Origin of the sequence: Streptomyces prunicolor NBRC 13075 (assembly GCF_000367365.1) — a bacterium.
GTDB lineage: Bacteria > Actinomycetota > Actinomycetes > Streptomycetales > Streptomycetaceae > Streptomyces > Streptomyces prunicolor.
The window spans coordinates 1-48,999 of record NZ_BARF01000114.1 but is presented as its reverse complement, the minus strand read 5'-3'; the positions used below and the strand labels follow the sequence as shown (position 1 = coordinate 48,999).

Below are 48,999 nucleotides of genomic sequence, written 5' to 3'. Positions count from 1 at the left end.
CCCGCAGACCGCCCGTCATCACGCACCGCACCACCAGGAGGCCCCCGGTGAGAGAAGCCCGGATAGACCGCAGAGTGTTCCTGCGCGGAGTAGGCGGCGTCGCCGCAGGCATCGCAGCCACTTCCCTCACCGCCTGCGGCACCGGCACCAGCCGGTCCGTCGACAGCGGCGGCAAGAACTCCAAGACACTCGTCGTCCGCGACAGCGGCGGCACCTACGGCGACGCCAACCAGAAGGCGGTCTACGAGCCGTTCACCAAGGAGACCGGCATCCAGGTCAAGGTGGTGAACATCGAGTACGCCCAGATGCTCGCCCAGATCAAGCAGGGCCGCCCCCAGTTCGACGTCATCGACGACTCCATGGCCGACTTCGTGCTCTTCAAGCAACAGGGCGCCACCCAGGCCCTGGACTACGACCGCCTGAAGAACTCCAAGGACGCCGGCATCGCCAAGTCTCTGCTCACCACCCACGCGATCGGCAAGAACTACTGGGCCAGCGTCATGGCGTACCGCACGGACGCCTTCGGCGGGAAGAAGCCGACCTCGTGGGCCGACTTCTGGGACACCAGGACATTCCCCGGCAGCCGCGCACTCCAGGCCCTGGACGCCGACCTGCCCGAGCTGGAGTTCGCCCTCCTAGCCGACGGCGTGGACCCGGACAAGCTGTACCCCCTCGACGTGGACCGCGCCTTCAAGTCCCTCGACGCGATCAAGTCACACGTCAAGAAGTTCTGGGACACCGGCGCCCTGCCCGGCGTACTCCTCGGCCGGGAAGAGGTCGTCGCCTCCAGTGTCTGGCACGGCCGCCTCGACGCCCTCATCAAACAGGGCTCCCCGCTCGCCTACCAGTGGAACGGCGCCCGCCGCCAGAGCAACGGCCTCGCCATCCCCAAGGGCACCGACAACCTCGACGCGGCCTACCAGCTCATCGACTTCTCGCTGCGCCCCGAAGTACAGGCCGCCTACGCCGAGTTGTACCCGATGGCCCCGACCGTGCCCGCCGCCTACAAGAAGCTCTCCACGGCCACCGCCGCCAACTTGGCAGGCTCCGCAGCCCACTTGGAGTCCGGCTTCGACCTGGACGTCGAATGGTGGATCAAGAACCAGGACGCCGTCTCCAAGCGCTGGCAGGAGTGGTCGCATGCCTGAACTGGACGTGAAAGCCCCGAAGATCACCCGTCCACCGGACGCCGGCACCGGCACCGGCACCGGAAAACCCTTGTCCGTCACGGGACTTCGCAAGACGTACGGCGGTGTCACCGCCGTCGACGAGGTCTCCATGGAGATCGCGGCGGGCGAGTTCGTCACCTTCCTGGGATCCTCCGGATCCGGCAAGACCACCACCCTGATGATGATCGCCGGGTTCTGCGAACCCGACTCCGGCAGCATCGTCGTCGGCGGCCGCGACGTGACCCGGCTGGCCCCGCAGAAACGCGGCCTGGGCTTCGTCTTCCAGCAGTACCTGCTCTTCCCGCACATGACGGTCTGGGACAACGTCGCCTTCCCGCTCCAACTGCGCGGTACACCCAAGGCGGAGCTGCGCCGCCGGGTCGGCGAGACCCTGGAGATGGCCGGGCTCAGCGGCATGACCCGCCGCCGCCCCCGCGAACTGTCCGGCGGCCAGCAGCAGCGTGTCGCCCTGTGCCGGGCCCTGGTCTACCGCCCGCCGGTGATCCTCATGGACGAGCCGCTCGGCGCCCTCGACAAGAAACTCCGCGACCAGCTCCAGACCGAGATCAAGCGCATTCAGCGCGAACTCGGCCTCACCGTCATCTATGTGACGCACGATCAGGAAGAGGCCCTCGTCCTCTCCGACCGGATCGCGGTCATGCGCGACGGCCGCATCGACCAGTTCGACAGCCCGAGGGAACTCTTCGAGGTCCCGCGCACCCCGTTCGTCGCGGACTTCCTCGGCGCCGCCAACTTCCTCGCGGGCAGCGTCGAGGAGCGCACCTCGGAGCACACCCGCGTACGGCTCGACACCGGCGGTCTGCTGACGGCCCGCCCCCTCGCGAACGCGGACGCGGACGGCGGCCGGGTCCGGGCCGCCGTCCAGCCCGGCCGTATCGGCCTCTGTCCCGCCGACACCGGCTTCTGCACCGGGACCGTGGAGACGGTCACCTACGTCGGAACACTGGTGCGCGTCACGGTCCGCCCGGTCGGCGGCGCCGACACCGACGTCGTACGCCTGGAGCTGCCGGCCGGACGGGCACCGGCTCCCGGTGAACACGTGGGCCTGACCGCCGAGTTCACCGACGTCAGCGTGTTCCCCGACACGGAAGACGCCGGCGTGCACCCCGACGCGGAACACAGGGGATGAGCATGGCCGGATCCGCCCTCGCCACGCAGCCGCAGCCCCAGTCTCAGCCCGCGCCCACCGCGACACCCGGCCGCATGAGCCGTCTGCGCCGCGCGCTGGCCGAACGCCGCACCCGCTACGGCCTGTTGAACGCCGCACCGGTCGTCGTCTACCTCCTGATCCTCTTCGTCTACCCGATCTTCAGCACGCTCCTCCTCAGCCTCAAGGGCGAGGAAGGCGGCTGGACCCTGCACTGGTACGCCGACGCGTTCCAGGGCGCGAACCTGGAGATCCTGCTCACCACCCTGCGGATCTCCGCCGAGACCTCTCTGCTCAGCCTCGTCATCGGCTTCCTGCTCGCCAACGCGGTGACCCGGCTGAAGCCCCTGTGGGCCGGCCTGGTGATGCTGGTCGTGATCGTCCCGCACTTCATCAGCGCGCTGGTGCGCACCTACGGCTGGATCATCCTGCTCGGCGAACACGGCGTCGTGAACAACGTCCTGACGGACCTTCACATCCCGGGCGCACCCTTCCAGTTGCTCTACAACGAGATCGGCGTCGTCATCGGCACCACCTCCGTGATGCTCCCGTACACCGTCCTCCTCCTGTACGCCGTGATGCGCGCCGTCGACCGCAGGCTGCTCGCCGCGGCGGCCAGCATGGGCGCCGGACGGATCACCATCTTCCGCCGTGTGTACCTGCCGCTGGTCGCTTCCGGACTGGTCAACGCAGGGGTGCTGTGCTTCATCCTCTGCCTCGGCTACTACCTCACCCCGGCCCTGATGGGCGGCCCGAAGCAGACCATGGTGGCCTCGCTCATCGACGACCAGGTCATGAAGCAGAACCAGTGGAACGGCGCCTCCGCACTCGGCATCATCCTGCTGCTGCTCACCTTCGCGGGCCTGCTCCTCCTCCGCCTGCTCAAGTCGGCGGGCGAGGCGTACCGGAAGCGGGGTACGGCATCATGATCGGCCTGCGCCCCACCCTCGCCGGACGCGTCTGCCTGGCCGCCTTCGCCACGCTGATCCTCCTCTTCCTGGCCCTGCCCATCATCGTCATCGTCGTCACCTCCTTCGGCAACGACGCCTTCGGCTCCTTCCCGCCCCACTCCTGGACCCTCGGCTGGTACAAGCAACTGTTCGCCGACGGCAGCAAATGGCCGGCCGCCCTCTCCCTGAGCGCCCTGGTCGCCGCCCTGACGACGGTGTTCTCCCTCATCCTCGGCGTGACCGCGGCGACCGCACTGGTCCGCAGCGAACTGCCCCTGCGCACAGCGGTCTACGGCCTGGTCCTCGCGCCCCTGGTGATCCCCCAAGTCGTCATCGCCCTGGGCCTGTTCCTGCTCTTCGAGCCCGCCTCGATGCTCGGCAGCCCGATCGCCATCGCGCTGGGTCACACCGTGCTGGCCTCACCCATCGCCGTGATGATCCTCATGGCCACCCTGAAGGGCATCGACGAACGGCTGGAGGACGCGGCGGCCAGCATGGGCGCAGGACGTCTCACCGTCGCCCGGCGCATCACCTTCCCGCTGGCCATGCCCGGACTGGTCGCCGCCGCCGTCTTCTCCTTCATCACCAGCTTCGACGAGTTCTTCGTCTCCCAGTTCCTGTCCTCCGTGGACACCGTGACCCTGCCGGTCCAGGTGTTCAACGTCCTTCAGTACGACGTCGATCCGTCCGTGACGGCCGTCAGCGCGCTGCTCATCGCGGTCGCCGTCGTCGCCCTCGCGCTGGTCGGCGTGGTCCGCCGGCTCGGCGGCTCCGGCCGGCAGGACGGTCTGCTGCCGACGGAGACCACCGTGGGCCTACCCGCCGGAAACGAGACCTGATGACCACCAGCACCACCCGCACCTCGTCAGGCGAACTGTCCGCCTCCGCGTCCCGGCACCTGCTCCTGAACATGACGCCCAACGGCTCGGTCGGCACCGACGGCGACAACCTCTTCGTCGTACAGCGCGGCGAGGGCCCCTACGTCGACGACGCGGACGGCAGACGCTACATCGACGGCCTCTCCGGCCTGTACTGCTGCCAGCTCGGCTACTCCTACGCGGCCGAGTTCGCCGAGGCCGCCGACCGGCAGCTCCGCGAACTCTGCTTCAGCCCGCTCTGGTCCGCCTCCGCACACCCGACGGCCATCGAACTCGCCGAACGCCTCTCCCGGATCGCGCCCGTCGACATCGAGCACACCTTCTTCTCCGGCGGCGGCGCCGAAGCCGTCGAGACCGCCTGGAAGATCGCCCGCAAGTACCACGCCCTGCGCGGCGACCCGGGCCGCACCAAGGCGATCGCCCGCCGCGGCGCCTACCACGGCCTGACCGTCGGCACCCTGTCCTTCACCGACGACCCCGGCCTGAAGGAGCCCTACGGCCCGCCCGCGATCGAGACCCGGTTCGTCTCCCACACCAACCGCTTCGGTCTGTCAGGGGAGTTGGCGGACGACGCGGCCTTCACCGCCCGTCTGCTGCGGGAGTTGGAGGACGTGATCCTCGCCGAGGGCCCGGAGACGATCGCCATGCTGATCGCCGAACCGGTGCAGAACCGCGGCGGCTGCATCACCCCGCCCGAGGGCTACTGGCCCGGCCTCAGAACACTCGCCGACCGCTACGGCTTCCTGCTCGTCGCCGACGAGGTGATCACCGCGTTCGGCCGGCTCGGCGAGTGGTTCGGCGGCGACCGCTACGGCGCCCGCCCCGACATCGTCACCGTCGCCAAGGGCATCACCGCCGGCTACGCCCCCATGGGCGCCACCCTCGTCGGCACCAAGGTCACCGAGGTCCTCAACCGCCCCGGCGCGATCCTCAACCACGGCTACACCTTCGGCGGACACCCGCTGAGCGCGGCCATCGCCCTGCGCAGCCTCGACATCATGGAACGCGACCGGATCCTGGACAACGTCCGCGCCCTCCAGGACCACCTCGCCACCCGCATGACCTCCCTCAAGACCCTGCCCATCGTCGGCGACGTCCGAGGCGCCGGCTTCTTCTACGCCTGCGAACTCGTCGGGGACCTGGACGACGGCGGCTTCAGCGACACCGCCCGCGCCGCACTCGTCGCCGACCTCATCCCGCGCCGGCTGCGCGAGGCCGGCCTGCTGGCCCGCGTCTACAACCGGGCCGCCCCGCTGGTCCAGATCGCGCCCCCGCTGATCAGCGACCGCCAGCTCCTGGACCGTATCGCCGACATCATCGCGGACACCCTCGACGAAGCGTCCGCCCGCCTGTGACCCCCGCATCAGAAAGGCAGCAACTCATGTACTCCATCGGTCCGTTGACCGTCGCCCCCGGCGAGCGCGCCCAGGGTCTGATCCCGGTCGGCACCAGCACCTACGGCGTGGAACTCGGCATCCCGCTGATCGTCGTCAACGGCACCGAGCCCGGCCCGGTGCTCTGCGTCGACGCGGGCGTCCACGGCGACGAGTACGACGGCCAGGAGGCCATCCGCCGCGTCCTCGCCGAGACCGACCCGGCGACCCTGCGCGGCACGCTCGTCGGCATCCCCTGCATGAACACCCCGGCCTTCGAGGCCGCCGCCCGCAGCAGCGGCCTCGACCACCTCAACCTCAACCGCATCTTCCCCGGCGACGCCGAGGGCTCGTACTCCCTGCGCCTGGCCGCGACCTTCGTCGAGCAGGTCGTCCCGGCCATCGACGCCCTCGTGGACCTGCACACCGGCGGCACCTTCGGGGAGATCGCCCCGCTGGTCATCGTCCAGGGCGGCTACGAGGACCTGGCCACCGGTATCGGTCTGGCCGCCGGACACCAACTCGTCTGGAAGGGCGGCAAGTGGGGCGGCACGGTCCGCCACCCCACTCTCGCGGCGGGCAAGCCGGCCATCACCATCGAGGCGGGTGGCGGGACGTATCGCGAGTCGACCGTAGAGCTGCACATGAACTCGGTGCGCAACATCATGCGCCGGCTCGGCATGACCGACGGTGAGCCCGAACTGCGCGACACCTACACGGCGGTCAGCGGAACCTTCGCCCGCTCCGCGTCCGGCGGCTTCTTCGTCGGGCACGCCGACCCGGGGGAGAGCTGCAAGGAAGGGGACCTGATCGCCCACGTCGTGGACCACTACGGCAACACGCTGGAGGAGGTCCGCGCCCCGCAGGACGGCATCGTGCTCTGGGTGCGACGGATCCGCACCGTCCACCCCGGCGACGAGGTCGTCATCTTCGGCACGGTGGAGGGGGAGATCCGGCTATGACCTCGGAAGCGAGTGGCGAACTGTCCCCGCGCGAGCTGCTGTTGGACGGCAAACAGGTCCCCGCCGCCGACGGCCGCACCTTCACCGTCCTCGACCCGTCGAACGGAACGGCCCTCGCCCAGGTCGCGTTGGCCGGTGCGGCCGACGTGGACCACGCGGTGGCCGCGGCCCGCGCCGCCTTCACAGCACCCGAGTGGGCCCGGATGCGCGCCGCCGACCGGGGACGCCTGCTGAACCGCATCGCCCAGGCGATCCGAGCCGAGGCCGGGCAACTGGCCCACCTGGAGAGCCGTGACGTCGGCAAACCGCTCGGCCAGGCGAAGGCCGATGTCGAGGCCGCCGCACGCTACTTCGAGTTCTACGCGGGCGTGGCCGACAAGCTCGGCGGCTCCACCATCCCGCTCGGCCCCGGTCTCCTGGACTACACCGTCCGCGAACCGATCGGCGTCTCCGGACAGATCATCCCCTTCAACTACCCGCTCCAGAACACCGCGAGGGGCTCGGCCCCCGCGCTGGCCGCAGGCTGCACAGTCGTCCTCAAGCCCTCACCCGAAGCACCCCTCACCCCACTGGAGATCGGCCGTATCGCCCTCGAATGCGGCCTCCCGCCAGGGGTGTTGAACGTCCTCCCCGGCGACGGCGAGACCGGCGCCGCCCTCGCCGGACACCCGGACATCGACCAGGTCACGTTCACCGGCTCGGTGCCGACCGGCATCAAGGTCGCGCAGGCGGCGGCCGCCAACGTGGTGCCCTCCGTAGTGGAGTTGGGCGGCAAGTCACCCGTCGTCGTCTTCGCCGACGCGGACTTCGACCTGGCCCTGGGCGCCGTCGCGGGCTCAGCCTTCGGCAACGCCGGACAGACCTGCTCGGCCGGCACCCGCATCCTGCTCCAACGCGGCGCCGAGGAATTCCTCGACAAGCTGGTCGCCCATGCCGCGTCGCTGAAACTGGGCCCCGGCCTGACCGACCCCGACATCGGACCGCTGGTCGCCGCCCGCCAACGCGACCGCGTCCAGGGCTACTTGGACCTCGCCCGGCAGGAGGGCGCCGACGTGCGCACCGGCGGCGGCGCCCCCACCGACCCCGCACTCGCCGACGGCTATTACATCGAGCCCACCGTCCTCACCGGCCTCACCAACCAGGCCCGCTGCGCCCGCGAGGAGATCTTCGGACCCGTCGTCACCGTCATCGACTTCGACGACCCCGAGGAGGCCCTCGCGATCGCCAACGACACCCCGTACGGCCTCGCCTCGTACGTCTGGACCCGCGACCTCGACAAGGCGCTGCGCATGGCCGAAGGCATCAGGGCGGGCCAGGTCTACGTCAACGCCACCGGCGTCGGCACCGGCATCGAGCTGCCCTTCGGCGGCTACAAGCACAGCGGTTGGGGCCGGGAGAAGGGCCTGGAGGCACTGGCGAGTTACACACAGACCAAGAACGTCTGCATCGGGTTCGGGAACTCCGCATGAGGTACCGCACGCTGGGCGAACGCGGGCCGACCGTCTCGGTGGTCGGTCTCGGCGGCAACAACTTCGGCTCCCGGCTCGACGAGGAGGCCACAACAGCCGTCGTCCACGCGGCACTTGACGCCGGGATCACCCTGTTCGACACGGCCGACATGTACGGCGGCTCCGGCGAGCGCGGGGGAGTGCGCGGCGACGGCGAACGGCTCCTCGGCGCCGCCCTCAAGGGCCACCGGGACGACATCGTGCTCGCGACCAAGTTCGGCATGGAGATGACCCCCGACGCGGAAGCCGCCCGGCTCGGCCCGCGCGGTTCCCGCCCCTACATCCGCTACGCCGTCGAAGCCTCCCTGCGCCGCCTGGGCACCGACCGGATCGACCTGTGCCAGTACCACGAGCCCGACGGCGTCACCCCGCTCGACGACACGATCGCAGCCCTGCGCGAACTCGTCGCCGAAGGGAAGATCCGCCACCTCGGCTGCTCCAACCTCCCCGCCGCCCGGCTCACCGCCCCCTTCGTCAGCACCCAGGCCCGCTACCACCTCCTCGACCGCAGCGCGGAGACCGACCTGATCCCCGCCTGCCTGCGCACCGGCGTAGGCCTGCTGCCGTACTACCCGCTCGCCAACGGCCTGCTCAGCGGCAAGTACCGGCGCGGCGAACAGCCCCCGCCCGGCAGCCGATTGTCCTGGCGCCAGGGCTGGCTCACCGACGCGGCCCTCGACCGCGTCGAGGCACTCACCGCGTACGGCACCGCGCGCGGACTGACCCTGCTGGAGGTGGCCGTCGGCGGACTCGCCGCGCTGCCGGCCGTCGGCTCGGTCATCTGCGGCGCGATGACCCCCGCCCAGGTCACCGCCAACGCGGCGGCGGCCGACTGGATCCCCGACGCGACCGACCTCACGGCACTCGACGAGATCGTGCGCCCCGGCGAACAGGTCGTCTGACGCCGGGAGTTCGACCCCCGATGCCCACCCTCTGAAGCCCGCCCCCCGAAGTACGTCCCCCAACTCCCCAGAAACGAGGCTGAACGTCATGCGAGAGATCGTCACCTTCGACGCCTACGGCACCCTGGTCGACTTCCAGCTCGGCCCGACCACCCTCAAGGTCCTGGCCGGCCGGCTCGACCTCGACGGCCTGGACGTCGACGAGTTCCTCGACGACTTCCGCGTCATCCGCTTCCAGGCCGTCCTGGAGCACTACCGCCCTTACCACGAAGTCCTGCACTCCAGCCTGGAGATGGCGATGCGCCTGCACGGCCTGGAGTACCGCGCGTCCGACGGCGACGCCCTCGTCGAGGCCGTACCGACCTTCGGCCCGTTCCCCGAAGTCCCGGACGCGCTGCGGGCGTTGAAGTCCCGCTACGAGATCGCCATCATCTCCAACACCGACGACGAACTCATCGCGCGGAACATCGCGAACATCGGCGTCGAGTTCGACCACGTCATCACCGCCCAGCAGGCGAAGGCGTACAAGCCGGACCGCCAGACCTTCGAGCACGCCTACCGGACCATCGGCGTCGACCCGTCCCAGGTCATCCACACCGCGCAGGGCTGGGAGTACGACCTGATCCCCACCCGCGACCTCGGCCTGAGGCGCCGCGTATGGATCAACCGCTACGGCCGCCCGGGCAGCACCGCCTACCAGCCGTACGACGAACTCCCCGATCTGTCCGGGCTCCCCGCCCTCCTCGGCTGCTGAACAGGAGCTCCGCCATGAAGCAGATCCCGTACTGGCTGGACACCGCCCCGCCCCTGCCCGACCGCTCGGGCAAGGACCTGCCCGAGTCGGCCGACGTGGTCGTCATCGGCGGCGGCCTGACCGGCCTGTCCACCGCCTACCACGCCGCGGGCAAGGGCGCCGACGTCGTCCTCGTCGAGAAGGACAAGATCGGCTCCGGCGCCTCCGGGCGCAACGGCAGCATGTGCACCCAGGGCATCACCATCGGCGTGGGAGAAGCCCGCAAGCGCTACGGGCAGGAACGCGCCCGCGAGTTGTACGACGCGTTCCGTGAAGCCGTCGACGTGGTCGAGGAGTTGACGCAGAAGGAGCAGATCGACTGCGGCTTCAACCGCTCCGGCCGACTCGGAGTGGCGTACAAACCACAGCACTTCGAGTCGATGAAGGCCACCCAGCGCGACCTGGCCGAGAACTTCGACCACGAGACCACCTTGCTGAGCCGCGCCGACCTGCGGGCCGAACTCGGCTCGGACTTCTACCACGGCGCCCTGCTCGACCCGCTCAGCGCGGGACTGCACGTCGGCAAGTACGTCCACGGCCTCGCCGAGGCCGCCGAACGCGCCGGTGCGCGGATCCACGAACGCAACGCGGCCACCGGCCTCACCCGGCTGCCGGGCGGCGGCTTCCTGGTGGAGACCCTGCACGGCACCATCCGCGCGAAGCAGGTCATGGCCGCCACCGACGCCTACACCGACAGGGCGATGCCCTGGTTCCGCAAGCGGCTGATCAACGTCGGCAGCTTCGTCGTCGTCACCGAGCCGCTCGGCGAGGAGCGCGCCCGCGAACTCATCCCGAACGCCCGCCTGGTGGTCGACTCCAAGAACATCGGCCACTACGTCCGCCTCACCCCTGACCACCGCCTCGCCTTCGGCGGCCGGGCCCGCTTCGCGCCGTCCAACCCCGCCTCCGACGTCAGGAGCGGAGACGTCCTGAAGCGTGAACTGACGGAGATCTTCCCGCAGTTGGCCGACGTCCGGATCGACTACGTGTGGGGCGGCAACGTCGGCTTCTCCTGGGACCGTATGCCGCACGCGGGCGAGGAGAACGGCCTGTACTACTCCATGGGTTACTGCGGCCACGGCGTCCAGATGGCCAGTTACATGGGCCGGGCGATCGCCGAGGTCATGGACGGCCACCCGGAGGCCAACCCCCTGCGCGGCCTCGGCTTCCCGAAGGTCCCCGTGCCCTTCTACAACGGCACCGCCTGGTTCCTGCCCTTCGGCGGCGCCTACTACAAGGCCAAGGACCGGCTGCGCTGAGCGCTCGCAGCGGGTCCGTCAGTCCTCGTCCCCGAACGGCAGCGAGTCCAGGTCCCCGGTGAAGTCCACCGCCGTCGGGAACATCAACTCCAAGGCGTCGTCGGGGAGTTCCTCCCGGACCCCGGGAGCGCCCAGGGTCTGTTCCGTCCAGATGCATTTGCCCGTCGGCGTGTAGCGGGTGCCCCAGCGCTGGGAGAGCGCGGTGATCAGTTGCAGACCGCGTCCGCCCTCGTCCGTGTCCGTGGCGCGGCGGATGCGGGGCATCGTCAGGCTGCCGTCGAAGACCTCGCAGATCAGCTCGGCGCCGTGCAGCAGACGCAGGCTGAGCGGGCCCTTGGCATGGCGGACGACGTTGCCGACCAGCTCGCTGGCCAGGAGTTCCGTGGTCGGGGTCAGGTCGTCCAGGCCCCAGGTGCGCAGCTGCTCCCGGACGTGGCGGCGGGCCTGGCCGGCCGCCCGCGGATCCTCCGGGAGCGGCCAGGACGCGATGTTGTCACTGGTCAGGGCGTGCAGTCGGGCGACGAGGAGGGCGGCGTCGTCGGCCGTCGAGTGCTCGGCGGGGAGCAGGCCCGCCGTGAGGGTGTCGCAGAGGTCCTCCAGGTCCGCCTCCGCGCCGGACTCGGTCCGGTACGCCGAACTCAGGAGGCGGGCCAGATCCGCCATGCCCTCGTCCATCTCGCGCTTCGACGACTCCACCAGACCGTCGGTGTAGAGGACGAGCAGGCTGCCCTCCGGCACCTTCAACTCGACCGTCTCGAACGGCGGTTCCGCCGCGCCGAGGGGCGGGTCGGCCGACAGTTCCGGGAAGTGCACGGTGCCGTCCGGGTGGACCACCGCCGGCGGCGGATGACCGGCCCCGGCGATGGAACAGATCTGCGTCGTCGAGTCGTAGAGCGCGTACAGACAGGTCACGTACGACTCCTCGCCCATACCGGCGACGAGTTCGTTGAGGTGGCTCATGATCTCGTCGGGCGGCAGCTCCAGGTCGGCGAGGGTGTGCAGCGCGGTGCGCAGCCGGCCCATCGTCGCCGCCTCCGGGAGGCCGTGGCCCATGACGTCGCCCACCACGAGGGCCACCTGGCCGCCGGAGAGCGGGATGATGTCGTACCAGTCGCCGCCCACGTCCATGCCCTGGCCCGCGGGAAGGTAACGGGCGGCCGCGGTGCACGCCGGCAGGTCGGGCAGCGCGCGGGGGAGCAGACTGCGCTGGAGTTCGCGGGAACGGGTGTGCTCGGCGTCGTAGAGCCGGGCTCGTTCCAGGGCCTGGGCGACGAGGGCGCTGAGCGTGGTCAGCAGGGTGCGTTCCTCGTCGGTGAGCCGGCGGGCGCGGTCGAAGGCGACGACGCAGACGCCGAAGGTCTTGCCGGACGCGGTCAGCGGGAGGAACGCCCACGCCTCCTTCGCCGCCCGCTCCGGTCTGGCGGCCAGCTCGGGGTAGTGGGTCGCGTACTCCTCGGTCGAGGAGAGGAACATCGGCAGACCGGACGCGATCACGTCCCAGCCCGGCTCACCGGGCGTACGGACGCGGCCGTCGACGGTGGACAGGAAGTCCTCCGGGTAACCGTCCGCGCCCACGGTGTGCAGCCGGTCGCCCTCGATGGCCTGCACCAGAAGTCCGGTGGCGGCGAACGGCGGCAGCACCCGGCGGGCGACCGCGGCCACCACGTCCTGCGAGGTGGTCGCCTTGGCGAGCGCGGCCGTCAACTCGCCCATCCGGACCGCGCGCCGGGCCACCGCCAGCTCGGACGCCCGGCGCTCCTCCTCGTGCTGCCGCTTCTCGGTCACGTCGGTGAGATAGAGGGTGACTCCGTCGGGACCCGGGACCAGCCGCAGGTGGTGACGGCGGCCGGTGCCCTCCAGCTGGGCGTCGAAGCCGACGGGCGTCTCCTCGGCCGCGGCCTTCCGGCAGCGGTCCTCCAGGCCGGGGACGTTCCGTACCGTGGGCAGCTCCCACAGCAGGCGCCCGAACAGCTCCTCCTCGGAGAGGCCCAGCGTGCGCTCCGCCTCCAGGTTGGCGAAGGTGATCCGCCACTCCTCGTCCACCGCGAGGAACCCGTCGCTCATGTGGCGCAGGGCCCGGCTCAGCGCGTCCCGGGCGGTCCGGGACTCGTTGCTCTCCCAACCCACGCCGATCATCCGGAGGGGCTCGCCGTGCTCGTCGTAGGTCGCCCTGGCGCGGGCCCGCGTCCAGCCGTACGTGCCGTCCAGGCGCCGTACCCGGTACTCGGCCTCGAACACGCCGTGCTCGCGGATCGCCCGGTCCACCGCGTCCAGCGTCGGCGCCAGGTCGTCGGGGTGGACGCACGCCATCCAGTTCTCGACCCTGGCGGTGTAGTCCTCGGGTCTGGTGCCGTAGAGCTCCAGGGCCGCCTCGTCCCAGATCAGCTCGCCGCCCTGGATGTCCCAGTCCCACGAGCCGACGCTGACCTCCTTCAGCGCCTGCCGAAGCCGGTCACGGTGGCCGCTCGGCTCGCTCTGGGAAGGCCCGGAGGGCGGGGGCGCCTGCCTCATCCGCTCCTCGGTCCAGGCGACCAGATCCCGCAGGAAGTCCCACTGCCTGGGGGTGGGCTCACCCTGCTCGCCCATCAGGACCGTGAGCGCGCCGATGCTGCGGTCTCCGCCGGACACCGGTACGGCGGCCAGCCCGGTGCCGGGCCAGGCGAGTTCCTGGCCCGCGGGCGTCGGCCGTACCGGTACCCACACACCGCTGCCCTGGTGCAGAGCCCGGGCCGGGGCCGTCGGGCCCTCCTGGTCGATGAACTCCCACGGGCGGGTGAGGGCGGGCGGCAGACCGGTCGACGACACCAGCCGCAGCACGGACATCGGCCCGCGCAGATGAATCGCCCCACCGAGCGCGCCCAGCTCGCCCACCGCGTGCTGCAGTGCCAGCCGGAAGACCTCGCTCTCGGTGACGCCGGGGTCCACGGTGCCGAGCAGAGCCAGACGTGCGTTCATACCGTAAATTTTACCGTTCCCGCCTCACATAACGCGGTCCTGCGCAGGACTCTCACCTTGGACTCCGGCTCTCGCACATGTCTCTCAACAGGCAGCGCTCCAGACCGAGTTGCGTCGGTGTTCCACCTGTGTGCGCTCGGGTGACAATACTCGGCATCCGGGGGAACGGGGCGTCGTGAACGGGTATGGAACCCCTTGATCATGCCCGCACGTTGTCACCCCGTCAGGCTCACCCCCGCCCACCCGTCACACAGGAGCGGCATGGACATCGGCGTATTCATCCCCATCGGCAACAACGGTTGGCTCATATCGAAGAGCTCACCCCAGTACCTGCCGAGCTTCGAGCTCAACAAGGCCATCGTGCAGAAGGCCGAGGAGCACGGACTCGACTTCGCGCTGTCGATGATCAAACTCAAGGGCTTCGGCGGCGAGACCGAGTTCTGGGACCACAACCTGGAGTCGTTCACCCTGATGGCGGGCCTGGCCGCCGTGACGGAGCGCATCAAGCTGTACGCCTCCACCCCGATCCTCGTCCTGCCCCCGGCGATCGTCGCCCGCATGGCCACCACGATCGACTCCATCGCCCCCGGCCGCTTCGGCATCAACATCGTCACCGGCTGGGCCCCCGGCGAGTACTCCCAGATGGACCTGTGGCCCGGCGACGAACACTTCGGCAACCGCTACGCCCGCGCCGCCGAGTACGTCAATGTGATGAAGGAGCTGTGGAGCGAGGGCGTCAGCAACTTCAAGGGCGAGTTCTACGAGATGGACGACTGCGTGCTCTCCCCGCGCCCGACGGACGGGCACATCGACATCGTCGCGGCCGGGCAGAGCCCCACGGGCATCCGGTTCGCCGCCGAGCACGCCGAGTACAACTTCATCCTGGGCAGCGGCGTCAACACCCCCCTCGCCCTGTCGGACACCACGGCCTCGCTCGTGGACGCGGCGGCGGAGACCGGCCGGGACGTCGGCGCGCTCTCCCTCTTCATGATCATCGCCGATGAGACCGACGAGGCCGCCCAGGCGAAGTGGCAGGACTACCACGACAACGCCGATCACGCCGCGCTCGCGTACATGGCCGGCGAATCGGCCACGGACACCACCGCCGACGACACCTCCACCGCCCGCACCATCGTGCTGCCCGAAGGTGCGGTCAACTTCAACATGGGCACGCTGGTCGGCTCGTACGAGACCATCGCGAAGCTGCTCGACGAGGTCGCCGAGGTCGAGGGCACCAAGGGGATCATGCTCGTCTTCGACGACTTCCTCGCGGGCCTGGAGAACTTCGGCACCCGCATCCAGCCGCTGATGAAGTCACGGTCGCTGGCCGGGTGACCGGCGCTCCGGACGGTCCGGGCGTGCGGTCGTGACCGTCGGCCGAAGTCCGTGGCGGGTGTTCGCGGCCACCGCCGTGGGGGTGGTGGCCGTGTTCCTCAACATGAGCGGACTCGCCGTCGCGCTGCCCACGATCACCCGGGAACTGGGGGCGGACCCCGGACAGGCCGACTGGATCCTGCTCGGCTACATGCTGGTCACCACCGCCCTGATCCTCGTCTTCGGCCGGATCGCCGACATCGTCGGCCGGCGCGGCCTGTATCTCGCCGGGCTCGTCGTCCTCACCACCGGGACCGGGCTCGCGGCGCTCTCCCCGTCGGCGGGATTCCTGATCGCGGCCAGGCTCGTACAGGCCGTCGGTGCCGCCGCCGTGATCACCAACAACACCGCGCTGCTGACCGACGTGTTCCCCGCGCGGACGCTGGGCCGGGCCCTCGGCTGGAACGTCACCGTGGCCGCCACGGCCCAGGTCGCCGGACCGGTCGTCGGCGGCGCGGCGACCGAACTCCTCGGCTGGCGTGGGCTGTTCGTGGTCTGCGTACCGATCGGGCTGGTCGCGATCGGCGCGTCGGTACTGGCCGTTCCGGCGAGCGGAGCGCGGGTCGGCGGAGCCCGTGAACCGTTCGACCTGCCGGGCGCGCTGCTCTCCACGGCGATGCTGACCGCGCTCGTCCTCACCCTGACACCCGGCGTCACGGCCACCGTCGCCGCCTGGCTGCCATGGGCCTGCGGCGCTGCGACCCTCGCGCTGTTCGCGGCCTTCGTCGCCGTCCAGACGCGGCGCGAGCACCCCCTGGTCGACGTGTCGCTGCTGCGCACCCGCGCGATCGCCCTGGTGCTCGCGGCCGTGCTCGCCAACGCGGTCGGCAGCTACGCCGTCGTACTCCTGGCCTCCCTGCACGAACAGGCGGTCGGCGGTGCCACTTCCCTGGAGGCGGGGGTGCTGGTGACACCGGTCGCGGCCGGCACGCTGATCACCTCGGCCGCCGCCGGTTCCCTGTTCGACCGCTTCACCCCGCGCGCGCTGACGACAACAGGGATGGCGGTCACGGCCTGCGGGCTGCTGGGCTTCTCGCTGACCCTCTCGACGACGACCGTGCCGTTCCTGGCCGTGGCCCCGTTCCTCTTCCTCGTCGGGGCCGGCACCGGGCTCTTCATGACACCGAGCACGAGCGCGCTGATGCTGTCCGTGCCGGCCGACCGGCGCGGAACGGCCAACGGCCTGCGGTCCACCACCCAGAACGTGGGCTACCTGCTCAGCACGGCGCTCGCGCTCGCGTTCACGACGACCGGGCTGAGCGAACCGGCCCGGCAGGCCGCCTACGACGGGACACTGAACACGCTGAATGTGCTCGCGACAGGCGAGCTGCACCGCTTCGTCGCCAACCTCCGCGCCACCGGGTTCCTCCTCACGGGCATCGCGGTGCTCGGGGGAGTCGTCTGCCTGGCGTTCCCCACATCGCTGCGGGCACCCCGTACCGCCGAGGTAGTCGCCATCAACACCCCACCGGAGTCCGCCACTTCACGAAGGACGTCGCCATGACCGCTTCCCCGCAGGAGGACTACGAGCGCGCCGGGTTCGACGGACGGCTCACCCCCGGCACCTCCCCGGCACTGATCCTGGTGGACCCCGCCCGCGCCTACGTCGACCCGGACTGCCCGCTCTACGCCGGGGTCGAACCGGCGGTGGACGCGATGAGGCTTCTCCTGGCCGCCGCACGCAGGGCCGGGATCCCGGTGATCGTCACGCGGGTGCTGCTGCGGGCGGACGGCAGCGACGGCGGCCTCTTCCTCCGCAAGGTGCCCGTCCTGCGGGTGTTCGCCGAAGGCAGCCCCTTCGGCGCGTTCATCGACGGCCTGGCCCCGGCACCGCACGACCTGACCGTGACGAAGCAGTGCCCAAGTGCCTTCTTCGGCACCTCACTTGCCGCCCGCCTCACGGCCGACGGCATCGACACCCTGTTCATCGGCGGACTCTCGACGAGCGGCTGCGTCCGGGCCACCGCGCTGGACGCTCTGCAGCACGGATTCGTACCGATCGTGGTCGAGGAGGCCGTGGGCGACCGGGACCCGGACATCCACGCGGCGAACCTCTTCGACATCAAGCACAAGATCGGCGAGGTCTGGCCGCTCGGGCGCGTGCGGGAGCACCTCGCGTCGCTCGGCTGAGCCCGGCCGGTCCTGACGACCTTTCCGTGCTGTCGGCTCAGGGTCTGTGCTGTCGGGTCAGGAGGGGAGCGGGCCGTGCATCACGGAGGCCAGGCCCTGTTCGGCGTCGTCGTTCAGCGCGGTGCGGAAGGCCCTGTCGTAGGCGTCGTCACCGACCGCCTTGCGGGCCTGCAGTTCCCATTGGTCGCGGACCTCGGAGAGTTCGGGTGTGCCGTGGTTCGGATGGCCGAGCATGCGCCAGAAGGTGTTCCCCGTACCGGATGTGCGCGCGGCCGCGATGCCATTGCCCTGGACCGCGTTGGCACCGGTGAGAAGGTCGAGCGCGAGGGCGATCCCGAGATTGTCGTTGAGGTTGTGCTTGCTGGCGAGCATGTCCCGCGCATGGCGCTCGGCGTCGTGCGCGCGACCCTGGAGAAGGTCTATGAAGGCGAGTTGGTGGAACGCGTACGACCGCGCCCAGTGCTCGCCGTAGCGGACGCTGAGCCGGCGCAGGGCGATGGCCGCCTCGTACGCCTCGGACAGTCGGCCCAGCGCGGAGTGGGCGAAAGTCCGGATCACCATGCAACAGAGCTGCGGCGCGCCCGACGGCGGTGACGTGCCGTGGGTGATCAGCGCGTGGTCGCACACGTCGTACGCGAGCTCGGGCCGGCCGGCCATGAGATGGGTGAGGCCGAGGGTGTGGGCGGCGAAGAGCACGGACTGCGGGGTACCGTCCTGCCCCGCCGCCTCGGTGCACTCCTCCCCGATACGCAGGGCGGTCCCGTGGTCGCCCTGGAGGGTGAGCGTGATGCCCAGGGCCCAGAGCGCGCGAGTGCGGGAGGGGCCCGGGGAGGTGTCGAGGGCGAGGACGCGTTCGAGATAGTCGCGGGACTCGTGGAGGTGACCGCAGCAGGGCCAGAACAGACCTGTCCGGCCGGCCATCTCGACGGCAGCCTCGGGATCCGCCTCGATCAGGTGGTCGAGCGCGGCGCGTACGTCGGCGTGGGTCGCCGCGATCCGCGCGTACCAGGCAACCTGCCGGTCACTGAGCCAGCCGGCCTCGGCCTCGCCCAACATGGCGGCGAAGTGCTCGGCGTGGCGCCGGGCGAGGGCGTTCTCCTCACCGAGCTCCGCGAGCCACATGGCTCCGTACTCGCACAGGGTGTCGAGCATCCGGTAGCGGGTGCCGACCTGTTGCAGGACCGACTGGTCGACCAGCCGCTCCAGCAGCCACGGGATGTCGTCCTCGTCGAGCGGGCCGCCCGCGCAGACGGACTGCGCGTCGTCCGCTTCGAGCGGGCCGCGGAAGACGGAGAGCCTGGCCCACAGCAACCGCTCCGGCGGGGAGCACAGTTCATGGCTCCAGCCGATCGCCGTCCGCAGGGCGCGGTGCCGCCTCGGCCACACCGTCTCGTCCACGAGCGTGTCGAGCCGTGAACCGAGACGCTCGGCGATCTCCGCGAGGCTGCTCTCCCGCAGGCGCGCGCAGGCGAGTTCGACCGCGAGGGGGATTCCCTCCAGGCGGCGGCAGATGGCGGAGACGGCCTCGGCCGAACCGGGGGCGTCGAGGGACAGCGCGGGCGCGGCCGTGGCACAGCGCTCACGGAACAGGCGTACGGCGTCCGAGCCGCCGTCCTCGTCCACGGAGAGCGGAGCCACCTCGATACGGTGCTCGATCCGGACCCCGATGGCCTGTCTACTGGTGGCGAGGACCGTCAACTGCGGTGCGGCAGCGAGGAGTTCACTCACCAGCAGCAGACAGGAGGCCATCACCCGCTCGCAGCAGTCGAAGACGAGGAGGACCTGCCGACCGGACAGCCACTCGCACAGTGCCTCGACCGGGGCCCGCGGATTGTGGTCCAGGAGATCGACCGCGTCGCAGACCGTGGCGGTGAACAACCGGTCGTCGTAGAGGTTGGACAGGTCGATCCACCAGACCCCGTCGGCGTACTGCCCCCGGACCTGCTCCGCGACGCGCAGCGCCAGCCGGCTCTTGCCGACACCGCCGCCACCGGTGAGCGTGACGCAGCGCCGCTGGGTCAACGCCGTTTTGACTGTGTCGAGTTCGCTTTCGCGGCCGACAAAGCTGGTCGTCATCACTGGGAGGTTGCCTAACACGGTCCCATCCTGCACGGCCCGGACGACGGGCTAAACCCTCTCCTTGAAAACGGTCACAAGCGATCGGAATTGGCGACTGTTTGATCGGACGGGTGCTGTGGTCGACGGGGTGAAGTGCGGCTGGGGGTGTATCGATTCGCCGGTCTCCCGTCGGCCTTCGGTGACGGACGCCCGCGCGAGGTGGGACAGCTCGGCAGTCGCTGAGAGGTGTGGATGCGGGCACGGATTTTCGGAGCGTGATTCCTTCGTCTTCCGTACACCTGTCACCGCTTCGGGCATGTCAGCGCACCTCGAAGGTCGCCCCGATCCCCATACCCGTGATCCATTCAGGGACTGGTTCGTACGAGGTCCACACCAGCGGTGTCCGTACCGCGGCCTGTCCGATCAGCCAGGTGCGGACCTCGTGGCCGCCGCTGCCCGCCTGTTCCTCGAGGCCCATGTCGCCGAGGGCCGCGATCGGTTCGGACTCCCCGGTCCCCAACTGCTTGAGGAACCAGCGGTCCCAGGCGCTGTTGACGTGGGCGTGCGGGTCGCCGCCCATCGCCCGTACCCGGGGTTCGCGCGCTGCCGCGAAGGCTTGGGCGTCCTCGCGGCCGTGGATCACCGAGTGCCGCCGGTCCTCGGCCATCGCCGGATCGCGCGGATCGTTGGTGGGCAGCCAGTGGGAGAGCCCGCCGCTCGCGACGACCAGCACCCGGCCGGCGGCGCCGCTGCCGCGCAGGGCGTCGCCGAGCGCCCGGCCGAAGCCGATGCAGCGCTCCATGGTCGGCAGCGGAGGCGCGGCGGTGTTGACCACGAGGGGCACCATCGGGATGTCGGTGCCGCCGCACACCATCTCGTAGCTCTGCACGAGTCCGTGGTCGACGGTCAGCGAGTAGGACAGCGACAGGTCGAAGCCCGCGCGGGTGAGCCCGTCGTACGCGGACCAGGCCAGCTCGCCGGCGACCGGCAGCGGGCCGGGCCGACTGCCGAAGTCGCCGAATCCGACGGCGTGTTCGACACCGATGAGGAACGGCGGCATCGCGTCGTAGAAGTTCGCATGGAAGTGGTCGGGGCCGATGACCATGACCGCGTCCGGCGCGAGTTGCGCCACCGTCCGGGAGAGCCGGGCCGCCTCGGCGAGGAAACGGCCGCCGGGCTGCTCGGGGCCGTCGGGCGGCAGCAGGGTGGCGAACGGGGAGTGGGACAGGGCGACCAGACCGAGGATCTCGCTCATACCGGGTCCTTGCCGAGGAGGAGGAAGTCGCGGTGGGCGCGCAGGAATTCGGCGGGCTTCTCCCACTGCGGCCAGTGGCCGGCATCCTCGATGACGTGCAGGCGGGCGTCGGAGAGCCAGCTCTGGAGCATCGCCGCCTCGTCGAGTCCGCCGGTTGGGTCGTGGTCGGTCCACAGCAGGAGTGTGGGCGCGGTGATCCGGCCGACCCAGGCCGGGTCCCAGGCGAAGTCCTTGCGTACTTCGGGGTCTTGGAGCACCAGCGTGTTCTCGATCGCGCGCAGGAAGCCGGGGCGGCCGTAGACGGCGCGGCGCAGGTTCACCAGTTCGTCGGTGACCATCGAGGTGTCGTGGAAGAGGAACTCGACGCGGCGGCGCACGGTTTCGTCGCTCGGGTCCCGGACGGCGGCCAGGGTGCTCTCGCGCATCCGGACCATCACCTCGGGCTTGTTGGCGATGTTCCCGGGGGTGTTGAGCACGAGCCGTTCGATGCGCTCGGGGTGGTACGCCGCGGTCCACGCGGTCACCCAGCCCCCGAGCGACTCGCCGGACAGATGCGCCGAGTCGATCCCCAACGCGTCCATCAGGCCCAGGAGATGAGCGGAGAGCACGTCGATCGTGTACGGCCTGTCCGGCAGGTCGGACCAGCCGTGGCCGACCATGTCGTAGGCGGTGACACGGAAGTCGGCGGCGAGCCCGGCGATGTCCCGGGCGTAGGCCTCCAGGTGTCCGCCGGTGCCGTGCAGCAGGATCAACTCGGGGCCGCAGCCCGCGCGCAGCACGCGGGTGCGGACGCCGGCGACGTCGACGAAGCGCAACTCGTGCTCCACGTCGGACAGTTCGCCCCAGATGCCGATGTGGGCGGGCAACGGGTTCATGCCTGCTCCTCCTTGAATCGTGCGCGGGCTTCGGCGACCGTGACCAGGCCCGCGCTCTGCCGCCGTCCGACGCCCAGCAGGTTCAGCAGGCGGGAGTTCTCGATGGTGAGGAACTCGACCGGCTCGGTGTCCGAGTCGTTGTAGTGGCGGTGCCAGGTCCAGGGCGGGGTGTAGATGAAGTCGCCGGTGGCCCAGGGCTCGGTGTCGTCCTCGATCTCGCTGTGGCCCTGCCCGCTGATGACGAAGTGCACCGTCTCGTGGTGGTGGCGCTGCATGTCGGAGCTCAGCCCCGCCGGAATGGTCTGCCGGAAGAGTTCGAAGGAGGCCGTCGGCAGCAGACCGGCGATCGCCAGCACGGTGGGGTTGTGCACCTGGTCGGCCGGCAGGGGCGTGAGTTCGTCGGCGTGCACGACGACCGGCCGCGCGGCGCCAGGCTGCACCGTGCCTTGGATCGAGCCGAGGAAATCGGCCATGGTGAAGCGGGATCCCGATGCTGCCATCAGATCGTCTCCGTCCTTCCGCCGTCGACCGTGAGTACGGTCCCGTTGATGTACGCCGCGTCGTCGGAGGCCAGGAATGCCACGGCCGCCGCGATCTCCGCCGGGCGCGCGGCGCGACCGGCCGGTATGTGCGCGAGGTCCTGCGCGTCGAGTTCGTCGAAGCCGAGGTGCGCGGCGCGCGCCCGGTTGGTCAGGATCTGCGTCCGCCGCTCGGTCGAAGTGGCGCCGGGGGCAACGCAGTTGACGGTGACTCCCGCGGCCGCGAACTCGCGGGAGAGCAGCTTGGCGGCGGCCGTGACCGCCGAGCGCAGCACCACCGACGCGGCCAGATCGGGCTGCGGCTGCCGTACTGCCGTGGACGTCACGAACACCACCCGCCCGAACCCCCGCTTGGCCATGCCGGGCATCGCAAGCCGCGCCAGCCGCAGCGGCCCCAGCAACAACAGCTCGGACGCCTCCCGCCACCGCGCGTCGTCGAGGTCGAGGATCCCGCCGGGCGGCGGACCACCGGCGTTCAGCACCAGCACATCGAGACCGCCGTACCGGTCGTCGACCTCGTCCATCGCCGCTACGGCCGAGGCCGGATCGGCCATGTCGCTCACCAGAGCGTGCACCTCGCGCGCCGGACCGTCGCCCACGGTACCGCTGAGCCGCGAGGCCGCGGCTTCGAGGGCGTCGGCACGCCGGCCGGTGATCACCACCCGGTCGCCCGAACCCGCCAGGCGCTCCGCGACCGCGTGCCCGATCCCGCTCGCACCGCCGCCGACCAATGCTGTCCGCATGATGTTGGCATCCTCCCGAGTCCGCTCCGTGCCCGTCGGCAGGGACAGCCGAGCCTTCCCCTTGTCCGCCGGGTGGGGACAGCCTTAGCGTGACCGGCATGACCCCCGGCGAACAAGGGACGAGTCCCACTGCGCGGGACGGCAAGGCCGAGACCTCGGGTCTTGAGCGCGCGGCGGCGATCCTCAGCGCCTTCGACGCGGCGCACCGCGAGCTGACCCTCTCCGCGCTCGTGGCCCGCTGCGGACTGCCCCGGTCGACCACGCACCGCACCGCGGACCGGATGATCCGGCTCGGCTGGCTGGACAAACCCCAGGGCCACTACCGGATCGGCAACCGGCTCTTCGAGATCGCGAGCCTGGCGCCGATCCGGCTCGAACTGCGCGAGGCCGTGCTGCCCTACCTCCAGGACCTGCACAGCGCGACCAGGACCACCGTGCAGCTCGGCGTCCTGGACGGCGCGCAGATCCTGGTCGTCGAGAAGATCACCGGCCACCGCCCCATGCCGATGCTCTCCCAGGTCGGCGGAATCGTCCCGGCGTACTGCTCGGCGCTGGGCCGGGCCATCCTCGCCTACAGCGAGACCGAGACCATCGACGCCGTCCTCGATGCCGGAATGCCGCCGCGCAATCCGCGCACCCTGACCACCAAGGAGGCCGTGATCCGCGAGCTGACCGCCGTCCCGGCCAGGGGCTGGGCGGTGGAACGCGAGGAGGGCAACATCGGCGTGAGCTGCGTCGCCGCCCCGATCTTCGGCCCGTCCGGCGCGGTCGCCGCGGCGCTGTCGGTCACCGGTCCCACCGCTCTGGTCCGCGCCGACCGGGCCGGGCCCGCGGTGCGGCTGGCTGCGGCGGCGGCTTCTCGGGCCTACAGCACGCGCCGCTGAAGTCAGCCCAGTGGGTGGGACGGGGTTGATTGTGCGTCGACCGCGTTCAACGGCGCTGCGTCGCCGACCCGATCTTCGGCCCGTCCGGCGGGGTCGCCGCGGCGCTGTCGGTCACCGGGCCCACCGCCTTGGTCCGCGCCGGGCCCGCAGTACGGCTCGCCGCCGCTGCCGCCTCGCGGGCCTACAGCACCCGGCGCTGAAATCGTCCCAGCAGGTGGGACGGTTGATTGCGTATCCGCGGTGCCGAACCGACGCTGATCGCAGCGGACCAGCGCCGCGGTCGGACGGGCCGCGGTGGCGACCGGAAGGAGACGACGGTGACTCTAGGCGGTGGCTACATGCTGCCCTCCCGCGAAGGACACAAGATCGCGGCGCTCGGACTGGGCATCACCCTCAAGGCGGACGGCGCGGCGACGCACGACGCGTACTCGCTGTTCGAGTACACGGTCCCGCCGGAGACCGACGGACCGCCGCCCCATCTGCACACCCGCGAGGACGAGTCCTTCATCTGCCTCGCCGGACGGCTCGACGTGCACCTCGGCGGCAGGGACTTCGTCCTCGAACACGGCGACTACCTCTACCTGCCGCGCGATGTGATCCACGCCTTCCGCAACCCCTATCCGGAGGAGTCGCGGGTCATCTCCGTCGTCTCACCCGCAGGACTGGAGGGCTACTACCAGGCCCTCGCGGAGATGCCGCCGGGACCGAAGGACATCGGGCTGATGAAGAAGATCATGGCCGACTTCGGCATCGAGCTCCAACTGCCGCCCGAGGTCGCGTGACCATGAGGATCGCCATCATCGGAGCCGGCCTCGCGGGCCTGGTCACCGCGAAGGTACTCACCCAGGCCGGACACCGCACAGACGTATTCGACAAGACCCCGGACGTGGGCGGCGTATGGAGCCGCACGCGCCGCTACCCGGGAGTCACCACGCAGAGCCCGAAGGCGCAGTACTCGTTCTCCGACTTCCCCATGCCCGCGGACTTCCCGGAGTGGCCCGACGGCGCCCGGATCCAGTCCTACCTCGCCGACTACACCGCCCACTTCGACCTCGAACGCACGCTCCGCCTGAGCACCGAGGTGCTCTCGGCGCGGCCGACCGCCGACGGCGCGTGGAGCGTCGAGTACCGCGACTCCGCGGGCACCCACGCCACGGAGACCTACGACCGACTCGTCGTCGCCAACGGAGTGTTCTGCGAACCGGCGGTCCCGAAGTTCGACGGCCTCGCGGAGTTCACCGCGGCCGGCGGCCAGGTGTGCGCGGGCACCGAGTTCCACGACGCCGAGCAGGCGCGCGACCGCAACGTCCTCGTCGTCGGCTACGGCAAGTCGGCCTGCGACGTGGCCGTGCCGATCAGCGCCGTCGCCACGAGCACCGACGTCATCGCGCGCCAACTGCTGTGGAAGGTCCCGCGCAAGATCGGCGGCAGACTCAACTTCAAGATGCTGCTGCTCACCCGGCTCGGCGAGGCGCTGTTCCGGTACATCCGCCCGCGCGGCTTCGAACGCTTCCTGCACGGCCCCGGCAACGGCCTGCGCCGTCGGATGATCAACTCCATCGGCACGGTGTCGATACGTCAACTCGGCCTGAAGCGCCTCGATCTCGTGCCCCGGGGAACGATGGAGGACATCGTGCGCGGCGCCATCGGCCTCGCGACCGAGGGATTCTTCGAGGCCGTCGAGGCGGGCGACATCACCGTCCGCCGGGACCGCACCATCGAGCAGCTCCTCGTCGTGGACGGCGAGCCCTCCGCCCGCCTGTCCGACGGCACCACACTCCGCGCGGACCTGGTCGTCTGCGCCACCGGCTTCACCCAGGGCGTCCCGTTCCTCCCCGAGAAGGTGCGCGAGCAACTGCTCGACGAGCGCGGCAACTTCATGCTCTACCGCCAGATCCTGCCCCTCGGCATTCCCGGCCTGTACTTCAACGGCTACAACTCCTCCTTCTTCAGCCCGCTCAACGCCGAGATCGCCGCCCTGTGGATCGCCGCCGACCTTGCGGGCGCGCTGGCGACACCCGACACCGAGACCATGCGGCACGCGGTCGTCGAGCAACTGGCCTTCATAGACATCGCCACCGACACCCACCACTGCCGCGGCACCAAGATCATCCCGTTCTCCATGCACAACGCCGACGAAGTGCTCGGCGACCTCGACCTCAACATCAATCCGCTGATCCGCGCCGCCCATTGGCTCGGCCCGGTCGATCCGGCCGCGTACCGTCGGCTGACCCCGATGCTGCTCAAGCGCCTGGCTCTGATCGAGCCCGGACACGGGGACCGACTGCGCCTGCTTCCCGGCCCGGACAGCGAGGCCCCCGCTGCTGGGCCGGGAAGTACACGGCAGGCCCAGTCGGACGTGCCGACCGGCTAGGAGTCGATCAACCGCACGTCACGGTGATCGGCGTGCGCACACTCCGCGCCGGGAGCGTGACGGTCAGCGTGCGGGTCGTACTGTCGAAGTGGTAGGCGCGGGCGGGGAGTTGAGCCCCGCCCACACGGACAGTGCCCGGAGCGGTGACGCCGAGCAGGGAGACGGTCCACTGCCGGTTTCGGATCTGGCCGTGGAAGCTTCCGGTCGGAGGATCGATCGTCACCGTGTGCCGGGTGCCGTTCTCCCGGTACCGGATCTTCGTGAGGGCGCTGTGGCCGCGACCGGTGCCGGTGGTCCCGTCGTCCTCGTACAGGGTGGAGGAGCCGGAGGCACCTGCCGCGACGGTGAGCGTGACCTTGGTCAGCGGGTTCTTGTCGTTGCTGGTGACGTCGTTCGTGCGGGTCGGGATGACGGCGCCCGCCCGGACGAACACCGGCATGGTGTCGAGGCCGTTGGTGATGTTCTGGGTGGTGCCGCCGGCGTAGGTCTGCCCGGTGAAGTAGTCGGTCCACTGGCTGCCCGGCGGGAACCACACCGAGGTCGTCGCCGTGGTGCCGGGCGTGGTGACCGGGGCGACGAGCATGTCGGGGCCGTAGAAGTACTCGCTGCCCGAAGTGGCGTACGCCTGCGGCTCGTTCGGGTACTGGAGGTACATCGGGCGGGTGACCGGGACGCCGGTCGTGTTCGCCTGCTGCGCGAGGGAGTAGGTGTAAGGCACCAGGTTCTCGCGGAGGTTGAGGAACTTGTCGGCCGAGGCGCGGGCCGCCGTGCCGTACTGCCAGGGCAGCCGGTCGCTGTGGTTGCTGTGCAGGCGGTCGATGGGCTGGAAGGTGCCGAGCTGGACCCAGCGGGCGTACATGTCGTCGGGGAGCTTGTGTGTGGTGTGGGTCGTGCCGTCGGCGGTGTAGGTCTCCGAACCGGTCAGGTTCGTCGTGTCGTTGTGACCGCCGATGTCATGGCTGATCGCCGACATGCCGGTGGCGGCGGCCTCGCCGGGGGTGAAGCCGACCTCGGCCTTCAGGGTGCCCCAGGTGGAGGAGGTGTCGCCGGTAAAGTGGACGGTGGTGCGCTTGTCGGCCCACGGCCCGGTGGGCAACCCCTGCTGGCCGCTGTAACCGCCCGCCTGGAGCGAGCCGTAGGCACGGGAGACGGCGAAGCCCCGGCCGATCGTCTTGTCGGCGTCCGTCGCGTACTGCTGGTTGATCCACGCGTCGGGGGTGACACCGGGCAGCGAGGACTGGGAGGCGTCGCAGCACCAGTCCAGCCACCAGAAGTCGTTGCCCTGCTGGTCCATCGTCTGATGCAGATCCATGTACGCCTTGAGCTGATCCGGGTCGCCCCAGTCGAAGGTGTAGCAGTCACCGGCACCGCTGCTCGCGGCGGGCGCACAACCCCCCTTGTGCAGCTTGCCCTTGGCGGTCGCCTGGGCCTGCGCGAACTGCGGGTCGCTGCTCAGGATGCTCGGGTGGATGTTGAGCGTGTTGTGCAGCCCCTGGGACGCGGCCCAGTCGAAGAACCCCTTCGGATCAGGGAACTTGGACTGGTCGATCTCCCAACCGCTCCAGGTGTTCGGCGACTTGAAGTCGGTGTCGGTGACCAGAACGTCGAGCGGCACGCCCTCGGCACGGAAGGCGGGCAGGATCCGGTTCTCGTAGTCGGCGGCGGTGCGGTCGATGTACTCCGAGTACCAGACGCCGTAGGCCCATTGGGGAAGCAGTTCGGGCGGGCCGGTGAGGGTGGCCAGGTCGGTCAGCGCCTGCTGGTAGTTGTGCCCGTAGCCGAAGACATAGCCGTCCTGGTACGGCGCGCCGCCGTGGGTGGGGCGCTGGGTGACCTGGCGGGTACCGGTGTCGTACAGGGCGGAGGCGGTGTCGTCGAGGAGGTACCAGCCGTCCTTGTAGAGCAGGCCGGGCGTGGTGGCCGGCGCGCCGTTGTCACCGTCGACGCCGTCGAGGCTGCGGCGGTAGCCACCGAGCGCCAAGTGCGGTTGCGGGGCAGGGGAGTTGGCGGCGGTGACGGAGACGGTGTCGAGGTTGACATGGCAGCTCGCGGCGTCCGGGCAGCCGACGGTGATGTCGTTCGCCCCGGCCTTCAGGGTGACGGGGACGGAGGCGGTGCTCCAGGTGTCCCAGTTGGCCGTGACGGGCAGCGACAGCGTCTGCGTGGTGCCGCCGGAGGACATCGTCGCCGTACGGGTCTGGTAGAGCCCGTCGCGGCCGGTGGCGTTGGCATAGCGGACCTGCAACGCGTAGGTGCCGTCGGCCGGTACGCCGACCACATGGGTCAACACGCCTGCGCCCTGGTTCAGTTCGGCGAGGAAGCCACTGCCGGAGTACCCGGCGTGATCGGTGGCGGTGATCGCCGTACCCGAGACGCGGTCCGCCTCTGCCTCGCAGTTGACGCTGTATCCGCAACTAGTGATCGCGGTGGTGGAGATGGGCGGGAAGCCGCTGCCCTGGTTCACCAGGGCGACGCTGTCGAGGTTGACGTCGCCGGAGTCGGCGGCGGTCCTCGTCAGCGTCAATGTGTGGTGCCCGGCGCCGAGTTGGACCGCGCTGCTCGCCAGCCCCCAGGTGTCCCAGTTGGCGGTGGTCGGCAGGCTCACGGTGCGGCTCGCGCCGCCGTCCACCGTCAGCGTGAGGGTGCGGGCGGTGTTCTGGCCGTCCCCGCCGACGGAGTTGGCGTAACGCGCGTCGAACGTGTACGTCCCCGCCGTGCTGACGTCGACGTCGGCCGACACGGAGTCGCCCGTCCCCTCGAAACCGGCGAGGAACCCGGACCCGGTGTAGCCGTCGTGGTCCGTGGCGACACCGGCCCCGCTGTGGGGCAGTTGCTCGGCCTCGCACAGGGCGCCCACACCGCAGGTGAGCCGGTGCCACGGGTCGGCGTCGACCGCCGACCCGCCGGCCGACAGGTGCACGGAGAGGTTCTGCGCGTCGAACGGCCCTGAATCCACCTGGTACTTGAGCGTGAGCGCGCTCGTGGTGATGGTCAGCCAGCCGTTGGACGTACTCGATGTGTACGGGGGCGACGTGAACGCGGTGCGGCCGATCGCGTTGAACGTCGCGCTGTCGGTGAACTTCCCGTCCTGCGCGTACTCGGTGCGGATCAGGGTGGGGGACAGGACCTGGAAGCGCGCGTTGCCTGAAGTCACCGACGCGGTGCGGTGGTTCGCCGTCACGTGCGCCGAGGCCTCCCCGGTATTGGTCACGAGCATGGCGGCCAGGGTGCTGATGAGGGCGAGGACCGTGACGCGTCTTCGCGGGATGCGGGTGGTGCCCAACGCCGATCGTCTTCTCACGGACAGCTCCGTCCTAGTGTGGGGCCACCTGGGCCCGTGGTGGAGGTGTGCCGGTTCCCGTTCGCGCGTGGTGGAATCTGCCGCTGGCCGACATCGTTGTCAACCCTTGCGGTTGAGGGTTCCTGTGCGCATCCGTTCTGCCGGGCGGGGTTGTGGTCGGGAAGGGGGACGGTAGGGAGTTCCCGGAGTTGAACTCCTCGCTGCGGCAGGCGTGTTCGGGCCTCTTGCGGCAGGTGCGTGACCGGCGACGCGGGCCGCCCTGGACGCCGTAGCGCAGCGATAGTTGGCAAGGCGTCAGGTCTGGGTGCCTCCGCGTACGGCGGGCGCGCTGCTCACCGCCGGCACCGGGTCGGCCGGAAAACGTGCGGCGACGCGGCCGGCGGTGGCGAGGGCGCGGGCTGTGGTGGTCGCGAGGCCTATCGCCGCGATGACGAGGCCGCCAGTGGTTAGGATCCACCAGCCCGCGTGGCTGGCGGTGGCGAATCCCGCCCCGCCGGGGGCTCGGGTGCGGGCGGTGACGATCGAGCCGAGGACCGCGACGCCGAGGTTGTTGCCGACCTGGCGGCCGGTGGTGGTGATCGCGGCGGAGACCCCGGCCTGGGCGCGCGGCATACCGGCTACGGCGGTGCTGGTGATCGGGGCGTTGACCAGCCCGAATCCGATGCCGAGGAGTACGTAGGCGACGAGCAGGATCGCCCACGGCGTGGTCGGGGTGAGCGTGGTCAGCGTCAGTGCCGCGGTGGCGATCAGCAGACCCGCGGCGACCAGCGGCGGGCGCGGGCCGAGCGCGGCGGTGAGGCGTCCGGACAGCGGCGAGGCGAGCGCGGTGCCGACGGCCATCGGCATGGTCAGCAGGCCCGCTTGGAGTGCGCTGCAGCCGCGTACGTCCTGCAGGTAGAGGGTGTTGAGGAACAGGAAGCCGGACAGTACGAGGAACGCCGTGACGGCGGCGACGAAGGACCCGGCGAACGGCACCGAACGGAAGAACACCGGGTCCACCAGCGGCTGTTGGCGACGCCGCTCGTAGCCGGGCAGCGCTACGGCCGCGCCCGCGGCCAGGGTGAACAGGGCGACGATGGACGTGCTTCCGTAGCCCCGATGGGAGCCCTCGATGATCGCGAAGATCAGCGAGGTCAGGAGCGTGACGACGAGCGCCTGACCGACCGGGTCCGGGCGGCGGGGCGCCGCGGCCCTGGACTCGGGGACGAACATCGCGGCGAGCACCAGGGCGGCCACTCCGATCGGGATGTTGATCCAGAAGATCGAGCGCCAGCCGGCCGAGGCGACCAGCAGACCGCCCACCACCGGGCCGGCGGCCAGCGACAGGCCGACCGTGGTGCCCCACAGCCCGATCGCGCGGGCGCGCTCGCGAGGATCGGGGAAGGCGTGCGTGATGATCGACAGGGCGACCGGGTTGAGCATGCTGGCACCCAGTCCCTGCATGACCCGGAAGGCGATCAGCCAGCCCAGTGTCGGGGCCAGCGAACAAGCCAGTGAGCCAGCGGTGAAGAGGACCAGCCCGGCCTGGAACACCCGCCGCCGTCCGATCCGGTCGGCACTGGATCCGGCGAGCATCATGAAGGCGGCGACCGCGAGGGTGTGCCCGTCGACGGTCCACTGCAGCCCGCTCACCGGGGCGTGCAGATCGTGGCCTACGGCGGGGAGCGCGACGTTCACGGCGGTGGTGTCCAGGGCGGTGATCAACAGGCTCAGGCAGCACACCGAGGACGAGTCCAGGCCGACGACGGGTGTCGTCCGGCGGGGGCGTGGGCGTCGTCATGGTCGTTCTCCTTGATGGGCGGGGTGGTGCTTTCCGGTTCCTGACGTGACGTGCGGGGTGTCCGCCGGGACGCGCGCGAATGGCTCGGCGTGGCGTGGGGAAAGGGGGGCGGCGGGCGCGCGCTCGCACTTCGGCGGGGAGTTGCCGTGGCGGTGGGCCGGGATGCCTGAGGTGGAGCCGGAGTTGGAGTGGGGTTCCGGGTGCCTTCGCCGGTTCCTGGCGGGTGGACAGCGCTCACATCCAGGAGCGGATGGAGATCGGCGGTGGCCAACTTCGGCTGGTCGATGGGGACTTCGTCGAGGAGGTCCTCGGTGTCGGGCACGGGTCAGAGTTCGACCCTGATGCCGGGTTCGACGATGCGGACGCTGGTTTCGGGGGCCAGGTCGTGGGAGACGTTGCGGTAGCGCAGCGGGTCCTTGTCGCTGTGGGTGATCAGCCGGTCGCTCAGGAAGCCCTTGGTGAAGGCGTAGTGGTGCGGGACGGCCAACTCGGGCTTGAGGAGCGCGGTCAGTTCGGCTGCCTCGTCGGCGTTCATGACGACCTGTTTGTTGCCGGCCGGCCGGATGTGCAGGCCGTTGGTGGGTAGCAGGGCGAGCGAGATGTGCCCCAACCGCCTGGGAATCTCGGCCAGTTCGGGGATGAGCATGGTGTCCCCGGCGAAGTACACCGCGTCGGCGCCGGCACGCAGGACGAAGGTGACCTCGTAGACGCCGTGCTCGGCGGAGGCGGCGGTGATGGTCACGCCGCCGATCTCTGCCTCCTGCCAGGGCGCGAGCGCCGTGACGTTCGTGCGGGTGACCGGGGTCTAGGGCATGGGGAGGGGCTCCGTGGGTCGCGAGAGGGAGGGGGGCGCCGCTCAGCGGGCGAAGGCGGAGAAGCCCGTATCGGCGCTGTCCCAGATCGCTTGGATGACCTGGTCGGGGGTTTCCAGCTGCGGGGAGTGGCCGGTCTCGGGGAGGAGTTGGAACTGGGCCAGGGGGATCGCGGCGGCATAGGCGCGGCCGTAGTCGACGTCGACGATCCCGTCGCTCTCACCCCACAGCACGAGGGTGGGGAGCTCCAGGGACCCGAGACGCCCGGCGAGGGTGGGGTCGGTCATGGCGGAGCCCGCGTAGACGGCGATCGCGGTCCGGTTGCCCGCGGCGATCGCCTGCGCCGCGGGGGGCAGGGTCGTGGGGTCGATCCGGAACGGCTCGGGATCGTGGAAGCTGAGCCGGAAGACCTCGTCCATGGTCAGGGAGAAGAAGTCGGCCACCGGATGGCCGGGCACCTCGATCCCGACGGCGTCGATCAGGACGATGCCGCTGACGCGCGGCGACTTGAGGAGCGCGATCTCGGCGGTGATCCAGCCGCCGGTCGAGTTGCCGATGACGGTGACGTCGGTCAGCGCCAGTTGGTCCAGCAACGCGCCGTAGAGCATGGCCAGTCCGGACACGGAGGCCAATGCCTCGGGGCGTACGGTGCCGCCGAAGCCCGGGTGGGTCGGGACCAGCACGCACACGTCGTGAGCGGCGGCGAACTTCTCGGCGAACCCCGTCACCGACTGCGGGCCGGCCCCGCCGTGCAGGAGGAGGAACGGTTGTCCGGAGCCGTATTCGGTCACGGACACCTCGACCGGGCCGATTCCTTCGAGACTGACGGTGTGTTGGGTGGTGGTTCCCACGGTCTATCTCATTGAACGATTCTGGTGAGTGGGTCGGAAGAAGGGTGAGGGGCGAGGGTGAGGGGCGCGGGTACGGATGTTCAGGCGAAGTCGGTGGCCGGCTCGGTGGCGTACCGGCTCATCGCCTCGATCGTCGCCTCGGGGGTCAGCGGGCGGCCGGCGGCGATCATGTCGCGCAGTTCCCGGAAGTAGTCGACGTACAGGTCCGGGGCGAACGTGTTGAGCAGGACCGTCGTGCCGTCGGTCGGGTTGGCGAAGGTGTGCGGGGCGCCGGGCGGGATCATGACCAGCGTTCCGGCGGGCGCGTCGTACACGGTCTCGCCAGACGGTGAACCGGGCCGCGCCGGACACGACGTAGAAGCCCTCGTCGTGCCGGGCGTGCCGGTGCTGCGGCGGACCGTCGGTGTGCGGGGCGAGCGTGATCTCGCCGATGCCGAGGCGGTGATCGGTCGTGGCGCCGTCCTCCAGGATCCGCATCCGGGTCGGGCCGAGCTGGATCGCCTCACCGGCGTCCGGGCCGACCACTGAGACGTCTTTCATTTGAGCCTACGCGTAAGAGAGTGGGCTGTGTTCGTTGGGGTTGACTCTCATGAATGTAGGTGCGCCTGCTGGTGGCCCACTCGAACATGATCTACGAAATGGCCGCCGACCTCGGACCGGCCGGAGTGCAGGCCGCGCACAGCACACTCATCGAGCTGGCCAAGGCGGTGGCCAGGCACCGGGTCGACGACACGGAACCCCAACTGGCGTCGGCCCTCGCCCAGGCGGCGAAGGACCTCGCGGACAACCACCTGACCGACCCCGAACTCTCCGGCGCGATGCTGGCCCGTGAACTCAACGTCTCCGTGCGCAGCCTGCAACGGGCATTCGCCGCGGCGGGAGAATCGGTGACCGCCTACATCCGCCAACGGCGCCTGGAAGAAGCCCGACTAGCCCTCACCGCACCCTCCGGCCGACTGAGCGTCTCGGAACTCGCCGCCCACTGGCAGTTCGCGGACAGCAGCCACATCATCCGCGCCTTCAAGAAGCACTACGGCCGGACGCCGACCGAATACGCCCGCTCGACCACTGCGGCGCGGAACTGACCCGCACAGCGCGCCTGCCGTGGCCAGCGACATGTAGTCAGCCGATGCTCGTCCAGCGAGAGGAGTCCGCGGCGCTGCGCTCGACGGCCCGCATGACGTACTGGACCTGCAGGCCATCGGCGAACGACGGGCGCGGGTCGCTCCCGTCCTCCGCCACCGCGGTCAGGAAGTCGTGGACCTGGTGGACGAACGCGTGCTCGTAACCCAGACCGTGACCGGGCGGCCACCAGGCGCCCAGGTAGGGATGCCCGGGCTCGGTGACCAGGATCCGGCGGAATCCCGCCTCCGTCTCCGGGGCGTCGGCGTCGTACAGCAGAAGCTCGTTCATCGACTCGAAGTCGAAGGCGACCGACCCGCGTGAGCCGTTCACCTCGATCCGCAGCGCGTTCTTGCGCCCCGTGGCGAAGCGCGCTGCCTCGACCACGACGAGGGCGCCCCCTTCCAGCCGACCGGTGAACGCGGTCGCGTCGTCGACGGTCACCTGCCCGCGCTGTTCCCCGGCGCTCGCCGAGAGGCCACTGGATTCCGTCGGCAAGGGGCGCTCGGTGACGAACGTGGCCTGCGTCGCCGACACCCCGGTGAGGCGCTCGCCGGTCAGGTGTTGGAGCAGGTCGATGACGTGCGAGCCGAGGTCCCCGAGCGCGCCGGAGCCGGCCCGTTCCTTGCGCAGCCGCCACACCAGCGGGAACTCGGGGTCGACGATCCAGTCCTGGAGGTACTGGGCTCTGACGTGCCGCACCTCGCCGATGCGGCCCTCGGCGATCAGGCGGGCGGCGTGTGCCAAGGCGGGCACGCGCCGGTTGTTGAAGCCGACCATCGACCGGACGCCGGCCTCGCCCGCGACCTGCGCTGCGGCGGCCATCCGCTCGGCCTCCTCGACCGTGTTGGCGAGGGGCTTCTCGCACAGCACGTGCTTGCCGGCGGCCAGGGCTGCGATCGCGATGTCGGCGTGGGAGTCACCGGGTGTGCAGATGTCTACGACGTCCACGTCGTCGCGACGGATCACCTCCCGCCAGTCGGCCGCCCAGTCGCCCCACCCCAGCCGTTCGGCAGCCCGTGCCGCGCCCTTCGGGTCACGGCCGCAGACGACGGTCATGTCGACGTCGAAGGGCAGGTCGAACACCCGGGGCGCGGTGCGCCAGGCCTGGGAGTGCACGGCTCCCATGAACGAGTGGCCGATCATCGCCACCCCGAGTCGGGGGCGGCCGGAAACGGGGTCGGGCGAAGGGCGGGGCACGGGATCTCCGTATCGGTAGGGCGTCAGGCGGACGCGGCTGCGGCTGCGGGCGGTGTCTGGTGCGAGGTGAGGGCGCCGCGAACCGACGGCCAACTGGCAAGGGCCGCACGGACGTTGGGACGGTCCTCCTCGCGCAGCGCCGTCGCGTACGCCTGGTCGAGGACGTCGTCGACGAGTACGCGTTGTCCGGTCCGGGCCGATTCCACCGCGGCCTCGACCATCGCCAGGCTCATGGCGTTCTCGTGCACCTCGCCCATGGGCGTGCTGCCGGTCCGCAGCGACTCGACGAAGACCCGCAGCGCTCCGGCGATGTCGGAGTACGGGGAGCGGGGCCGCTCGGCGGGTTGCACGTCGGTCACGAGCACGGGCTCGTTGTCGCCGTCCCACTGCGCCGAGCCCTTTTCGCCGCTCGCCCGCCACACTCCGTTCCACGAGGTCTCGGCACCCGGACTGCACCAACTGCCGTTGTACGCATAGCGCGTACCGCCCTCCATCTCGAAGACGGCACTCGCGGCGGCGTCGCCGTCGTACCAGCTCCACGGCGGGTTGTACGCCTGGCAGTAGGCGGAGACCGGGTCCGCACCGAGCAGGAAGCGCGCCGAGTCGAAGGCGTGGATCGCCATGTCGATCAGCAGCGGGTACGCCATCTCCTCGCGGAAACCGCCCATGTGCGGCGCCTTGAAGAACTCGGTCGTCAGCGTGCCGATCGCGCCGAGTTCCCCCAACATCCCGCGCAGGGCGAAGAGTTGGGGGTTCCAGCGCCGTGACTGGCTCACCATGAACAGCTCGCCGCTCACCTCGGCCGCGGCGGCGAGCGACAGGGCGTGGGCCAGGGTGTCGGCGATCGGCTTCTCGCCGAGGACGGGCAGCCCGGCGAACAACGCGGCGGTGGTGACGGGGTGATGGGCCACCGGGACCGTCACGTTGATGATCGCCTGGGCGCCGGTGTCGGCCGAGAGCGCGACCGCGTCGGAGCCGACCGGGAGGTCCGGCAGGCCCAGACCGGCCGCGGACCGCCGGGCCGCGTCCAGGTCGAGGTCGACGATGCCGGCAAGTGCGGTCTCGGGCGCGGCGGTTACGGTGGTCAGCCACTGCTGTCCCATGGAGCCGGCCCCGACCACCAGCACGCGCAGGGGGTTGTCGGGCCCGCAGGGGATGGTCCGGTGGGTCATCGAAGCGGCCCCGAGTAGTCCACGCCGTTGAAGAAGTCGTCGGTGTCGTAGCGCAGCAGCACGGGGTGGCTGCGCTCGGGCCGGTCCGTGCGCGCCCACTGCACGCCGTTGGCGATCACCCGGCGGATGTCCTTGTTGTGGTAGACGGGATAGTCCTGGTCGCCGGGGCTGAAGTAGAAGATCCGGCCGTGGCCGCGACGGAACGTGCAGCCGCTGCGGATCACCTCACCGCCGGTGAACGAGCTGACGAACACCAGCTCGTCCGGGACGGGGATGTCGAAGAACTCTCCGTACATCTCGTCCTCCTCGACGACGAGCGGATGCGGAACTCCCTTGGCGATGGGGTGCGTTGGGTTCACCGTCCACACCAGCTCGCGGTCGTGCCCGTTGCGCCAGCGCAGGGTGCAGCTGGTGCCCATGAGCTTGACGAAGATCTTCGACCAGTGGCCGGAGTGCAGGACCACGAGGCCCATGCCCGACAGCACGTGCCGGTGCACGCGTTCCACGACCTCGTCGGACACCTCGGCGTGGGCGGCGTGTCCCCACCAGGTGAGGACGTCGGTCGAGGCCAACACCTCCTCGGTCAGGCCGTGTTCGGGGTCGTCCAGCGTCGCGGTGCGTACGGTGCAGGCGTCGCCGAGGTTCTCCGTGATGCCCTCGGCGATCGTGGTGTGCATGCCCTGCGGGTAGATCTCGGCCACGTGCTCCTCGATCTTCTCGTGGCGGTTCTCCCCCCACACGGTCACGCGGATCGGGGCCGGGGGCGGTGCGGAAGACGTGGTCACAGGGGTGTTCTGCCTTTCTCCGAAGTCGCCCTGGGGGCGGGTCATTTGACGGCTCCGCCGGTCACGCCGGTGGCGATGTAGCGCTGTGCCACCAGGAGCAGCACGAGAGCCGGGACCGAGGCGAGGGTCGCGGTGGCCATCACCGCGTTCCAGTCGCTGACGTGGGAGCCGAGGTACTGGTAGAGGCCGAGGGTGACGGGGCGGACGTCCTCGGTCGTCGTCAGGGTCAGCGCGAAGAGGAAGTCGCTCCAGGTGAACAGGAACGTGAACAGCCCAGCCGTGATGAGGGCGTTCCTGCTCATCGGCAGGACGATCGACACGAACGCCCGCACCCTGCCCGCCCCGTCCACCCGGGCCGCCTCGATCACCGAGGCGGGGATGTTGCCCATGAAGGCGCGCAGGATCAGGATCGCGAAGGGGATGCCCGCGGTCGAGTCCGCCAGGATCAGTCCGGGGATCGAGTTGAGCAGCCCGAGGCCGTTGTACGCGCTGTAGAGCGCGTTGGCCACGACGATCCCGGGGACCATCTGGCTGATCAGGATCCCGAACAGCACGGGGCCGACCCAGCGCGCGTTGACATGGGCGAGCGCGTACGCGGCCGGGCTCGCGATGATCAGGCTGAACACCACGCTCCCCACCGCAACGACCAGACTGGTCAGGAGATTTGACCCCTGCTGGCTCAGCGCGGTGGCGTAGCCGTGGAAGTTCAGATGCGTCGGGAACCAGGGCGTGCTCACGGCGGTGTTGGCCGGCTGGAGGGAGACGTTGACCATCCAGTAGACCGGGAACAGCATCACGGCCAGGATCAGCGCGCCGATGGCGGTGTATCCCCATGGCTGCCGACGGGAGCGCCGCCGGTGGACGGGTGTGTGCGTGGCTGGTCGGACGGATGTGTGCGTGACGGTTGCCATGACGGCCTCACTGCTCGACGGCGCGGCGGTTCGCGCGCAGGTAGAGGACGGCGAAGACCAGCGAGATGACGATGAGGATGTTGCCGAGCGCGGCACCCTGCCCGAAGTCGAACTGCTGGAAGGAGAGTTGGTAGGACTGGCTGGCGATGGTCTGTGTCGAGTTGGCCGGTCCGCCGTTGGTGAGTCCGAGGATGACGTCGAGGACCTTGACCGTGTAGACGACGCCGAGGACGAGCACCACGCTGACCACGGGCCGCAGCAGCGGCCAGGTCACGTGCCGGAACGCCCGCCAGCCCGTGGCGCCGTCCAGTGCCGCCGCCTCGTACAACTCTTCGGGGATGTCCTGGAGTCCGCCGTAAAGGATCGCGACGTTGAACGGGATCCCGATCCAGATGTTGACCACGATCACCGCGAACAGCGCGAGCGAGGTGCTGGTAAGCCAGCCGGGACGGTCCTGTACGAGGTACAGGGCGCCGAGGAACCGGTTGAGGACGCCGTTGTCCTGGTCGAGGATCCAGCGCCACACCGCGCTGGAGACGATCAGCGGGACCAGCCACGGCAACAGCAACAGGGAGCGCATCACGCCGTTCAGCGGGAACCGGCGGCGGAAGAACAGGGCGATCGCCAGCCCGGTGAGGAACTGCCCCGCGATCGAACCCACTGTGAACAGCGCCGTGTTGAGGAGTGCCTTGTCGAAGACGGAGGACGAGATGACGGCCCGGTAGTTGGCGAGGCCGACCCAGGGCGCCTGGCCGGTGTAGAAGGTGGTCGTCGTGTAGTGCTGGAACCCCATGACGACGTTCTTCACGACCGGGTAGCCGAAGAAGGCCACCATGTAGGCCAGGGCGGGCAGCAGGAACAGCAGGTGCGACTGGCCCCGTCGGCCGCGTTTCCCCAGCCGCCCGAGCTTCCGGCCCGCGGGGGCGCTGTCCGTGATCGGCACCGTACGCCCCTTGGCCCGCACCGCGCGGCGCAGTACGTCAGCCATCCTGGGCCTGCTTCAGTGCCTTCGCCGGAGTCGCCCCCTGGGTGAGTGCGGTCTGTATCGCGGTGTAGATCTTGGTGGCTGCCTTCGGCCAGTCCTTGCCCAACTCGCCTGTGCGGGCGCGGGCGTTGCGCACCTGGTCGGTGAATGCCTTCATGCGGGGCTGCTCGGCGGCGAACCTGTCCATCAGCGCGGTCTTCGTCGGCACGGTCTGGCGCTGCTGGGCCAACGACAGCTGGTTCTTGTCGGAGTTGAGGCACGCGACGACCTTGGCGGCCTTGGCCTGGCGCTGCGCGTTGCCGGTCTGCGGGACGGTCCAGGTCTCACCGCCCAGGGGGACGACGGGAGTTCCGTCGGCCTTGGGTACGGGGATCTGTACGACGCCGTAGTGCAGGCTCGCCTTCTTGTCGAGGATCGGGAACTGCCAGGGGCCGTTGATCATCATGGCCGCGTTGCCCGCCGCGAACTGGTCGTTGGCGTCGGCCTGGGCCCAGCTGACCACCGACTTCGAGGCCGATCCGTCCTTGACCAGGTCCACCCAGAGCTGAAGTGCCCGTGCGGTCCGGGGAGTTGCTATATCCTCCTCGTCGCCGCCGTTGGACCACATGAAGGGCAGGAACTGCCAGGTCCCCTCGTAGGTGGCCGGTGCGGCGAAGGCGATGCCGTACCGCTTGCCCGAAGTGAGCTTCTTGGCGGCCGACTTGAGCTCGGCCCAGGTGGTGGGCGGCTTGACCCCCGCCTTGTCGAGCATGTCCTTGTTGTAGAACAGGCCGAGCGTGTTGGTCACCGGTTGCAGGCCGTAGAGCTTGCCCTGGTAGGTCGAGGCGTCCACCACGCCCTTGGCGTATCCGTCCGCCTTCAGGCCGAAGTCGCTGAGCGGGGCGAGGGCACCGCTGGCGGCGATCTGTTGCAGGTCGGGGTTGTCGAGCATCAGGACGTCGGGCAGGGTGCGCGACGAGGCCTGTTGCAGCACCTTGGGTATCAGGGACGGGCCGGCCACGGCCTCCCGCTTGATCGTCACGCCGTTCTGCTGCCCGCACGCGTCCAGGACCTTCGCGTAGATCCCCTTGTCGGGCTGATCGGCGTAGTAGTCCATCACCCGCAGGGTGTCGGCGCCGCCGGACAATCCGGTACTCGAACCACAGGCGCTCAGGGAGAGCGGCGCCAGCAGCGCGAGGGCCACCGTCGGTGTCGTTCTGCTGAGGATCGCTCGTCGTTGAGCCATGTTCGTTCTCTCCTCGGTCGGCGCCGTCTCGGGTGGACCGCGCGGGGTGTCGATGCGTATCGACAGCAATGACGCGTCATCCCCCTTGACACGAAACAGCGGGGATCAGCGGGCGGGCAGGCTGGTCTGACGCAGGGTCAGACGCGGGGTGACCAGTTCGACGGTCGAAGTGGTGAGCACGCTCTCGCGGTTGAGCAGCCGGAACAGGATCCTCATCGCGCGGCGCGAGACGTCCCTGGGTTCCAGCGAGAGGTTGGTGACGGGGGGAGTGGAGGTCTCGGCGGTGCGATCGGTGCACAGTCCGATGACGGACAGGTCGCGGCCCGGAACCAGACCGCGGTCCAGCAGGCTCTGCAAGGTCGGCTGGATCAACTGGGGATCGGGGACGACGAGCCCCAACCGGCCGCCGTCAGGCCCTAGTTCGGCAAGCGCCTCGTCCAGGGCGGCCTCGGCCCCGGCGCGGCTGGTGTCCGGCGGGCTCACCTCGGCGTAGGCGATACCGTGCGCCGCGGCCGCGTCCTCGGCTCCGCGCAGGAAGCGGCGGACGAAGTTGACGTCGCGGGCCAGCACGTCACGGGGGTAGCCGAGCAGGACGACACGGTCGTGCGCGGAGTCGGCCAGTTCGTCCACCGCCATGCGTCCGGCCAGGGTGTAGTCCAGGTCGACGCAGTACAGGCCCTCGGGGTCGTCCGGCACGCCGATCAGGATGACGGGCACGCTCAGCCCGGCGGCCACCGGAATGCGCGGGTCCTTGGACCCGACCTCCATCAGCACGATCGCGTCGCACAGGGACTGGTCGCTGAGCCGGGTGAGGCCCTCTGCGCCCTCGTCCTCGGTGGCCAGGATGACGTTGTGGTCCTCTTCCCGGGCACACTTGGTGATCGTCTCGATGAAGGGCAGCACCCCCGTCATGTCGGCCCCCGGCGCGAACGGCACGACCAGACCGATGACTTGACTCCGCTGACTCGCCAACGCCCGCGCACCCGCGTTGGGTTGGAACCCCAACGTCTCGATCGCCTCCTCGACCCGACGCCGGGTCTCGGGGGATATCGAGCGGCGCCCGCTCATCACATAGGAGACGGTGCTCTGGGAGACGCCCGCCAACCGGGCCACGTCCCGGCTTGTCACCATGCGAGCACCTCCCTCGGTTCCCTCGGTGTCGATACGCGGTGTCGATACGTATCGACTGACTTGGACGAGACTGTAGGGAGGGGTCTCGAAGGGGGGCAAGGGTCGTGCAGGAAAAAAGTTTCGCCGGCCCGGGACTCCGGCCTCACGGGCAACCGAGGCCGCGATGGCCGGCTTCCGGGTCAGGTGCGTCCTGGCCACCGAGCTCGTCGACGAACTCGCCGAGGCCGCCGACTGCGGGTGAGGTGACGGGCGAGGCCCGCCAGGGCAGGGCTGCGTCGGTCCGCGCGGGAATCGCGGAGCCGGCGTCAGCGCGGTGCGTCGGGCAGGGCGACGAGCAACTGCTTGTCCGTCACCACGGCCAGCGACAGGGTGCGATAACCGACCGACTCGAACAGGATGGTGAGCTTGCCGTCGCCCTCGCTCATGACCTCGCCCCGGCCCCACTGGTCGTGGCTGACGCGGACGCCCGGCAGGTAGGCGTGGTCGTCCGTCGCGGGGCGTGCAACGGTCTCCGCCGCCCGGACGGCACCCGCTGTGGCGTCCGAGCGGGCACCGGCCCGGGGCCACCGGCGTTGCCGTGCGGTCGCCTTGTCGGGCCGTCCCGCGTTCACGGACCGCACGCGCCGCAGCCCGCTCGTATACGGCTTGGTCACCGGACCCGTGCAGTTGTCGCACGCCCCGCACGGTACGGGTCCGGAGTCGCCGAAGTATCCAAGGAGGAACCGCCGCCGGCAGTCGGTCGTCTCGGCGTACCCGCGCATCATGTCGACCCGGGACTGTTCGAGCTTGAGGTGTGTGGCGTGGACGGCGAGGGCGCTCCGCACAACGGCGTCGAGATCGTCATCCGCGGAGGCGCCGTCGGCGCCGATGAAGCGGCTGCCGTCCCGTCCGGTGCGGACGGTTCCGGTCTCCTCCAGCAGGTTCAGCACGGCGGACAGTGCCGTCGCGCCGAGTTCGCACTCGGCCCGGAGCCGGGTCGCGCTCACGGCGGCCGCCTCGCCGCGCAGGAGTTCGGCGACGCGGCGCAGTGCGTCGGCGTCGGGAGCGCCGGTGGCGAAGAAGCGTTGCAGGCCCAGATCCTGCGGGCGGTAGGCGAGGATCGCCCTGGCCGGCGCCCCGTCGCGGCCGGCCCGGCCGATCTCCTGGTAGTAGGCGTCGAGCGAGCCGGGGACGGACGCGTGCAGCACGAACCGTACGTTCGCCTTGTCGATGCCCATCCCGAACGCCGAGGTGGCCACGACCACGTCCAGTTCACCGGAGCCGAACCGGTCCTGGGCCTGGCGGCGTTCGGCGGCGGAGAGGCCCGCGTGGTAGCTCGCGGCGGCCAGTCCGAGGTCGCTCAACTGCTCGGCGTAGCTGTCCGCCGCCTTACGCGTCCCCGCGTACAGGATTCCCGGCTTCTCCTCGACGGCCGTCCGCTCCAGGACGAACCGCTCCTTGGCGGCCGCGTCCTGAAAGGGCGACACGTCCAGGTGGATGTTGGGGCGGTCGAAGCCGGCGACTATCTCCACCGGGTCCTTCATGCCGAGACGTTCGGCGATGTCCCGCCGTACCGGGGCCGCCGCGTTCGCGGTCAGGGCGAGCACCGGCGGGTTGCCGAGCCGTTCGCGCGCATGGCGCAGCCGTAGATAGTCCGGCCGGAAGTCGTGCCCCCAGGACGACACGCAGTGCGCCTCGTCCACCACCAGCAGCCGGAGACGGACGGCGGCGAGCCGGTCCGTGACGTCCGGCTTGGCGAGCTGCTCGGGAGCGAGGAAGACCACGTCGACCGAGGAGGCGCTGATACGGGCCCATGCCGTCTCGTTGTCGCTCCGGCGCTGCGCCGAGTTGATGGCGGCGGTGCGCAGCGCGCCGGATCCGAGCAGACTCTGCATCTGGTCCCGCTGAAGCGCGATCAGCGGCGAGACGACCATGACCGGACCGCCGAGCAGGACCGCGGGCACCTGGTACACGGCGGACTTTCCCGCGCCGGTGGGCATGACGGCGAGTACGTCATGCCCCTTCATCACGGCCTTCATCGCACTCAGTTGGGCCGGACGCAACTGCTGCCAGCCGAAGACCCGACGGGCGGTGCCGCGCAGACGGCGGGACGTGAGTGCGAGCATGGTTCTCCTTGAATGGGGGCGTCCAACCGCCGTGTGTCTGGCGGCTACCCCGGTTCGCCGGGATATCGCCTCGCGATGGGGCCGTGTCTCCCAACTCCGTTGGGCACAAGGGGTGTCGCCGATGCTCGTGGATCTCCAGGTGCCGCTGGAAGGATCTCAGGGTTCGATGACGAGGTGTTCGATGAGGTCGTCGCGCAGGGTGAACCGGTAGTGGAGATCGATGGTGCCGCCGGGGAAGTCGCCTTCGAGGTGGTGGGTGGCGATGTAGTGCGCCGTGTCGGTCTTCTGAGTGTGCGTCAGTTCAATCGTGTAGGTGTACTCGGTGGCGGCACGGTCCAGCCACCGCTCGATCGCGGCGCTCCCTCGGTAGGTGTTGCCGTCGTCGATCACGGTGGCGTCGTCGGTGAACGTGGAGACCGCGGCTGCGGTGTCGTGGGCGCGGTGTGCTGCGAGGTAGCGGCTGATGACCTCCGGCAGGTCGTTCGGGGCGATGGTCCGGGGCTGGGTGTCGTGCATGACGCTCCTGTCGGTGACGGTGGGTTCGGGCGGTCGAGCGACGGTGGGTTCAGACGGTGGGCGTGGTGCCGCCGTCGATGACGTGTTCGGCGCCGACGATGGCCGAGGCGCGGTCGGAGACGAGGAAGGCGACGAGTTCGGCCACCTCCTCGGGCCGGTTGGGGCGACCGAGCGGGATGCCTCCCAGGGAGTCCATGAGCCGGCCCAGTGCCGCTTCCTGGCTGATCCCGGCTTCGTGGGCGATCCGGGCGACGAGGTCGTCGGCGGCCGAGGTCTGGATGAAGCCGGGCGAGACGGTGTTGACGCGGACGCCGTGCGGGGCGAGCTGGTTGGCCAGGCCCTTGCTGTAGGTGGACAGGGCTGCCTTGGCGGCGGCGTAGGCCAGGGTGCCGTTCCACAGCGGCAGGCGGCGCTGGATGGAGGTGACGTGCACGATCGCACCCCTGCCCGTGGCGATCATGTGCGGCACGAGCGAGCGGTCCAGGCGGACGGCGGCCAGCAGGTTCGTGTTCAGCTCCGTCGCCCACTCGTCCTCGCCGAGGGAGGCGAACCCTCCGGCCGGCGCCTTGGAGCCGCCGAGGGTGTGGACCAGGATGTCCACGCCTCCCACGCGGGCGTCCACCTCGGAGGCGACATCGGCGGCGCCCTGGGCGGTGGACAGGTCGGCGGGGATGAACGTCTTCGCCTCGACGTCGTCGGGGCGGTTGCGGGCGGTGACCAGCACGGTCGCCCCGGCTTCGGAGAGCCGTCGGGCGATCGCGGCTCCCGTGCCCTTGGTACCGCCGGTGACCAGGGCTCGTCGGCCTTCGAGGGATTCGCTGATGGATGTGGTCACGTCGAGTCCGTTCCCGGGCGCGGGCATGCCAGGCGCCACTCCCGTACTAACTGCTAAAATGGAAGCTACTAACTTCGACTTTAGCAGTAACTGAGAGGGTGGCCACCGTGGCAAGTCGGATCAGGCTGGAGGACCGCGAGTGCCCGCTGTCCACGACGGTGGAACACGTCGGCGAGTGGTGGACGCTGCTGATCCTCCACGACGCCTTCGACGGCTACACCCGCTTCGACCAGTTCCAGGAGAACCTGGGCATCTCCTCCAGCATGCTCACCACACGACTGAAGACCCTGGTCGCGGACGGCCTGCTGGAACGCCGGCCCTACCAGACCAATCCGGTGCGCCACGCATACGTACTCACCGAACTCGGGCACTCCCTGCGCCCGGTGATCGTCGCCCTGGCCGCCTGGGGCAACTCCCGCCTCACGGCGGCGGAGCGCAGCATGATCCTCGTCGACGCGGAGAGCGGCGAGGAGGTCGAGCCCGTCGTCGTCGACGCGAAGTCCGGCCGCCGACTCGACGACAGTGCCGCCTACGTCTTCACCGCGGGCCCCGCGGCCAGCGGCGCGATGCGCAACCGCTATGCGGGGCGTCCGGCTGTTCCCGGAGGAGAGGGCTGACTCCCCGGCGGATGCCGATGTCGAGATCGTGGTGACGGCTCCGTCCCCGGGGCGGATGGCGACGACTTCCCTGGAGGACGGTCATGCGAGCGAGTGAGATCACCGAGATTCTGAGCCGGCCGATCAGCCGGGAGCTGCTGGCGCGTGACGTGCTCCGGCTGGCTTACGTGGCCAAGGACGGCACGCCCCGGAACGTCCCGATCGCGTTCACCTGGAACGGCTCGGAGATCGTCATGTGTACGACGAAGAACGCCCCGAAGCTCCCGGCCCTGCGGGAGAACCCGACGGTCGCGCTGACGATCGACACCGAGGTGCATCCGCCCAGGATCCTGCTGATCCGGGGCCGGGCGGAGCTGGATGTCGTGGACGGCATCCCGGAGGAGTACCTGCGGATGAACGGCTCCTACGAGATGACGCCCGAGCAGCGGGTCGAGTGGGAGGCCGAGATCCGCTCGCTCTACGACGGCATGGTCCGCATCGTGGTGACGCCGACATGGGTGAAGCTGATCGACTTCGAGACGACCCTGCCGAGCGCGGTGGAGGAGTTGGTCAAGCGGCGCGCCGAGCGCGAGCACGCCTGATCGGCGCAGGCCGCGCCGAGCACGTGGATCAGCGGGCGATCGAGATCGCGAAGGGCGCGAATCCACTGGACCGGATGACATGCGGTACGAACAGGATCGCGCCCTCGGCGGCCCGGGCCGTCTCGATCCCGCCGAGGTCCGTGATCCACTCCTGCCGCCACCCGAGGTCCACGAGCAGTCCGCGCACGACCTGCTTGGCCTCCGGGTCCGCGCCGGAGAGGAAAGCGGTGGGCGGCTGAGCGAGCGAGGAGGGCTCGGTCATCACCGAGTGGAGCATCGTGTTGAGCGTCTTGACGACGAGCGTCTCGGGCAGCGCCTCCTGAAGCTGCTCCGCGAGACTCGAACCGGGGTAGAGGAGGTCGGCGGGCAGTCCGTCCGGTCCGTCGACGGTGGCGTTGGAGACATCCACAAGGATCTTGCCCCGCAGCTCCGCGCGCAGTGCGGTGAGTCTCTCCAGCGAGCCTGCGCCGGGGGTGGCGTTGATGACGACGCGCGCTGTCCGTACGGCGTCCGCGGCGGCGCCCGGCGCGCGGGTCGCCACGGTCACCTCGTGCCCGGCCCGGGTGAGGGCGGTGGCCAGGCTGCCTCCGACGCGGCCGCCGCCAAGAACGGTGATGTCACTCATGTCGATCCGGTCCTTCTGCTTCTCGAAAGTGATCAGTGCTCAGTGGTAAGTGGGCTCAGTGGTAAGTGGGCTCAGTGGTACGTGGGTTCAGCGGGAGAGCGTGGCGACCGCATCGGCGTGCACGTCGGGTGCGGCGGCCAGGAAACTCGCGCTCTCCGGAGTCCAGGGGCGGCCTTCGACGTCGGAGATCCGTCCGCCGGCCTCGGTGACGAGCAGGGCCCCGGGAAGCAGGTCCGCACGGGCTCCGGCGAACTGCCAGAAGGCCTCGATCCGGCCGGCGGCCACGTTCAGCAGGTGCAGGGTGGCGGGCACGGACGTCCGTACCACGAGAGCGTCGACGAGCATCTCGGTGATCGACGCGCCGACGCGCCGTACGACCTTCTCGTCCTCGTCCGGCCTGGCCTGGCTCGTGGCCACGATGCTCAGACCGAGCTCCGGGGTCCGGGACACGTGCAGCGGCCGGCCGTCGAGGTGAGCGCCGGTGCCCACGAGCGCGGTGTACGTCTCGCCGGTCATCGGCAGGTGGACCACGGTGAGCACCGGCTGGTTGTCGCGTACGAGGGTCGCGGTCACCGCCCACTCCGGCAGGCCGTGCAGATGGTTGACGTTGCCTTCGGCCGGGTCCACCACCCACCATTCGCCGGCAGGGAGGGCGCCACCCGCCAACTCCTCCTCCACCCAGCGGGCCTCCGGGCGCAGGGCGGTGAGGCGGGGGCGCAGGAGGTCGAGCACCGCGTCGTCGTTGGCGGCGAGCGCGCGCATCAGCTCGTCGAAGGTCCGGTAGGGGACCACGTCCCCGAAGCGGTCGCGCAGAGCAGTACCCGCCGCGCGTACGGCGATCTCGGTCTGCGCGAGCAGGTCGGCGTCGGAGGTGACGGCGGGGTCGGTGGTTGTGGCATCGCCGGTGTTCCGCATCGATTCGGGCATGGCGGTACTCCTGTCCGAGCAGGGGGATTGAGGTTGACCGAGCGAGGACCAGGTTCGTCCGCGCCCGCAGTTCGAAGGTAGGAGAGGGCATCGTTAACATCAAGTGCATGTGAAGCACGGCTAGGATGACTCCCATGCAATTGGATCTGAATCTGCTCGCCGCGCTCGACGCCCTGCTGGAGGAGGGCAGCGTGGCCGGTGCCGCCGACCGCCTGCATGTCACCGCCCCCGCGATGAGCCGCAGCCTCGGCCGCATCCGGCGTACGACGGGGGATCAGATCCTGGTGCGCACAGGGCGCACGATGACCCCGACGCCGTACGCGATCGCCGTGCGGGAACAGGTGCACGACCTGCTCCAGCAGGTCCGGGGTGTGCTGGCGCCGAGCCGTGAACTCGACCTCGCGACACTCGAACGCACCTTCACGCTCCGCTGGCACGACGCGCTTGTCGCCCTCGGCGGGCCCGCGCTGCTGGCTGCCGTGCGCGGGCAGGCACCCGGTGTGCGGCTGCGCTTCATCGCAGAATCGAGCATCGACACACCGGAGTTGCGTCGCGGTGAGGTCGACCTCGCAGCGAACGCCGACAGCCCGACCGCACCCGAGATCCACGCCGACCGGGTGGCCGAGAGCGAGCAGGTCGTGGTCGTACGGCGGGGGCACCCGCTCACCCGCGTCAAGACCGTTACGGCCGCGCGGTACGCCGCGGCGGAGCACATCAGCGTCTCGCGGCGTGGCAGGCTCGGAAACATCCTCGACGACGCTCTCGCGCGCCTCGATCTCACGCGACGTGTGGTGGTCACCGCACCCACGGAAAGCGCCGCGTTCGAGTTCGCGCGGGGCTCCGATCTCGTCGTCACCGCCCCCGAATCCACGGCGCGTTCGGCTGCCGCGGATCTCGGCATGGTCCTGCTCCCGCTCCCACTCGACCTTCCACCGGCTCCGGTGTACCTGTCGTGGCATCAGCGCTACGACACCGACCCCGCGCACATCTGGCTACGAGATCTGGCGCGGACCGCGCTGACCGGCGCGGTGAGCGGAGAGGGGCGGACGGCACGGTGACATCCCTGCGTCTTCACCGGCCGGAAACTGCCCTCGATCACAGCCGGACGACAGTCGGGTAGCCGGATCCGCCGGGGAAGTGCTGCCCGAGCGTCTGTCGAGCGCCGGCCGAGGGTGCGTCGCGCACGAAGATCTCGTCGAGAGGGACGCCCTTGCCGGACAGGGAGGGGTGCGAAGGCCGCGAAGACGGTCAGGACCAGGGCGGTCACCACTCACGTCCGACGCGGTCGCGCGTCCACGGCCGCGCCGCAGCCCGAGCGTCACGGCTTCTTCGCCGTGCCCTTCTCGGCTGACGGCTTCCTTCCAGCACC

Annotated in this window: 42 protein-coding genes and 4 pseudogenes; 22 read left to right on the top strand and 24 right to left on the bottom strand. The window is 70.2% G+C overall.

The window, feature by feature from the left end:
* Window positions 1–47: 47 nt before the first annotated feature.
* The 10 genes from SPR02S_RS46680 to SPR02S_RS46635 all read left to right on the top strand — a co-directional run bounded on the left by SPR02S_RS46680 (window position 48) and on the right by SPR02S_RS46635 (window position 10,962).
* Entirely contained in the window at window positions 48–1,148 is a 1,101-nt protein-coding gene (locus SPR02S_RS46680) for an ABC transporter substrate-binding protein (RefSeq protein WP_026151507.1), read from the top strand.
* Window positions 1,141–2,319: an ABC transporter ATP-binding protein gene (locus tag SPR02S_RS46675; RefSeq protein WP_019063945.1), complete on the top strand. Its 1,179-nt coding sequence runs from the start codon at window positions 1,141–1,143 to the stop codon at window positions 2,317–2,319. The genes SPR02S_RS46680 and SPR02S_RS46675 overlap by 8 nt, the downstream gene beginning before the upstream one ends.
* Window positions 2,320–2,321: 2 nt before the next feature.
* On the top strand, window positions 2,322–3,266 hold the full coding sequence (locus tag SPR02S_RS46670; protein WP_245607751.1) for an ABC transporter permease: 945 nt from the start codon (window positions 2,322–2,324) through the stop codon (window positions 3,264–3,266).
* A complete protein-coding gene (locus SPR02S_RS46665; protein WP_019063943.1) occupies window positions 3,263–4,126 on the top strand; it encodes an ABC transporter permease in 864 nt (287 codons plus the stop codon). The genes SPR02S_RS46670 and SPR02S_RS46665 overlap by 4 nt, the downstream gene beginning before the upstream one ends.
* Window positions 4,126–5,520: an aminotransferase class III-fold pyridoxal phosphate-dependent enzyme gene (locus SPR02S_RS46660; RefSeq protein WP_019063942.1), complete on the top strand. Its 1,395-nt coding sequence runs from the start codon at window positions 4,126–4,128 to the stop codon at window positions 5,518–5,520. The genes SPR02S_RS46665 and SPR02S_RS46660 overlap by 1 nt, the downstream gene beginning before the upstream one ends.
* A gap of 26 nt (window positions 5,521–5,546) precedes the next feature.
* The gene (locus tag SPR02S_RS46655) at window positions 5,547–6,500 is read left to right on the top strand and encodes a succinylglutamate desuccinylase/aspartoacylase family protein (RefSeq protein ID WP_019063941.1); all 954 of its coding nucleotides are present in this window, start codon (window positions 5,547–5,549) and stop codon (window positions 6,498–6,500) included.
* Window positions 6,497–7,969, top strand: a complete 1,473-nt coding sequence (locus tag SPR02S_RS46650) for an aldehyde dehydrogenase family protein (protein ID WP_019063940.1) — start codon at window positions 6,497–6,499, stop codon at window positions 7,967–7,969. Before SPR02S_RS46655 ends, SPR02S_RS46650 begins: the two co-directional genes overlap by 4 nt.
* Complete coding sequence (locus SPR02S_RS46645) at window positions 7,966–8,910, top strand: aldo/keto reductase (protein ID WP_019063939.1); 945 nt, start codon at window positions 7,966–7,968, stop codon at window positions 8,908–8,910. The genes SPR02S_RS46650 and SPR02S_RS46645 overlap by 4 nt, the downstream gene beginning before the upstream one ends.
* An 88-nt stretch (window positions 8,911–8,998) precedes the next feature.
* Window positions 8,999–9,664: a haloacid dehalogenase type II gene (locus tag SPR02S_RS46640; protein ID WP_019063938.1), complete on the top strand. Its 666-nt coding sequence runs from the start codon at window positions 8,999–9,001 to the stop codon at window positions 9,662–9,664.
* A gap of 14 nt (window positions 9,665–9,678) precedes the next feature.
* Window positions 9,679–10,962 (top strand): NAD(P)/FAD-dependent oxidoreductase, encoded by a 1,284-nt coding sequence (locus SPR02S_RS46635; protein ID WP_019063937.1) that lies wholly within the window; start codon window positions 9,679–9,681, stop codon window positions 10,960–10,962.
* 18 nt (window positions 10,963–10,980) lie between these two features.
* Here SPR02S_RS46635 and SPR02S_RS46630 read toward each other — a convergent pair whose 3' ends face one another.
* The gene (locus SPR02S_RS46630) at window positions 10,981–13,917 is read right to left on the bottom strand and encodes a SpoIIE family protein phosphatase (RefSeq protein ID WP_019063936.1); all 2,937 of its coding nucleotides are present in this window, start codon (window positions 13,915–13,917) and stop codon (window positions 10,981–10,983) included.
* Between the two features lie 261 nt (window positions 13,918–14,178).
* Between SPR02S_RS46630 and rutA the strand changes: the two genes are divergently transcribed.
* Genes rutA through SPR02S_RS46615 form a run of 3 tightly spaced genes read left to right on the top strand, consistent with a single transcriptional unit; the run spans window position 14,179 to window position 17,421 of the window.
* The gene (gene rutA, locus SPR02S_RS46625; RefSeq protein ID WP_019063935.1) at window positions 14,179–15,252 is read left to right on the top strand and encodes a pyrimidine utilization protein A; all 1,074 of its coding nucleotides are present in this window, start codon (window positions 14,179–14,181) and stop codon (window positions 15,250–15,252) included.
* Window positions 15,253–15,283: 31 nt separating this feature from the next.
* Window positions 15,284–16,795, top strand: a complete 1,512-nt coding sequence (locus SPR02S_RS46620) for an MFS transporter (RefSeq protein ID WP_043258972.1) — start codon at window positions 15,284–15,286, stop codon at window positions 16,793–16,795.
* Window positions 16,792–17,421, top strand: a complete 630-nt coding sequence (locus SPR02S_RS46615) for an isochorismatase family protein (protein ID WP_019063933.1) — start codon at window positions 16,792–16,794, stop codon at window positions 17,419–17,421. The genes SPR02S_RS46620 and SPR02S_RS46615 overlap by 4 nt, the downstream gene beginning before the upstream one ends.
* Window positions 17,422–17,478: 57 nt before the next feature.
* Here the strand turns inward: SPR02S_RS46615 and SPR02S_RS46610 are convergent, their stop codons facing one another.
* The 5 genes from SPR02S_RS46610 to SPR02S_RS46590 all read right to left on the bottom strand — a co-directional run bounded on the left by SPR02S_RS46610 (window position 17,479) and on the right by SPR02S_RS46590 (window position 22,891).
* Entirely contained in the window at window positions 17,479–19,497 is a 2,019-nt protein-coding gene (locus SPR02S_RS46610) for an ATP-binding protein (protein WP_019063932.1), read from the bottom strand.
* A gap of 301 nt (window positions 19,498–19,798) precedes the next feature.
* On the bottom strand, window positions 19,799–20,734 hold the full coding sequence (locus SPR02S_RS46605; protein ID WP_019063931.1) for a DODA-type extradiol aromatic ring-opening family dioxygenase: 936 nt from the start codon (window positions 20,732–20,734) through the stop codon (window positions 19,799–19,801).
* On the bottom strand, window positions 20,731–21,609 hold the full coding sequence (locus tag SPR02S_RS46600) for an alpha/beta fold hydrolase (protein ID WP_019063930.1): 879 nt from the start codon (window positions 21,607–21,609) through the stop codon (window positions 20,731–20,733). The genes SPR02S_RS46605 and SPR02S_RS46600 overlap by 4 nt, the downstream gene beginning before the upstream one ends.
* A complete protein-coding gene (locus SPR02S_RS46595; protein ID WP_019063929.1) occupies window positions 21,606–22,109 on the bottom strand; it encodes a cupin domain-containing protein in 504 nt (167 codons plus the stop codon). Before SPR02S_RS46595 ends, SPR02S_RS46600 begins: the two co-directional genes overlap by 4 nt.
* Window positions 22,109–22,891 (bottom strand): SDR family oxidoreductase, encoded by a 783-nt coding sequence (locus SPR02S_RS46590; RefSeq protein ID WP_043258971.1) that lies wholly within the window; start codon window positions 22,889–22,891, stop codon window positions 22,109–22,111. The genes SPR02S_RS46595 and SPR02S_RS46590 overlap by 1 nt, the downstream gene beginning before the upstream one ends.
* Window positions 22,892–22,989: 98 nt before the next feature.
* Here SPR02S_RS46590 and SPR02S_RS46585 point away from each other — a divergent pair, with 98 nt between their 5' ends.
* The 4 genes from SPR02S_RS46585 to SPR02S_RS46570 all read left to right on the top strand — a co-directional run bounded on the left by SPR02S_RS46585 (window position 22,990) and on the right by SPR02S_RS46570 (window position 26,149).
* A complete protein-coding gene (locus SPR02S_RS46585; protein ID WP_043258978.1) occupies window positions 22,990–23,775 on the top strand; it encodes an IclR family transcriptional regulator in 786 nt (261 codons plus the stop codon).
* 29 nt (window positions 23,776–23,804) lie between these two features.
* On the top strand, window positions 23,805–23,975 hold the full coding sequence (locus tag SPR02S_RS62635; RefSeq protein WP_019063926.1) for a hypothetical protein: 171 nt from the start codon (window positions 23,805–23,807) through the stop codon (window positions 23,973–23,975).
* A 117-nt stretch (window positions 23,976–24,092) separates the two neighbouring features.
* Window positions 24,093–24,557, top strand: coding sequence for a cupin domain-containing protein (locus tag SPR02S_RS46575; RefSeq protein WP_245607750.1), 465 nt, complete (start codon window positions 24,093–24,095; stop codon window positions 24,555–24,557).
* 2 nt (window positions 24,558–24,559) lie between these two features.
* On the top strand, window positions 24,560–26,149 hold the full coding sequence (locus SPR02S_RS46570) for a flavin-containing monooxygenase (RefSeq protein WP_078623213.1): 1,590 nt from the start codon (window positions 24,560–24,562) through the stop codon (window positions 26,147–26,149).
* A gap of 7 nt (window positions 26,150–26,156) precedes the next feature.
* Here the strand turns inward: SPR02S_RS46570 and SPR02S_RS46565 are convergent, their stop codons facing one another.
* The 5 genes and pseudogenes from SPR02S_RS46565 to SPR02S_RS57960 form a co-directional block, all read right to left on the bottom strand.
* Window positions 26,157–29,450, bottom strand: a complete 3,294-nt coding sequence (locus SPR02S_RS46565; protein WP_506410167.1) for a TIM-barrel domain-containing protein — start codon at window positions 29,448–29,450, stop codon at window positions 26,157–26,159.
* A 294-nt stretch (window positions 29,451–29,744) separates the two neighbouring features.
* Entirely contained in the window at window positions 29,745–31,154 is a 1,410-nt protein-coding gene (locus SPR02S_RS46560; RefSeq protein ID WP_245607749.1) for an MFS transporter, read from the bottom strand.
* Window positions 31,155–31,555: 401 nt separating this feature from the next.
* Window positions 31,556–32,011 (bottom strand): annotated as a pseudogene (locus SPR02S_RS57965) (MBL fold metallo-hydrolase); the annotation flags it as partial.
* Window positions 32,012–32,086: 75 nt separating this feature from the next.
* Window positions 32,087–32,893, bottom strand: coding sequence for an alpha/beta fold hydrolase (locus tag SPR02S_RS46550; protein WP_019063920.1), 807 nt, complete (start codon window positions 32,891–32,893; stop codon window positions 32,087–32,089).
* Between the two features lie 80 nt (window positions 32,894–32,973).
* A pseudogene (locus SPR02S_RS57960) lies at window positions 32,974–33,433 on the bottom strand (cupin domain-containing protein).
* Window positions 33,434–33,504: 71 nt separating this feature from the next.
* Here SPR02S_RS57960 and SPR02S_RS46540 point away from each other — a divergent pair.
* Entirely contained in the window at window positions 33,505–33,978 is a 474-nt protein-coding gene (locus tag SPR02S_RS46540; protein WP_245607748.1) for a helix-turn-helix domain-containing protein, read from the top strand.
* 37 nt (window positions 33,979–34,015) lie between these two features.
* Here the strand turns inward: SPR02S_RS46540 and SPR02S_RS46535 are convergent, their stop codons facing one another.
* The 7 genes from SPR02S_RS46535 to SPR02S_RS46505 all read right to left on the bottom strand — a co-directional run bounded on the left by SPR02S_RS46535 (window position 34,016) and on the right by SPR02S_RS46505 (window position 41,424).
* On the bottom strand, window positions 34,016–35,161 hold the full coding sequence (locus SPR02S_RS46535; protein ID WP_043258975.1) for a Gfo/Idh/MocA family protein: 1,146 nt from the start codon (window positions 35,159–35,161) through the stop codon (window positions 34,016–34,018).
* Between the two features lie 77 nt (window positions 35,162–35,238).
* Window positions 35,239–36,387: a Gfo/Idh/MocA family protein gene (locus tag SPR02S_RS46530; RefSeq protein ID WP_019063915.1), complete on the bottom strand. Its 1,149-nt coding sequence runs from the start codon at window positions 36,385–36,387 to the stop codon at window positions 35,239–35,241.
* Window positions 36,384–37,217 carry a ThuA domain-containing protein gene (locus tag SPR02S_RS46525; protein ID WP_019063914.1) on the bottom strand — a complete coding sequence of 278 codons (834 nt, stop codon included), beginning with the start codon at window positions 37,215–37,217 and terminating at the stop codon, window positions 36,384–36,386. The genes SPR02S_RS46530 and SPR02S_RS46525 overlap by 4 nt, the downstream gene beginning before the upstream one ends.
* Window positions 37,214–38,083 (bottom strand): carbohydrate ABC transporter permease, encoded by an 870-nt coding sequence (locus SPR02S_RS46520; protein ID WP_019063913.1) that lies wholly within the window; start codon window positions 38,081–38,083, stop codon window positions 37,214–37,216. The genes SPR02S_RS46525 and SPR02S_RS46520 overlap by 4 nt, the downstream gene beginning before the upstream one ends.
* A 7-nt stretch (window positions 38,084–38,090) precedes the next feature.
* Window positions 38,091–39,071, bottom strand: a complete 981-nt coding sequence (locus SPR02S_RS46515; RefSeq protein WP_019063912.1) for a carbohydrate ABC transporter permease — start codon at window positions 39,069–39,071, stop codon at window positions 38,091–38,093.
* Window positions 39,064–40,293: a sugar ABC transporter substrate-binding protein gene (locus SPR02S_RS46510; protein ID WP_043258970.1), complete on the bottom strand. Its 1,230-nt coding sequence runs from the start codon at window positions 40,291–40,293 to the stop codon at window positions 39,064–39,066. The genes SPR02S_RS46515 and SPR02S_RS46510 overlap by 8 nt, the downstream gene beginning before the upstream one ends.
* Before the next feature lie 105 nt (window positions 40,294–40,398).
* Window positions 40,399–41,424 (bottom strand): LacI family DNA-binding transcriptional regulator, encoded by a 1,026-nt coding sequence (locus SPR02S_RS46505; RefSeq protein WP_019063910.1) that lies wholly within the window; start codon window positions 41,422–41,424, stop codon window positions 40,399–40,401.
* 151 nt (window positions 41,425–41,575) lie between these two features.
* Between SPR02S_RS46505 and SPR02S_RS65385 the strand changes: the two are divergent.
* Window positions 41,576–41,656, top strand: a pseudogene (locus SPR02S_RS65385) (IS21-like element helper ATPase IstB); the annotation flags it as partial.
* Between the two features lie 73 nt (window positions 41,657–41,729).
* Here SPR02S_RS65385 and SPR02S_RS46500 read toward each other — a convergent pair.
* The 3 genes from SPR02S_RS46500 to SPR02S_RS46490 form a co-directional block, all read right to left on the bottom strand.
* Window positions 41,730–43,529, bottom strand: coding sequence for a RecQ family ATP-dependent DNA helicase (locus SPR02S_RS46500; RefSeq protein ID WP_019063909.1), 1,800 nt, complete (start codon window positions 43,527–43,529; stop codon window positions 41,730–41,732).
* Window positions 43,530–43,685: 156 nt separating this feature from the next.
* The gene (locus SPR02S_RS46495) at window positions 43,686–44,045 is read right to left on the bottom strand and encodes a nuclear transport factor 2 family protein (protein WP_019063908.1); all 360 of its coding nucleotides are present in this window, start codon (window positions 44,043–44,045) and stop codon (window positions 43,686–43,688) included.
* 49 nt (window positions 44,046–44,094) lie between these two features.
* Window positions 44,095–44,907 carry an SDR family oxidoreductase gene (locus SPR02S_RS46490; protein ID WP_019063907.1) on the bottom strand — a complete coding sequence of 271 codons (813 nt, stop codon included), beginning with the start codon at window positions 44,905–44,907 and terminating at the stop codon, window positions 44,095–44,097.
* 80 nt (window positions 44,908–44,987) lie between these two features.
* Between SPR02S_RS46490 and SPR02S_RS46485 the strand changes: the two genes are divergently transcribed.
* Both SPR02S_RS46485 and SPR02S_RS46480 read left to right on the top strand, forming a co-directional pair.
* Window positions 44,988–45,497 (top strand): winged helix-turn-helix transcriptional regulator, encoded by a 510-nt coding sequence (locus tag SPR02S_RS46485; protein ID WP_174447602.1) that lies wholly within the window; start codon window positions 44,988–44,990, stop codon window positions 45,495–45,497.
* An 83-nt stretch (window positions 45,498–45,580) separates the two neighbouring features.
* Window positions 45,581–46,078: a pyridoxamine 5'-phosphate oxidase family protein gene (locus tag SPR02S_RS46480; protein WP_019063905.1), complete on the top strand. Its 498-nt coding sequence runs from the start codon at window positions 45,581–45,583 to the stop codon at window positions 46,076–46,078.
* Between the two features lie 28 nt (window positions 46,079–46,106).
* Here the strand turns inward: SPR02S_RS46480 and SPR02S_RS46475 are convergent, their stop codons facing one another.
* Entirely contained in the window at window positions 46,107–46,703 is a 597-nt protein-coding gene (locus SPR02S_RS46475) for an NADPH-dependent F420 reductase (RefSeq protein ID WP_019063904.1), read from the bottom strand.
* A gap of 87 nt (window positions 46,704–46,790) precedes the next feature.
* The gene (locus SPR02S_RS46470; protein WP_019063903.1) at window positions 46,791–47,630 is read right to left on the bottom strand and encodes an inositol monophosphatase family protein; all 840 of its coding nucleotides are present in this window, start codon (window positions 47,628–47,630) and stop codon (window positions 46,791–46,793) included.
* A gap of 134 nt (window positions 47,631–47,764) precedes the next feature.
* Here SPR02S_RS46470 and SPR02S_RS46465 point away from each other — a divergent pair, with 134 nt between their 5' ends.
* Window positions 47,765–48,688, top strand: a complete 924-nt coding sequence (locus SPR02S_RS46465) for a LysR family transcriptional regulator (protein ID WP_019063902.1) — start codon at window positions 47,765–47,767, stop codon at window positions 48,686–48,688.
* Window positions 48,689–48,734: 46 nt separating this feature from the next.
* Here SPR02S_RS46465 and SPR02S_RS66355 read toward each other — a convergent pair.
* Window positions 48,735–48,927 (bottom strand): annotated as a pseudogene (locus tag SPR02S_RS66355) (hypothetical protein); the annotation flags it as partial.
* Window positions 48,928–48,999: the final 72 nt, after the last annotated feature.

Coding starts and splice junctions, on each gene's coding strand:
- SPR02S_RS46600 (WP_019063930.1), bottom strand. CDS start 21,609: ATGAACCCGTTGCCCGCCCACATCGGCATCTGGGGCGAACTGTCCGAC.
- SPR02S_RS46635 (WP_019063937.1), top strand. CDS start 9,679: ATGAAGCAGATCCCGTACTGGCTGGACACCGCCCCGCCCCTGCCCGAC.
- SPR02S_RS46515 (WP_019063912.1), bottom strand. CDS start 39,071: ATGGCTGACGTACTGCGCCGCGCGGTGCGGGCCAAGGGGCGTACGGTG.
- SPR02S_RS46590 (WP_043258971.1), bottom strand. CDS start 22,891: ATGCGGACAGCATTGGTCGGCGGCGGTGCGAGCGGGATCGGGCACGCG.
- SPR02S_RS46465 (WP_019063902.1), top strand. CDS start 47,765: ATGCAATTGGATCTGAATCTGCTCGCCGCGCTCGACGCCCTGCTGGAG.
- SPR02S_RS46670 (WP_245607751.1), top strand. CDS start 2,322: ATGGCCGGATCCGCCCTCGCCACGCAGCCGCAGCCCCAGTCTCAGCCC.
- SPR02S_RS46595 (WP_019063929.1), bottom strand. CDS start 22,109: ATGGCAGCATCGGGATCCCGCTTCACCATGGCCGATTTCCTCGGCTCG.
- SPR02S_RS46570 (WP_078623213.1), top strand. CDS start 24,560: ATGAGGATCGCCATCATCGGAGCCGGCCTCGCGGGCCTGGTCACCGCG.
- SPR02S_RS46630 (WP_019063936.1), bottom strand. CDS start 13,917: ATGAACGCACGTCTGGCTCTGCTCGGCACCGTGGACCCCGGCGTCACC.
- SPR02S_RS46585 (WP_043258978.1), top strand. CDS start 22,990: ATGACCCCCGGCGAACAAGGGACGAGTCCCACTGCGCGGGACGGCAAG.
- SPR02S_RS46610 (WP_019063932.1), bottom strand. CDS start 19,497: ATGACGACCAGCTTTGTCGGCCGCGAAAGCGAACTCGACACAGTCAAA.
- SPR02S_RS46665 (WP_019063943.1), top strand. CDS start 3,263: ATGATCGGCCTGCGCCCCACCCTCGCCGGACGCGTCTGCCTGGCCGCC.
- SPR02S_RS46525 (WP_019063914.1), bottom strand. CDS start 37,217: ATGACCCGCCCCCAGGGCGACTTCGGAGAAAGGCAGAACACCCCTGTG.
- SPR02S_RS46500 (WP_019063909.1), bottom strand. CDS start 43,529: ATGCTCGCACTCACGTCCCGCCGTCTGCGCGGCACCGCCCGTCGGGTC.
- SPR02S_RS46520 (WP_019063913.1), bottom strand. CDS start 38,083: ATGGCAACCGTCACGCACACATCCGTCCGACCAGCCACGCACACACCC.
- SPR02S_RS46495 (WP_019063908.1), bottom strand. CDS start 44,045: ATGCACGACACCCAGCCCCGGACCATCGCCCCGAACGACCTGCCGGAG.
- SPR02S_RS46645 (WP_019063939.1), top strand. CDS start 7,966: ATGAGGTACCGCACGCTGGGCGAACGCGGGCCGACCGTCTCGGTGGTC.
- SPR02S_RS46650 (WP_019063940.1), top strand. CDS start 6,497: ATGACCTCGGAAGCGAGTGGCGAACTGTCCCCGCGCGAGCTGCTGTTG.
- SPR02S_RS46505 (WP_019063910.1), bottom strand. CDS start 41,424: ATGGTGACAAGCCGGGACGTGGCCCGGTTGGCGGGCGTCTCCCAGAGC.
- SPR02S_RS46510 (WP_043258970.1), bottom strand. CDS start 40,293: ATGGCTCAACGACGAGCGATCCTCAGCAGAACGACACCGACGGTGGCC.
- SPR02S_RS46530 (WP_019063915.1), bottom strand. CDS start 36,387: ATGACCCACCGGACCATCCCCTGCGGGCCCGACAACCCCCTGCGCGTG.
- rutA (WP_019063935.1), top strand. CDS start 14,179: ATGGACATCGGCGTATTCATCCCCATCGGCAACAACGGTTGGCTCATA.
- SPR02S_RS46615 (WP_019063933.1), top strand. CDS start 16,792: ATGACCGCTTCCCCGCAGGAGGACTACGAGCGCGCCGGGTTCGACGGA.
- SPR02S_RS46490 (WP_019063907.1), bottom strand. CDS start 44,907: ATGCCCGCGCCCGGGAACGGACTCGACGTGACCACATCCATCAGCGAA.
- SPR02S_RS46660 (WP_019063942.1), top strand. CDS start 4,126: ATGACCACCAGCACCACCCGCACCTCGTCAGGCGAACTGTCCGCCTCC.
- SPR02S_RS46605 (WP_019063931.1), bottom strand. CDS start 20,734: ATGAGCGAGATCCTCGGTCTGGTCGCCCTGTCCCACTCCCCGTTCGCC.
- SPR02S_RS46470 (WP_019063903.1), bottom strand. CDS start 47,630: ATGCCCGAATCGATGCGGAACACCGGCGATGCCACAACCACCGACCCC.
- SPR02S_RS46475 (WP_019063904.1), bottom strand. CDS start 46,703: ATGAGTGACATCACCGTTCTTGGCGGCGGCCGCGTCGGAGGCAGCCTG.
- SPR02S_RS46675 (WP_019063945.1), top strand. CDS start 1,141: ATGCCTGAACTGGACGTGAAAGCCCCGAAGATCACCCGTCCACCGGAC.
- SPR02S_RS46480 (WP_019063905.1), top strand. CDS start 45,581: ATGCGAGCGAGTGAGATCACCGAGATTCTGAGCCGGCCGATCAGCCGG.
- SPR02S_RS46535 (WP_043258975.1), bottom strand. CDS start 35,161: ATGATCGGCCACTCGTTCATGGGAGCCGTGCACTCCCAGGCCTGGCGC.
- SPR02S_RS46655 (WP_019063941.1), top strand. CDS start 5,547: ATGTACTCCATCGGTCCGTTGACCGTCGCCCCCGGCGAGCGCGCCCAG.
- SPR02S_RS46640 (WP_019063938.1), top strand. CDS start 8,999: ATGCGAGAGATCGTCACCTTCGACGCCTACGGCACCCTGGTCGACTTC.